The following is a 55715-nucleotide window of genomic DNA, read 5'->3' as shown; positions in this document are numbered from 1 at the left end:
GCCATTAGTGAACATCTCGCGCTGATCGAAGCCCTCGAAAGCCGCAATATCGCGTTGATCGATCGCGCATACCGGTTGCATCTGACTTCCGCCCGCGAAACTTTGCTTCACTCGATCGCGTGATCGCATTGCATATACGGATGTGCGCAGGACGAGACGTTTTGCAGCAGCTTGTTAGAGCGGCTCAGTCTTTCCCGGAATCGATTTAATCCCGGCCTTGATCTCCCGCAGCCGTCGCTCGCGGCAGGCGGCGATCGCCCGGTCGATGATGAGGCTGGCGGCGAGGTGATCCTCGAAGACCATGTCGACCTCAATCACCCGGCTCTTTTCGGCGAGCCGCGCCGCCTTGCCGTGATGGCCGGAAAGGCGGACGAAATCCTTGGAGGTGGTGACGATCAGGAGACCTTGACTCTCCGCGGTCGTCAGAATGTCGTCGATCTCCTCTTCGGTCAGGTGCTCGTGATCTCCGAAGGACTTGGCGACGACAATTTCGGCGCCGCGCGATTCGACCGTGCGGAAGAATTTGGTGGGATCGGCGATGCCGGCGAAGGCAAGCACCTTGCTGCCGGCCAGCGTATTGTCGCCGCGCACTTTCAGCGATGCGGTGAAATAGGGCTTTGCCGCGCGCGCCGCCATACGGACGATCCTGTCGGCGGCATTGCCGCCGCCAACCTTCAGCAGCGCCGTCGCAGAGCGGAGCTGCTGGCGGACCGGAGCACGGACTGGGCCGCCGGGCACGATATGGCCGTTGCCAAGGCCGCGCGTCGCGTCGATGACGAGCAGGGCATAATCGATCGCCAGCCGGGCGCTCTGGAACCCGTCATCCATGATGATGAGATCGGCGCCCTCCGCCACCAGGCGCTGAGCCCCTTCGACGCGCCGGCGGGAAATCACCGTCAGCGCTTCCTGGGCAAGCAGCAAGGGCTCGTCGCCGACGGCAATCGCCCAGTGATGATCGGGATCGACCACGGTGGTCACATCGAGCGAGCCGCCGTATCCCCTGCTGAGAAAGCCGGGCTTCAGCCCCTTCGCCTTGGCGGCGCGAGCGATCGTCAGCGCCGTCGGCGTCTTGCCGGCGCCTCCGACGGTGAAATTGCCGACGCAGATGACCGGAATGGGAACGGAGGCGCGGCGCGCATGGGCCATGCGGTGGCCGGCGATACGGCCATAGAGAAAAGAAAGCGGCAGCAGCAGCCAGGCCCGCCAATCGGCTTTCCTCCACCAGAACGGCGGCGCTTCGGATATCATCTTGCCGTCCCGCTCCCCTGCCCGGCTAGAGTATTTCCGTTTTTCTTCGAATCACGGCAATGCTCTATCACTTTTGTTCTTGCGCAATCCCGGACGCAAAACCGCAGTACACTTTTGATGGAATTGCTCTAGTCACAGCCAGTCCCCTGCTTCTCGACGGAGGAATTGAGAAGCCAAAACCTGAAAAAATGCAAGCCCTTACCCGTCAGGCCGGCTGCAGGTCCGCCAGCAGGGTCTCGATGGCGGTGATATCGTCGAGCACATGATCGGCCGCAGCGGTCAGCGTCTCCCGCGAACCGGTGCCGGTCAGCACCGCAATCCGCAGGCCAGTGCCGGCATTCAGACCCATGTCCAGATCGTGATTGTTGTCGCCGACAATGGCGACCTCTTCAGGCAAAAGACCGGTCGCAGCACAGAAGCCGAGCACCATGCCCGGCTCCGGCTTGACGCCGAAACCGCTGTCATAGCCGGCGATATAATCGACATAGCGGGCGAAACCGAAGCGTTCGGCCGTCTGGCGGATCGACCGTTCATTGTCGCTGGAGGCGACACCGAGCTTGAAGCCGCGCCGATGCAGCCGGGCGAAAAAACCGGCGAGGTCGGTCACCGGCACGGAAAATTCGGCGGCGCTGGAAAAGAGCTCGTCGAGGCGGACCGTCAACTCGTCGACATCGACCATCGAGCCCGCCGCAACGAGGCCCGAAGCGATCTGGCGGGTATTGCCGGCGGCAAGCAGGCTGTCGGGAATGATGTGGCCGGTCACCGGATCCATACCGCAGGCCGAAAGCAGCCGGTTGGCGAGAAGCTCGTCCCCTTGGGCGGCGATGCGGGCAAGCTCGCGGTTGACCGGCAGCCAGCTCTCATCATAGTCGAGCAGTGTGCCGTCCTTATCGAAGAGGATGCCTTTGATAGGCGCCACAGCCGACATGTTCGCTCCTCAGACCTGGGCCGCGGCCTTGGGCAGCAACCGCGCCTTCACCGTCAGCGGATTGATATAGGGTTCCAGCCCCTTGACTGTCGCAGTCAGCGCGCCGCGCATCTCGTGCACGGCGGTGATGCCGGCTTCGATCATAGTGCGGCGGGCTCCGTCATTGGTCAGCAGGTAATGCACGCCCTTGGCCAGCATTTCGGTGTCGCGCACCATGCGGGCGCTGCCGCTGCGGGCAAGCTTCTGATAGGCATCGCGGAAATTCTGCACATGGCCGCCGGAGAGAATGGCGCACCCGAGCATGGCGGGCTCCAGCGGGTTCTGGCCACCTTCGGCAAAGAGCGAGCGGCCGACGAAGGCAATTTCCGTCAGTCTCAAATAGAGGCCCATTTCGCCGATCGTATCGCCGAGGAAGATATCGACATCGGCGGACAAGACATCGTCGCGGGTACGGCGGGCGACCTTCAGCCCCTGCTTGACCAGGGCCGCCTCGATCTCGTCGCTACGCTCGGGATGGCGCGGCACGATGATCGTCAACTGACCGTCGCGCTCCCTCAACGCCCGGTGAACGATGGCGGCAGCGTTCTCCTCGCCGTCGAAGGTCGAGATCGCCGCCCAGGTCTTTCTCTCGCCGATCTGCTTCTTATAGCGGGCGAAGACAGCGCTGTCATAAGGAGGCGCGTCGGTATCGACCTTCAGATTGCCCGAGGTGATGACGGGCACAGCACCGAGATCGCGGAAACGCTCAGCATCGACATCCGACTGGGCGATGACCAGGGCGAGATTCTCGAACAAAGCTTCGGCGATCGCCGGACGGCGGCGCCAGCGGGCGAAGGAGCGGTCCGACATGCGGGCATTGATCAGAATCTGCGGAATGCGACGGCGGCCAAGCTCCAGCACCGTTGCCGGCCAGATCTCGGACTCGGCGATGATGGCGCAATCGGGCTGCCAATAGTCGAGGAAACGGCTGACGGAGGGCTTCAGGTCGAGCGGTACATATTGATGGATCGCTTCCTGGCCGAGGCGCTCGGCAGCGAGCTTGGCGGATGTGATGGTGCCGGTCGTCAGGACGACATGGATGTCGCGGCGGCGGATTTCGCGGATCAGCGGGATGACGGCATTGGTTTCACCGACGCTTGCGGCGTGGAACCAGAGGAGCGGACCCTGCGGCCGGTTGGCACTCGGATAGCCGAAGCGCTCCAGGCGGCGCGCGCGGTCTTCCTTGCCTTTGGCCGTGCGGTAGTGGAGATAAAGGCCGACAACAGGAGAGGCAACGGTTCCCGCCAGACGATATGCGCTCAGACCGAACCGCGCCATTCGGGAGCTCATTGCGCCAGCCTCCGATCCAAAGCGATCGACATCAAACCCATTCCCTCATTATCGTTGCGGCCGCAATGACCGATCAATTTGTTCAGAATGCGTCAAACAATCCGGATCGACGGGCGTCGATGCACGAAAACCCCGCTCGCCGAGCGGTCGGCCGGCAGCACTTGTCGAGGTCAGTTGCCCTTGGCCTTTTCCTGCGGATCAAGGAGACGATGCATGTGGACGATGAAGTAGCGCATATGCGCATTGTCGACCGTCTGCTGCGCCTTCGCCTTCCAGGCTGTCAGCGCCGAGGCATAATCCGGGAAAATGCCGACGATATCGAGACCCTGCAGATCACGGAACTGGACGTCATCGAGGCTTTCCAGTTCGCCGCCAAAAACGAGATGCAAAAGCTGCTTCTTGTCACCGGATTCAGTCATTTTTTGTTCTCTTTCTGCCTATTCTCCTCCGCCACCCCATCTGCGGGATTTTGACGAAAACGTCAACTGTCTCGTCGTCCCGCAAAGGCCGAGAGGAATTCGCCAAGGCGGGGCGTCGGGGCCGCGCAGAGGACTTTATGGGTGACATCGGCGCGGTTGTAGACGATCGGCCTGCCTTCGAGGTCGACGAGACCGCCGCCGGCGCAAACGAGGATCAGATCGGCGGCGGCAAGGTCCCAATCATGTGAATTGCCCTTGACGAAGGTGCCTTCCAGACGACCGTCCGCCACCATGGCGATGCGATAGGCGAGCGAAGGAATGTATTTCTCGCGCGTGACCCGGTCGCGAAACTCCGATGGGAAGGCCTTCAGCAGGTCTTCGCCGATCGCAAGGCGGCTCATCTCTTCCGGTCCGGCGGCCGAGACGGTGAACGGGACGCCGTTCTTCAGCGCCACGCCGCCCTCGACCGCCTCATAAAACTCCTCGAGCGCCGGGGCATAGAGCACACCGGCGACCGGCCGGCCGCGATGAACCACCGCGACGCTGACGCACCAGACCTTCTGGCCGCCAAGGAAGGCGCGCGTGCCGTCGATCGGATCGATGATGAACAGCGTCTCGCGTGAGAGACGGTCGGCATCGTCCTCGGTTTCTTCCGACAGCCAGCCATAATCCGGCCGGGCTTTGCGCAGGATGGTCTCGAGAGTCTTGTTGGCGGCGAAATCGGCGGCGCTGACGGGAGAGCGATCCTTATTCTTCCACCAGACTTCAGGCGACTGGTTGAAGAAGCTGAAAGCGACGGCGCCCGCCTCTTTCGCAGCATCGGAGATCAGCGCGAGATCGCTCTGCCAGCGGGCCTTTTCCACGTCGCTCATCCCGTCAATCCGTTTCTCAATTCAATAGTGAGAGCATGACGTCGCCCGAAAACCGCTCACACTTTTCGGCATCATGCTCTCAAGCGCGTCGCAGTCTTTCACATATGCTTGCCGTGCTTTAGGTCTTTGCTTTTCCGCATGTCTTTATCGCAAAGCCGCTGCACACTTTTGCGAGACATGCTCTAGCGCCCTGCGAGCGTCATGCCTTCGATGGCGAAGGTGGGGGCCGCGACGCCGAATTTGCGGTCGATGTCGTTTGCCGGCGTCAGGCGCATGAACATCTCCTTGAGGTTCGAGGCGATCGTCACCTCGGAGACCGGGAAGGTGAGTTCGCCGTTCTCGATCCAGAAGCCGGTGGCACCGCGGCTGTATTCGCCGGTGATCATGTTGACGCCGTGGCCGATCAATTCGGTGACGTAAAAACCGTTGCCGATGCTGCGGATCAGTTCCTCCGGCGAGATGTCGCCCGGCTCCAGGGCAAGGTTGGTGGAGGAGGGCGAGACGGCAGTGCCGCCGCGCACGCCGCGGCCGTTGGTCTCCAGACCCAACTCGCGCGCGGTCGAGGTCGAGAGGAACCAGTGCTTCAAGACGCCGTCCTCGATCATCACCAGCCGCTCGCCGGACACGCCCTCGCCATCGAAGGGCCGCGAGGAGGGTCCCCGCACGATCAGCGGATCGTCGGTGATCGACAGGCCGGATTTCAGCACCTGCTGGCCCATCTTGTCGCGCAGGAAGCTGGACTTGCGGGCGACGGCAGCACCATTGATCGCTCCGGCGATATGGCCGATGAAGCCGCGGGCGACACGTGGGTCGAAGATCACAGTGACGTCCTTGCCGGTCGGCACCTGGCGCGGATTGATGCGCTTGATCACCCGTTCGCCGGCGCGACGGCCGATTTCAGCGGGGTCGTCGAGCTCGGCATAATAGAGGCGGCTGTCGAAATCATAGTCGCGTTCCATACCGGTGCCTTCGCCAGCGATGACGCTGACGGAATGGCCGAAACGCGAGGCCATGTAACTGCCCTCGAAACCGTGCGAGGTGACAAGAACGAGGCCACCCATGCCGGCCGACGCACCGGCGCCGGAGGAATTGGTGACGCCCTTGACCGCAAGGGCGGCTGCTTCTGCGGCAAGGCTCGCCTCGCGCAGCTTCTCGGAGGAGACCTCGGTGGTGTCGAGCAATTGCAGGTCGGGATAGGATTTCGCAAGGCTCGCCTCATCCGCAAGGCAGGCGAAGGGGTCTTCCGGGGAAACCTTGGCCATGGCGACGGCGCGTTCGGCCAGCGCCTGGAGATCGAAGCCCGGATTGGCCGAAACGCTGGAGACACGCTTGCCGATGAAGACGCGCAGGGAAAAATCGTCGCTTTCGGAGGATTCCGTGCCCTCGACCTTGCCGAGGCGGACGCTGACCGATTGCGAGCGCGACCGGACGACGACAGCGTCGGCGGCATCGGCCCCTGCCTTCCTTGCCAGATCGATCAATTGACTTGCGCGGGAAAGAAGTGTCGAGGAATCAATTTCAGAGGACATGATTTGGCCTTTCCTTCGGCTTCCATTTATTGTGCACTCTCCAAAGCATCAAGGCCGCCGCCGCCGATTCTTTGTCGGGGCTGCTTGCTTGCTCCCCGCCGTTGAAAGAAATTGCCAGCATGTCAGCGCCCAATGCCCTTTTTTCCGAAACGATCCTGCTGCTTGGCGGCGCGGTGGTCGCCGCGCCGATCTTCAAGAAACTCGGGCTCGGCACGGTGCTCGGCTACCTCGCCGCGGGCATCGTCATCGGCCCGGTCTTCCACGGCATTACCGATGGCGAACAGATCCTCGCCGTCGCCGAACTCGGCGTCGTTTTCCTGCTCTTCATCATCGGGCTGGAGTTGAAACCCACCCGCCTCTGGCAGATGCGGCGCGACATCTTCGGCCTCGGCACGGCGCAGGTGGTGGTGACGGGGCTGGCGCTGACTGCACTTGCCTGGTTTTCCCAGGTTCTCGACTGGCGCGGCGGCATCATTGCCGGCTTCGGCCTGGCGCTGTCTTCGACGGCCTTTGCCATGCAGATCCTCGAGGGCGACGGCGACGTCAATACGAGATACGGGCAGCGCTCCTTTTCGATGCTACTGTTCCAGGACCTGGCGATCGTGCCGCTGCTGGCGCTGATCACCATCCTCGACGGCGGCGACAAGGGCAACAACGCGCCGCTCTTCGATTTCGCCGTCGCCGTCGGCGCGGTTGCGGCGATGATCGTCATGGGGCGCTACCTGCTGACGCCGCTTTTCCAGATCATCGCCCGCACCGGCGCGCGCGAGGCGATGATCGCCGCAGCCCTCTTCGTCGTCATGGGATCGGCGAGCCTGATGCAGCTTGCAGGGCTTTCGATGGCGATGGGCGCCTTCCTATCCGGCGTGATGCTTGCCGAATCCTCCTATCGGCACGAGTTGGAGGCGGATATCGAGCCGTTCCGCGGCGTGTTGCTCGCCATCTTCTTCATCGCCGTCGGCCTGTCGCTGGAACTCGACGTCCTCGCTGACAACGCGCTCTTCGTCATCATCGCCGTGCCGATCATCATGGGCGTGAAGGCGATCGTCATCTATGGGCTCTGCCGGATCTCGGGGTCCCCGCACAACGATGCGATCCGCATCGCCTTCCTGCTGCCGCAGGGCGGCGAATTCGGCTTCGTGCTGTTCACCGCAGCAGGTACGACCGGGCTGATGTCGACGAGCACCGCCTCGCTGCTGATCGCAATCGTCACGCTGTCGATGGCGCTGACGCCGATCGGGGCGGCCCTTTCGAAGCGGCTGCTCAACGGCGACGAACAGGAGGAACTGGACGAGGATTTCGAAGGCGCGGGCGCCGACGTGCTGATGGTCGGCTTCTCCCGTTTCGGCCAGATCGCCGCCCAGATCCTGCTTGCCGGCGGGCGCAGCGTCACCGTCATCGATTTTTCGGCCGACCGCATCCGCCAGGCCTCCTCCTTCGGCTTTCGCATCTATTTCGGCGACGGCGCCCGCAAGGACGTGTTGCGCTCGGCCGGCATCGACCGGGCAAAGATCGTGCTTGTCTGCACGCAGAAGAAGGAACTCACCGACAAGATAGTAGAGCTGGTGCAGGCCGACTATCCGCACACGCGGCTCTACGTGCGCTCCTACGACCGCATCCACTCAATCGAACTGCGCAACAAGGGCGTCGACTACGAGCTGCGTGAAACGCTGGAATCGGGGCTGCTCTTCGGACGGCGAACACTGGAGGCGCTCGGCGTTTCCGAGGTTGATGCCTATGAGATCGGTGAGGATATCCGCAAGCGCGATGAGGCGCGCCTGGTGCTGCAGGTGTCCGAAGGGTTGCAGGCCGGGCGCGACATGCTGTTTTCCCACCCCGTCCGCCCCGAACCGCTGGTCAAGCCGAAGCGCGCTGCCGATCCCTTCGAGGACGACCCGCTAGCTGGAACCGTGGATGCAGCGGCGGACGCTTAGACGAAGGAATGGAGCATTATTTCTTCAGCCGAGCCTCGATTTCCCGGTCAAGGGCGAATTTCAGGTCGTCCTTGACGCCGACGGACATGGCGAGGACTTCGCGGGCCTTGAGGAAATCCATGACGCCGGTGCGGCCGACCGTCGGGCGCAGGAAGATATGCGGCGGGCGAAGCTTCAGCTTCAGCGAGATCGCCGTCTGCATCATCAGCTGGCCGGAACCGAAGATGCTCTCCATGCGGTTCGGAATATGGGTGCCGTCACCTTCCGGCGCGCCGACGACATCGATGCCGATGACGATGTCGGCAAGATCCATCAGGCATTCATAGGGCACCGGATTGCTGATGCCGCCGTCGATCATCACGCGGTCGCGCAGGCGCACCGGCATGAAGACGGCGGGGATGGCGGAAGAGGCGGCGAGTGCCGGAAACAGCTCGCCCTGTTCGATGATGACTTCGCACTGGCCGTAATAATCCGTGGTGATGACCTTCATCGGGACCAGCAGATCCTCGAAGCGGGCCGGCAGCTCGGACGGCAGGAAGGCTTTCAGGATCCGCTCCAGGTTGAACTGGCCGATGCGGATACCCTTGGCCACCGCATCGCGCACCGTCGCCGGCCTCAGGCCCCAGATGCGAGCGACGACCGCCGTCTTGTTGCCGACGGTCGTCAGCGCATGTTCGCGGATTTCGGCGCCGGACATGCCAGCCGCCATGCCGGCCGCCATGATCGCGCCGATCGACGAGCCTGATACCGCCACCGGGCGGATGCCGAGTTCATCGAGCGTCTCGATGACATGGATATGGGAAAGCCCACGCGCACCGCCGCCGCCAAAAGCGACTGCGACCGTCGGCACATCGCTGATCGCAGGCAATTTCGGGCTGATGATCTCTGCCTGCTGCACGCCCGCCCCCGCTTATTGCGGCTGATATCGGAAGAAATGCACCCTCGTATCGCCAAAGATGCGGCTCTCGAGGAAAACATAGGAAGGATGGACGGAAACGACAACATCGGCGCGTTCTTCGAGCACCGCAATGGCGCCTGGCCGCAGCCAGCCGCCTTCGGCCGCCGCCGCCATCGCCTTTTCGCCGAGACCCTTGCCATAGGGCGGGTCGGCAAAGAGCACGTCGAAGGATTCGAGATTGCCGACGCTGCCGAGATCGGTCGCATCCCGGCGCAGGATGCGGGTGCGGCCGTGCAGGCCGAGCGCATCGATGTTCTCCCAGAGCAGCGCCCTGCCCTCGACGCTGTTTTCGACGAAGAGCGCATGGCGACAGCCGCGTGAAACCGCTTCGAGGCCGACGGCGCCGGTTCCGGCAAAAAGATCGAGGATCCGGGTGCCATCGACGCATTCCGGATAGGCATGACTCAATATATTGAACAGGCTCTCGCGCGTCCGGTCGGCAGTCGGCCGAATCTCGTTGGATTTTGGCACGGCGAGAGGCCGTCCGCGAAACTCACCGCCGACGATCCGCACCGCGCGTCATTCCTTTTCCTTTAGCACCACCTCTGGACGGCCCGCCCGCAGGCCTGTCGCCGCCCGGCCTGTCACCGCCCGGCTTGGCGCCTTTCGGCTTGCCGGAAAAATTCTTAGGCCCGCCGGGCTTGTCCGCGAAGCTCTTGCCGCGGGGCTTGTCACCAGAAGGCTTGTCGCCGAACGATCTCTCGCCGCGCGGACGCTCGGAGCGGCCCTCACTGGCAAAACTTCTGGCTGCCCGCGGACGTTCGTCGCCTTCCTCGCGCGGCCTGCGATCACCACGTGGCTTGTCGCCGAAGGGCCGGTCTCCACGCGACGGCCGATCGCCGAACGGCCGGTCGCCGCGCGGACGCTCCGAACGGCCCTCACCGGCGGAGCTTCTCGCCGCCCGAGGCCGCTCGTCACCATCCGCACGCGGCTTGCGATCACCGCGAGGCTTGTCGCCAAAGGGACGATCTCCACGCGAGGGACGATCGCCGAACGGCCGGTCGCCGCGCGGACGCTCCGAACGGCCCTCACCGGCGGAGCTTCTCGCCGCCCGAGGCCGCTCGTCACCATCCGCACGCGGCTTGCGATCACCCCGCGGCTTGTCGCGGAAGGGACGATCTCCACGCGAGGGACGATCACCGAACGGCCGGTCGCCGCGCGCCGGGCGGTCGCCAGAACCGCGGTCTTCGCGGGCGGAGCGATCGCCAAAGCCGCGCTTGCGGCCGAAGCCCTCGCCCTCATCCTTGCGGCGGGGCTCTTCGCTCGAGCGGATCCATTCGCCATCCTCTTCGCGCACACGGTTCACCTGGGTGCGCGGGCGATCTTCGATGCGATCGAAACCAGTGCCTTTTGCCGGCGGCTGCTCGCCGCGCTTGCGTGCGGTCTGCGCATTCTTGGCAGCTTTCGCCGCGGCCTTTTCGCCGAGCGGCCGGGCGCCCGGCGCCATCCAGACATTGGCGCTGCGGCGCTGGCCGAGCGGCTGGGGACGCTTCGGCTTCTCGTCGTCCCGGCGGCCGCCGTCACGGCGATCGTCGTCTCTGCGCGCGCCGCCGTGGCGGTCGTCGCGTTTGGTGTCGAGGCGGCTCAGCGCCCGTTCGCGCTTGTCCTCGTCGCGGCGCGGCCGTTCGCGCTTTTCCGGTGCTGCCGGCTCCGCCTCTTCCTCGGCGGCAACCGCCGTCGCATTGTAGATGGGCGCGTCGAAATTCGCCTTGGCTTCCTCGATGAGGCGCGGGCCGAGCTGGTCGCGCAGCGTGCGGCCGCGCACTTCGACGACATGGCCTTCCGGCAGGTCGCCGAGCTGGAACGGGCCATAGGAAATACGGATCAGGCGATTGACGTCGAGACCGAGCGCCCCGAGCACGTTCTTGATTTCGCGGTTCTTGCCTTCGCGAAGACCCATGGTAATCCAGACGTTCGAGCCTTGTGTGCGGTCGAGCGTCGCCTCGATCGAGCCGTAGAGCACGCCGTCGACGGCGATGCCGTCCTTCAGCTTGTCGAGCGCGTCCTGATCGATCTCGCCATGGGCGCGGACCCGGTAACGTCGCAGCCAGCCGGTCGCCGGCAGCTCGAGCGCCCGGGCGAGACCGCCGTCATTGGTCAAAAGCAGCAGGCCTTCGGTATTGATGTCGAGCCGGCCGATCGACATGACGCGCGGCAGTTCTTCCGGTAGGTTGTCGAAGACAGTCGGCCGGCCTTCCGGATCGGCATTGGTGGTCACCAGCCCGGTGGGCTTATGATAGAGCCACAGCCTGGTCCGCTCGATGCCGCGGATCGGCACGCCGTCGACTTCGATGCGGTCGGCGAGCGTGACGTTGACGACGGGAGTTTCGAGAACCCCGCCGTTCAGCGTCACACGGCCTTCCATGATCATGCGTTCAATGTCGCGGCGGGAGGCGACGCCGGCGCGCGCCATCACCTTGGAAATGCGTTCGGCCTTGGCCTCGCCGTCGGTCTCGGCCGCGATTGGACGTGCGGCTGCAGCCTTTGCTGGCTTCGCATCGCCCGGCTTCGGCCCGGTGCCCCGTGAAAAGGGCTTTGCGCCCGGGCGTTTTGGCTTGTCTTTGGGTGTCATTTGTTGTTTGCCTGCCTTTTCGGCCTGTCTATCAGGTCACGCATCTGCGGTTAAGTGGAAATTCTTGCGATCGTGAAGACAAATCGTTTCATGGAGATGGCCCTCGAAGAGGCGCGTGCCGCCGGAGAACGCGGCGAGGTACCGATCGGCGCCGTCGTCGTTGTCGACGATATTGCCGTTTCACGCTCCGGAAACCGCACGCGCGAGCTGAAAGACGTGACCGCGCATGCCGAAATCGCCGCGATCCGGCTCGCCTGCGAAGCGCTCGGGCAGGAACGTCTTGTCGGCGCCGATCTCTACGTGACGCTGGAGCCTTGCACCATGTGCGCAGCAGCCATCTCGTTTGCGCGTATCCGCAGGCTCTATTACGGCGCCGAGGACCCGAAGGGCGGCGGCGTCGACAATGGCGTGCGATTCTATGCGCAACCGACCTGTCACCACGCTCCGGAGGTCTATTCCGGTTTCAACGAGGTCCAATCGGCCGATATGCTGCGAAGGTTCTTTTCGCAAAAGAGAGAGGCGCCGTAGTCCGGGCACCTGGGCGCGGCGGCGTCATCTTCGGCCTCGCGCCACGACCGTCTGGGTCGCGCCAATGGCTGCCCCTCACCCTAACCCTCATATGCGCTAGGTTTAGCGCTGGACATAAGGAATCTGGTTGTGATTCAAGCTTTGGATGAAGATTCGTCCTCAGATTTTGGATCATTGGCCGGAAGTGCGCGCGCGGCTTCCGGCGGGTTTTGACCTGGAAGCAACGGCGCGGTTGCGCGGTGCCTTCACGCGGGTGCGCGAAATCAAGAACGCTGAGACGCTGTTGCGGCTGGCACTTGCCTATGGCGGCCTTGGCATGTCGTTGCGCGAGACCTGTGCATGGGCCGAAGCGGGCGGGATCGCCCGTTTGTCAGACCCATCGCTGCTCGAGCGGCTGTGCAAAGCGGCGCCTTGGCTTGGCGACATCGTGGCCGCGCTGATTGCCGAACAGGCCAAAGTACCGGCGGGGCGCTTTGCGGGCTATCGCTTGCGTGTGCTCGATGGAACGTCGATCTGCCATCCGGGCGCTGACCGCACGACATGGCGGTTGCATGTCGGCTACGACTTGGCAACGGCTCAGGTCGATCAGCTTGAGTTGACCGACATCCATGGTGCCGAGAACCTTCAGCGCCTTACTTATGCACCCCGTGATATCGTGCTGGCCGATCGCTACTATGCAAGACCGCGCGACCTGCGGCCGGTGATCGATGCCGGTGCAGACTTCATCGTGCGGACCGGCTGGAACTCGTTGCGCCTGTTGCAGACGAATGGCGAGCCCTTTGATCTGTTTGCCGCGCTCGCCGCTCAGCAAGAGCAGGAAGGCGAACTGCAGGTTCGTGTCCACGAAGGCATGACGGGGACGCCGCCAACGCCGCCGCTGGTCCTGCGCCTCATTGTCCGGCGCAAGGATCCGCAACAGGCCCAAGCCGAGCAGGAGCGTCTGCTCAAGGATGCCCGCAAGCGCGGCAAACAACCCGATCCGCGCAGTCTCGAGGCGGCGAAGTATATTCTGCTGCTAACTTCGCTGCCGGCCGCCACCTTCCCGCCGGCCGATATCCTCACCCTCTATCGCTTCCGCTGGCAAATCGAGCTGGCGTTCAAACGGTTCAAGAGCCTGGCCGGCCTCGACAGCTTGCCGGCCAAGAAGCCGGAACTGGCCCGGGCATGGCTCTACGCCAGGCTGATCGTCGCCATCATCGCCGAACAGATTGCCGGGCAAGTCCCGGACTCTCCCCCCTCTGGATGCGGCAACCCCGCTGGCTAGCCCCCCATTGGCAAGTCCTTCGCGCTGGCGTCTCATGAAGTTAGCCCTGACCAGCATTTGCGCCGCCATCCGCGGACCACTTCTGTGGCAGGCCGTCTGTAATCTCGTCTCGCGAAGTCGTCGCCACCTCTGCGAGCCGCCGCGACGACGCCGAAAACAATGCGATCATCTCCGCGCCCGCTTAACCTAGCGCATATGACCCTAACCCTCTCCCCGTAATAACGGGGCGAGGGGACGTGCCAAACGCGGCGTTGAGATTGAGGAAACCGGTGCGGCATGTCCCTTCGCCCCGCAAGCGGGGAGAAGGTGGCGGCAGCCGGATGAGGGGCTGCTCGACATTTAAACCAACCGAACAGCAGTGCCTACGCGCCGAGAGCCCTTATTGCAGGAGATTCCACCACTGCTTGCCGGTGTTGGCGACAGCTGCATCCTTCTTGCGCTTTTTCTGCTTCTTGAGTTCGGGCTCGCCGACATCATCGAGCTTTGCTGGATCGTCGACAGTGCGGTAGCCGGGCGGCGGATCCGATATATAGCGGCGCTGATCGATATAGGAGCCCTTCTGCAAGGCGCGGGCTTCGCGATAGGCCTTGGTCTGTTCTTCCGTCGTGCGCCGGCCGCCTTCGATCGCAGAGCTTGCGAGCGGCGAGCGGTAATTCGGATTGTCCGAATTCGCGTCGGCTTCCGAAACGAGACGGGCGCGGGTCTCCTCCGGCGATTCCAGCCATTGCGGATTGTCCTTGTTGGCGACCGTCTGCTGCGGCGCAACGAGGGTCTCCTTCTGCGCCTGCGCCGGCAGCACCAGCGTCGGACGCGGCGTGTACTTGACGCCCTTGTTCTTCGGGTCCGGACCGGTCAACGAGACGGACTGGCCGAGATCGTCGGTCAACTGTTCCATGGCGGTCTTGTCGGTGCCGTAGGTGGGGCTGCTGGCGCAACCGGACACCAGGGAACATCCCGCCACGACAACAGACAGGCAGGCGCCCATACGGAACCAATGCGTTGCTAACATGAAAACCCTTCCAGCCCAGCCGGTGCAATCGTCGCCCAATCGGACAACCGTCCCCCTGACGCAAAAATCCGGCCATTTTCAGGCAGCTTTTACCGGATGAACCGCGAAAGCGCAATTCACCCGGCAATATTCTTCACGTGAGCGCGGCGAGTTCGCGAAGGGCAGCAGCGTCGCGGGCCGAAACATCGGGATATTCCGGATCAGAACCGACATCCCTGGTGATGCGCCAGGAGCGGGCGCATTTTTCACCCTCTGCAAGCTTCGGCACGACGCTGACCTGAGGCACCTCAGCTAGGCGGAAAGCATCCGCTGGGCCTTCGCCGGCCTTGATCTCGATTGCCGAGGTGATGCAGACTTCGGTGAAGTCCTGGCCTTCCAGCGCCTTCAGCAATTCCGGATCGGCGATATGGACGACGGGAGCCGCTTCCAGCGAGGAGCCGATGCGCTTGTCCTTGCGCTCGATTTCCAGGGCGCCGGTCACGACCGAACGCACGGCGCGGATCTTCTTCCACTTCTCGGCCAGGGCATCGTTGCGCCATTCCTTCGCAACCGGGGCAAACTGCTCCAGATGCACTGAAACGGCGGACGGGTTGCGCGACAGCCAGGCCTCCTCCGTGGTGAAGGGCAGCATCGGGGCAAGCCATGTCACCATGCAATCGAAGATCTGGCGGATGACGTGCAAGCTGGCGCGCCGACGCAGGCTCGAAGGCGCGTCGCAATAGAGCGCATCCTTGCGGACATCGAAATAGAAGGCCGACAGCTCGACATTGGCGAAATCGATCAGCGCGCGGGCGATCTTCTTGAAGTCGAAGGCATCGTAGTTCTCACGCACCAGCTCGTCGAGTTCGGCCAGCCGGTGCAGCATCAGCTGCTCCAACTCCGGCAGGTCGGCAAGCGCGATCTCCTCGCCCTTGTCGTGTGCGAGCGTGCCGAGCATCCAGCGGATGGTGTTGCGCAGTTTGCGATAGGCATCGACATTGGTCTGGATGATCGTCTTGCCGACGCGCAGGTCGTCGGCATAATCCGAGGTCATCACCCAGAGGCGCAGGATATCGGCGCCGGCATCCTTCATCACCTCCTGAGGGGCTGTGACGTTGCCCTTCGACTTCGACATCTTCTCGCCCTTCTCGTCCATGGTGAAGCCATGGGTGAGGACGGCGTTGTAAGGCGCACGGCCGCGGGTGGCCGCCGATTCCAGCAGCGACGAATGGAACCAACCGCGATGCTGGTCGGAACCTTCGAGATAAAGATCGGCCGGCCACTTCAGATCCGGGCGGTCTTCGAGCGTGAAGGTGTGCGTCGAGCCAGAGTCGAACCAGACGTCGAGGATATCCATGACCTGGGTCCAGCGGGAATGGTCGTGATCATTGCCGAGGAAACGCTCCTTGGCGCCTTCGGCAAACCAGGCGTCGGCGCCCTCATGTTCGAAGGCTTCGAGGATACGGGCGTTGACGGCTTCATCGACCAGAACCTCGCCCTCATCGTCGGCAAAGACGGCGATCGGCACGCCCCAGGCGCGCTGGCGCGAGAGCACCCAGTCCGGGCGGCCCTCGATCATGGCGCGCAGGCGGTTCTGGCCGGCGGCCGGCACGAAGCGCGTCTCATCGATCGCACCGAGCGCGCGCGAGCGCAGCGTCGTGCCGTCGGCAAGGGTCTTGTCCATATAGACGAACCATTGCGGCGTGTTGCGGAAGATGACCGGCTTCTTCGAGCGCCAGGAATGCGGATACTGGTGCTTCAGCCGGCCGCGGGCAAAGAGCGCGCCGCGGGCGATCAATTCCCTGATGACACGGTCGTTGGCATCGCCCTTCTTGCCGTTGTCGTCGATGACGCGGGCGCCCTCGAAGCCGGGAGCGTCCGATGTGTAGAAGCCGCCGTCGTCGACCGGGAACGGGATCTTGGTGTCGATGCCGCGCGCCTCAAGCGTGCGGACAGCCGACATCCAGGCATCGAAGTCTTCGCGGCCGTGGCTGGGTGCGGTGTGGACGAAGCCGGTGCCGGCGTCATCGGTGACGTGGTCGCCATCGAGCAGCGGCACGAGGAATTCATAGCCGTCGCCGAGACCCTTGAAGGGATGGGCACAGGTCATTTCTGCGAAGTCGGCCGCAGAGACATCACGCAAGCGCTTGTATTGCAGCTTGGCCTTGGCAAAAGATTCTTCGGCCAATTTATCGGCAAAGATCAGCTTCTCGCCAGGACGCGGGCCAAAATCGTTCTCGGCGACCGTTACTTCATAGAGGCCGTAGGAGATGCGCGGTGAAAAGGAGACCGCGCGGTTGCCGGGGATTGTCCAGGGCGTGGTCGTCCAGATGACGACGAACGCATCCTTGAGCGCGGCCGGACCTTCGACGACGGGGAATTTCACCCAGATCGTGTCGCTCTCATAATCCTGGTATTCGACCTCGGCCTCGGCCAGCGCCGTACGCTCGACGACCGACCACATGATCGGCTTGGAGCCGCGATAAAGCTGACCGCTTGCGGCGATCTTCAAAAGTTCGCCGGCGATGCGCGATTCCGCATGGAAGTTCATCGTCGTATAGGGATTGTCGAAGTCGCCCTCGATGCCGAGGCGCTTGAACTCTTCCGCCTGGACCTTGATCCAGCCGGCGGCGAATTCACGGCATTCCCGGCGGAATTCATTGACCGGGACCTCGTCCTTGTTCTTGCCCTTCTCGCGGTACTTCTCCTCGATCTTCCATTCGATCGGCAGGCCGTGGCAATCCCAGCCGGGCACGTAATTGGCGTCGTAGCCGCGCATCTGGAACGAACGGTTGATGACGTCCTTGAGGATCTTGTTCAGCGCGTGGCCGATATGGATGTTGCCGTTGGCATAGGGCGGGCCATCGTGAAGGACGAATTTCTCGCGGCCGGCGGCGGAAGCACGCAGTTTCTTGTAAAGACCCATCTCCTGCCAGCGCTTGACGAGTTCCGGTTCCTTCTGCGGCAGGCCGGCGCGCATGGGAAAATCGGTCTCGGGCAAATAGAGGGTCTTCGAATAGTCGATCTTTTCGGCTGTGTCGGTCATGTCTGACAATCGTTTTCTGGCGGCCCAGGAAGGGGCGCAACGGGCGTGAAATAGCTGGTGACGGAAGCGCTCGTATCCAAGCGCCAAAAACCCGGACCTTCCGGCCGCTTAGCGCGCGCGGAAGGCCGGGCCGATAATTCGCATCATCATTGCCAGCCGATATTTCTTCATCGCGCCGGTTCATAGGCGTTTTTGCCGGGAAAAGGAAGAGGCCGGCTTGCCACAACGGAAGCAATTGAAGTTGGCGCCAAATGCTCATATATATAGGGGCAAGTGGCACAGAGGTTGGCAATGCTCGGTTTTCCTCAGACATCAGAATCGATGACCATACGCGAGCGCCTCGAGATCGCTTCGCACGGCTCCGTGCAGGTTTATGACGGAGCGATGGCATTGAAATTGACAGAGCTCGGCTTTTCCGTGGAGGAAATATATCGTTTCGTCGCACCGCGCCGAACTCTGGCGAGACGCAATGCGAACGGCGAGCCGCTGACAGTCGAGGAAAACGATGGCGCATTGCGAATCGTGCGGATCGCGGACATGGCTAAGCGCATTTTCGGCGACAGAGCCGTTGCGTTCGATTGGCTGCGCAAGCCCAATCGCGGAATGGACGGCATTACCCCGATCGATCTACTGGAATCGGAAACCGGCGCCCGCCTCGTCGAGCAGGCCCTGCACCAGATCGACCACGGGATTTACGTCTAGGCGATGATCTTATGGCGTATCTCGAATTATGCCGATCTTTCCGGACGCGGCGGGCTGCTTGCACCAGGACGATGGCATCATCAGGGAATTCCCGTCGTCTATTGCTGTGATCACCCGTCGACTGCGCTCCTCGAAATTCTGGTACAGGTCGACCTGCATCAAATTCCGAGAGATTTTCAGCTCCTGAAAATCCATTGCCCGGACGACATCGAAGTCTTCGATATCGGGATCGATCCTGCTGCGATCAACCAGACCAGCCTGACGCGCGACCGTGGCAGCAAATTACTGGAAGACAATGATTTCTGTCTCCTGCGCGTCCCATCGGCAATCATGCCGGAGGCCGCGAATATCCTTGTCAATCCACGTCATCCGGACGCGTCGCGCCTGACAATCGAAAAAACGATCCGCTATCCTTTCGACAGCCGACTATTGCGCTGAGGAAAAACAGAGTTTCCGATCAAGCGCGCCGAGCGGCTTAACACCCGCAAGCAGTGCCCTCGCCTCTTCCTCGTCGCGCTTGATCTGGGCGACCAGCGGATCGAGGCCGTCGAATTTCAGCTCAGGTCTAATATAGCCGAAGAAGGAGACGGAGCAGAGCTGGCCGTAGAGATCGCCGTTGAAATCGAAAAGATAGGTTTCGAGCAGCGGCGCGCCGTTTTCCGTCACCGTCGGACGGCGGCCGTAGCTTGCGACGGCGTCGTGGAGCGTGCCGTCCTGACGGCGGAAGCGGACGGCGTAGATGCCGGCGGCAAGATCGACCTCCGGCGGCAGGCGCATGTTGGCCGTCGGGAAACCGAGTTGGCGGCCGAGCTTTTCGCCGTCGATCACCTCGGCTTCCACCGTATAGCGGTAACCGAGCATGCCGGCGGCTTCGCTGACATTGCCCTCGTTGAGGAGCGCGCGGATATGGCTCGAAGAGACGACATCGGCGTTTTCGTCGCGGAAGGCATCGATCAGGGTGACGCCGAAGCCGTAGGTATTGCCGGCATTCATCAGGAAGGCGGGACCGCCCTCGCGGCCGCGGCCAAAATGGAAATCGAAGCCGGTGACGACTTCGGAGGCGCCGAGCCAATCCTTCAGGATCGAATGGATGAAATCATCGGCCGAGCGCTGCGAGAATTCGTAATCGAAGGGATATTCGATGACGGCGCTGAAACCCAGCGTTTCCAGGATGCGGGCCTTCAGGGGCGCCGGCGTCAGCCGAAAGACCGGCGTCTGCGGCCGGAAGACCGTGCGCGGATGCGGCTCGAAGGTCAGCACCAAAGCGGGGATGCCGCGCGCCTTGGAGATTTCGAGCGCTCGGTTCAGCACCGACTGATGGCCGCGGTGCACGCCGTCGAAATTGCCGATAGCAATGACGCCGCCCTTCAGATGGGCGGGTAGGGGTTCGCGGGTTTCATTGCGGTGGAAGACGGTCATCGGCTGGCTTCTCTTCATGCAAGGCGGGGCATCCACCACTTCGGCGCGGCGTTTTCCCGTTCGAGATAGGCATTGAGGATCGCCTCGTCGGTCTCGCCGTTGAGAGTATATTCCTTGGCGTGGATACCACCGCTGATGTAGAGGAGGTCGAGGCCGTAATTCAAGGCGCCGCGCACATCGGTCGGCATGCCGTCGCCGATCGCCAGGACGCGCTCGACCGGGAAATCGCCGCGAAGCTCGCGGGCCGCCGAAAGCGTTGCCTTGTAGATCGGCCGGTGCGGTTTGCCGGCGATGCGGGTACTGCCGCCGAGCTGCTGGTAGTAGGCGGCCATAGCGCCGGCGCAGGGGATGATGCGATGGCCGCGCTCGACAATGAGGTCGGGATTGGCGCAGATCATCGGCACGTCGCGGGCTTTGAAATCGAGAAGAATATCGGTGTAATCTTCCGGCTTCTCCGTCTCGTCGTCGAAAAAGCCGGTGCAGACCAGCGATTGCGCTTCGCCCGCCGGCCGGCGTTCGACGCCAATGCCTTCGAGTAGCGCTTTGTCGCGCTCGGGGCCGAGCAGAAAGACGGTCTTCGGCCCTTCGGCGATCAAACCGCGCGTGACGTCGCCAGAGGTGACGATCCTGTCATAGGCGCTGTCGGGAACGCCGATCTGGCGCAGTTGCTCGACCACCTGCCAGGAAAGGCGCGGCGAATTGGTGATGAGGACGACGGCGACGCCGTTCTCGCGCGCCGCTTCAAGGGCTGCGGCCGCCTTCGGAAACGGATCGACGCCGTTGTGAACGACGCCCCAGACATCGCAGAGCACCACATCATAGTGACCTGATATCTCCGAGAAGTTTTCTATCCGCTTGGCCATTCCGATTTCCCGATTTGCTTCAGTCACCGGTGACATTGCAAAGGCGCAAGGCGATGGCAAGGAAATTTCTTCGCTGCCCGGCTCCTGCGAAGAACTCGGGAAGGCGATCCGAGTGTGCGGATCGGCAAGGGGTTTGACGATTATCCCGAAGCGGCAGCTCGCCGACGGCGGACGACTTCGGCAAAGTTCGGCCGCGCCGGCGTTTCGGCCGCAATCTCAGACTATTCTCAGGCCTCTTCACAATTCCGGCACAAAAATTCGTGACTGCTCTCATTGACTCCTTTCGGAGCCATCCCTAAATGCTCGTCGCTAGCACTCACCGCAAGGGAGTGCTAACATCTGTCCATGTGGGCCACTCCGGTCCGCGAATGTCATTCGATCGAGGGATTAGACAATGGCAAGCACCAACTTCCGCCCCCTTCACGACCGCGTCGTTGTTCGCCGCGTTGAGTCCGAAGCCAAGACCAAGGGCGGCATCATCATTCCCGATACCGCCAAGGAAAAGCCGCAGGAAGGCGAAATCGTCGCCGTCGGCTCCGGCGCACGCGATGAGTCCGGCAAGGTCGTCGCACTCGACGTCAAGGCTGGCGACCGCATCCTGTTCGGCAAGTGGTCCGGCACCGAAGTCAAGATCGACGGCGAAGACCTTCTGATCATGAAGGAAGCCGACATCATGGGCATCATCGGCTGATCGGCCGACCTGCTTTCCCGAAATGGCTGACGGGCGTTTTGCCCGAACAACTCGAATTCAGGAGTTACTAATATGGCATCTAAAGAAATCAAGTTTGGCCGCACCGCGCGCGAAAAGATGCTGCGCGGCGTCGACATTCTCGCCGATGCAGTGAAGGTCACGCTCGGCCCCAAGGGTCGTAACGTCATCATCGACAAGTCCTTCGGCGCTCCGCGCATCACCAAGGACGGCGTTTCGGTCGCCAAGGAAATCGAACTCGAAGACAAGTTCGAAAACATGGGCGCCCAGATGGTCCGCGAAGTTGCTTCGAAGACCAACGACATCGCCGGCGACGGCACCACGACGGCAACCGTTCTTGCCCAGGCGATCGTTCGCGAAGGCAACAAGGCCGTTGCAGCCGGCATGAACCCGATGGACCTGAAGCGCGGCATCGATCTTGCTGTTGCCGACGTCGTGAAGGATCTCCAGGCCAAGGCCAAGAAGATCTCGACCTCGGAAGAAGTTGCACAGGTCGGCACGATTTCGGCAAATGGCGACAAGCAGGTCGGTCTCGACATTGCTGAAGCCATGCAGAAGGTCGGCAACGAAGGCGTCATCACCGTCGAAGAAGCCAAGACCGCCGAAACCGAACTCGAAGTCGTCGAAGGCATGCAGTTCGACCGCGGCTACCTCAGCCCCTACTTCGTCACCAATCCGGAAAAGATGATCGCCGACCTCGAAGACGTCTTCATTCTCCTCCACGAGAAGAAGCTGTCGAACCTGCAGTCGATGCTGCCGGTTCTCGAAGCCGTCGTCCAGACCGGCAAGCCGCTCCTCATCGTCGCTGAAGACGTCGAAGGCGAAGCCCTCGCAACGCTCGTCGTCAACAAGCTGCGCGGCGGCCTCAAGATCGCTGCCGTCAAGGCGCCTGGCTTCGGCGACCGCCGCAAGGCCATGCTCGAAGACATCGCCATCCTGACGGGCGGTACGGTCATCTCCGAAGATCTCGGCATCAAGCTCGAATCCGTCACGCTCGACATGCTTGGCCGTGCCAAGAAGGTTTCGATCTCCAAGGAAAACACCACGATCGTCGACGGTTCGGGCGCCAAGTCCGACATCGAAGGCCGTGTTGCCCAGATCAAGGCCCAGATCGAGGAAACCACCTCCGACTACGACCGCGAGAAGCTGCAGGAGCGCCTTGCCAAGCTCGCCGGCGGCGTTGCCGTCATCCGCGTCGGCGGCTCGACCGAAGTCGAAGTGAAGGAAAAGAAGGACCGCATCGACGACGCGCTCAACGCGACCCGCGCTGCTGTTCAGGAAGGTATCGTCCCCGGCGGCGGTATCGCTCTGCTCCGCTCCTCCACGAAGATCACCGTCAAGGGTGTAAACGACGACCAGGAAGCCGGCATCAATATCGTTCGCCGCGCCCTGCAGTCGCTCGTTCGTCAGATCGCTGAAAACGCAGGCGACGAAGCCTCGATCGTTGTCGGCAAGGTCCTCGACAAGAACGAAGACAACTTCGGCTACAACGCCCAGACATCCGAATATGGCGACATGATCGCCATGGGTATCGTCGACCCGCTCAAGGTCGTTCGCACGGCGCTGCAGAACGCTGCTTCTGTTGCATCGCTGCTGATCACCACCGAAGCCATGATCGCCGAACTGCCGAAGAAAGAATCGGCTGGCGGCGGCATGCCGGGCGGCATGGGCGGCATGGGCGGAATGGACATGATGTGATAGGCCAACGGCCTTTCACAGCATCGTTCATGAATCCGCCCATCATTTAAAGATGGTTCAGCGCGTCAAGCGCGCTGAACTGGCGGAATGGACATGATGTGATAGGCGAAAGCCATCACTGACTACCATTCCGGCATCCGGAATAGGAAGGGCGGCTCTCGGGTCGCCCTTTTCTTTTGCCCAAAGCGATTCGACGTGCGGCACACTGACTGGCATGGCCGACGAAACGTTTATCCGCCCCTCTGTTGCAACCCCAGGGGGCGAAACTTGCGCTAGGCTTGCGTTGCCCGCGCCTTTCTCAGTCTAGCGACATGCGAGAGATCACTGCGTTGCGGTACGATTTCCGACCTGACGCAGAGTGAAAACGTTTGCAACACTCTCAAAGATGATCTTCCTGTGCCAATTCTCGCGAAACAGGCCGAAGATGCAGGCATCCTAAGAAATGAGGCGATCCGAAGACCCCTTAAAAAGCCGTTGCCGTTTGTCCAAAAGCCCCTATAAATCCGCGCTGCACTTCAAACGCGCTCGGCGATAGACGAGGCCGGAGCGCGGAAAGCGATACGTTAACGTTCGGCTTCGAGGGCTCCGGTTACGGAGGCCAGATGGCCGTGGCAATAACCGCCGAAGGTAAGCGCGGGCATCATGCCCGCTGCTGCGTGATCCTGTTTCTTTGTGTTTGCCGAGCGTGCGGCCGAGGAGCCGCATCCGAACGGGGGAACGCCTTGTTTAACATCGCCAGAGCCAATGCAGCCGAACCGCTAACGCCCGGCTCGTTTGATGACGCCAATCAAAATCACGAGATGCTGGCACAGTTTTCCGTTTCCGAAGCCTGGACGGGCGATTTTTCGAGCGGCATGCTTCGTCTCGGCGAATGGAGCGCAATGATGCACGGCCTTGCCGCGCAGGAATGCGGACTCCTAAGCCTGATCCGCTGCTACGATGCCAAGGACCGCAGCCACATATTGGAGCTGTTCGAGCAGGCGGCAACGCTCTGCTCCTCCTTCTGTTTTTCGACGACAATCAACATGCCGAACGGCTTTCGCCAGCCGCTCTTCTGCATGGGCGAGTCCCACGGGCTAGAGCAGAAATACAGCGGCAGCATGGTCGGCGTCTTCGTCTTTCCGCGCTTCAAGCTGGAAGGCGCAAAGCAGATCTTAAGCTGGCGATAAGGGTGGAATGGCTGCCCCTCACCCTAACCCTCTCCGCACTCGCGGGGCGAGGGGACGTGCCCTGCGATAGGTAGGCGGGATACGGACAGCTTGCGGCATGGTCCCTTCGCCCCGTTTACCGGGGGTCCGAAGGACGGGTCGAGACCCGTGGCTCGACCCCGTGGCAGCAGCCGGATGGGCCGGGATCGGCGATCTCTTGGGTCGTTCGTTACTCCGGCTTGGCCGGTATATTGAGGCCCCTGGCACTTGCCGGACGAGCGATGCAGCGCTCCAGCCAATCCGAGACGGCGGGGAATTTCGCATATTCGAGCACCTCGCGGCCGCCATAGAAGATGTCGGCGCCACGAACCCAGGTGAAGGTGGTGATGTCGGCGATCGTATAGAGATCGCCCATGATCCACTGGCGACCTTTCAGCCGGTCTTCGAGCACGCCGAGCAGGCGTTTGGATTCATCACGATAACGCTCCACCGGGTAGGAATTGTTGGCGACCTTGTCGGCGGCGAATTTATAAAAATGTCCAAACTGGCCGAACATCGGGCCGATGCCCGCCATCTGGAAAAACACCCACTGGATGGTTTCATAGCGGCCGGCGGCATCGGCAGGGATGAGCTTGCCGGTTTTTTCCGCGAGATAAAGCAGAATGGCGCCGGATTCGAAAAGGCCGATCGGTTTTCCGTCCGGCCCGTTCGGATCGATGATCGCCGGAATGCGGCCGTTGGGATTGAGAGATTCGAATTCCGCCGACTTCTGCTCGTTGGCGGCGAAGGAAACATAATGCGGCTCATAGGCGAGGCCGAGCTCTTCGAGGGCGACGGAAACCTTCACCCCGTTCGGCGTCTGCAGGGAATAGAGCTGGATGATATCGGGATTTTTCGCCGGCCAGCGCGTCGTGATCGGAAATGCGGAAAGATCTGCCATCGGATTCTCCATGTTATCAGCCGACCATAAAAGACCCGGCTTGGCAAAGGCAAGCGGGGGGCAGCCAATGCATGTCGCCCAAAAGTGCGCAGCGGTTTTGGGCCAACGACATGCATGACAACAAAGATCTAAGCGCGTCGCATGAATGCAGTCGAACGCGACGCGCTTTGGAGATCGTTCCATATTAGTGAACGAAGTGTCCCCTTTCGTTTATCTTTCCACAACGCGAGAAAAGAGCGACATAGAGGCATCCGAGGTCGAAGCGGTGCCGGGGCACCAAGATCTCCAGAGTCCTTGAAACGGAGACAACGTCCATGTCGAACAACGTCATCATCCTGATTGCCCGTATCCTGCTTTCCTTCATGTTCATCCTTTCCGGCTTCATGAAGCTCACCGATCCTGCCGGTACTGCGGGCATGATCGCCGGTGCCGGCCTGCCGGCAGCATCCCTGCTGGCCTATGTCGCAGGCCTTTTCGAACTGCTGGCCGGCCTTGCGGTTCTCACAGGCTTCCAGGTCCGCATTGCCGGTTGGCTGCTCGCCGCCTTCTGTGTCTTCACGGGCATTGCCTTCCACCTGCCCTACGCAAGTGGCACGGAACTCGTGAACATTCTCAACCAGATCATGGTCATGAAGAATATCACGCTGGCCGGCGCGTACATACTGCTCGCCACCGTCGGTGCCGGCGCCTACTCGCTCGATGCCCGCCGCGGCGCTTACGCAGCTGCCTGACACCAGCAGACATCCTCCCAGAAGCAGAAAAACCCGCCGTCATCCGACGGCGGGTTTTCTTATGCCTTGGCGGCCGGGATCAGAGGGCCGCGCGCACTGCCTCAATGATTGCTTGCACGGCGGGTTCACCGGCGTGGTTTTCCTTGCGGGCACGCACGAGGCAGGCCTGCGAATGCAGGATGACACCGTCCTGGAGCACCTTCAGGTGATTGGCGCGCAGCGTCGAGCCGGTGGAGGTGATATCGACGATGATATCGGCCGAGCCTGCGGCGGGAGCGCCCTCGGTAGCGCCCAGGCTTTCGACGATGCGATAAAGCTGGATGCCGTGTTGGCTCGAAAAGAACTGCTGGGTCAGCCGCCAGTATTTGGTGGCGATGGCAAGGCGCCTGGAGTGGCGGGCGCGGAAATCGGCGGCGACATCGACGAGATCGGCCATGGTGTCGACATCGAACCAGATCTCCGGCACGGCGACGACGACATCGGCATGGCCGAAGCCGAGACGGGCACAGAATTCGACGCGTTTGTCGACCTCGGCAAAACCCTCCCGCATCAGATCCTCGCCGGTGACGCCGAAATCGACGGTGCCATTGCCGATTTCACGGGAGATTTCGGAGGCCGAGAGGAAGGCGATCTCCACATCGTCCCAGCCTTCGACGCGGCCGCGATAGGAGCGATCGTTGCCGACCGCAGAAATCGTCATGCCGGCGCGTTCGAAGATCGCCGAAGCGTCTTCCTTCATCCGGCCCTTGGAGGGAAGCGCGATGGTGATGGTCATGCGGCTGCCCTTTCGGTTTCGATGCGGTCGAGCCAGAAGGAGAAGCCGACGGCCGGAATACGGTCCGTCGCACCGAGGAAGGTCAGGAGCCGGTCGAAACGGCCGCCACCGGCCAGAACCGCGCTTGAACCTTCCACCGTCACCTCGAAGACGAGGCCGGTGTAATAATCGAGCGGCCGTCCGAAAGCGGCGCGGTAGTCGAGGCAGGAAAGATCGACACCGGCATTGAAAAGTGCTGCAACGCGGCCATTAAAGCGGGAAAGCGCGTTGCCGAGTTTCAGGCCGGCAGCATCGGCGAAACCGGAAAGGGCTGCGGAAGCATTGACCAGCGGCACGTCGAGGGACAGAAATTCTTCCAGCACGTGGAAGGCCGCATCGTCGAGGCGCGTTTCGGACAGGATGAGCTTTTCCTTGAGCCGTCGGGCGATCTCCAGGGCCGAGCGGCCGGCATTCGTCGAATAGCCGGTCTTCTGCATCTCCCGCTCGAGATGGGCGACCAGCGCCTGCTCGTCGCCTGACGCAACGAGCCTGGCGATATCGTCGTCCAGCCCGGTGACGAATTGCGGGCTGACGAGGCCGGCAAGCAGTGCTTCCAGTTGCGTCATACTGCCGAAGGCGTGGATCAGGCGCTTCTGCCAGCCGAGCGGCAGGCCGAGCGCCTGGACCACAGCCTCAAAGACTGCCTGGTCGCCCAATGTCACGGCTAAGCGCCGGCCCGGCAGCAGGCGGGCGAGAATGCCGGTGGCATCGCCAATGGCGCGAGCGTCGGCGTTTGACAGGTCGATATCGCCAAGATCCTCGATGCCGGCCTGATAGAATTCATTGGCGCCGTCGCGACGCTGGCGGAAAACCTCGCCGAGATAGGCATAACGCTTCGGCGTGCCGGTCGCCGTCTCGATGTGACGCAGACAGACTGGAATGGTGAATTCGGGACGCAGGCAGAGGCTGGCGCCGGTTTCGCTCTCCGTCATGAAGATGCGGCGACGCAGATCTTCGCCGGCAATATCAAGGAAAGGCTCGGCCGGCTGAATAACAGGCGTATCGATGCGCTCGGCGTTGCGCGCATCGAATTCGGCGATGAGGTCATTGGCGAATTCGGGGAGATTGATCAGGGGCATTGGCTGAACTTCCCTCTTCTCCCCAGCGGGGAGAAGATGCCCGACAGGGCAGATGAGGGGGATGAGGAGTGTAAACGACGAATGTCCTGAGCGGCAAGCGAAGGACAGCTTCTGCCGCGGTGCGCCCTCATCCGACCCTTCGGGCCACCTTCTCCCCGAGGGGAGAAGGGGAGATTTCTCTCAAACGTCGTCATCTGTGTCACCGGCTTGAGCGGGATCATATGGAGTTTCGAAGCCGGAGCCTGCCCTTTTCCGATCCTCGGCCTGCGCAGCAAGGATCTCCCTGACCTTCGCGACGAGGTCGGCTTCCGGCGCCGTCTCCTGTGCCACCCGCGCTTCGCGCCAGCTGGCATTGTCCTCGATCTCGCCGGAGAGCCGCTTGCCTTCGATCAGATCCTTGATCTGCACGACGCTTGTCGCGCGCTCATCGCCGCCCTGGATGATGGCGACGGGACAGCCGCGGCGATCGGCATATTTCAGCTGGTTGCCGAACTTCTTCCAGTTGCCCTGGAACATCTCGGCGCGGATGCCGGCGGCGCGCAGTTCCTGCGTCATCTTCTGGTAGCGGCCCATCGCCTCGACATCGCCGTCCATGACGGTCACCAGCACCGGCTCGATGACCTCGCTGGCGCCGAGCTTGCCGAGGTTCTTCAGCGCCGTCATCAGCCTGGAGACGCCGATCGAAAAGCCCGTCGCCGGAACCGGCTGGCCCATGAAGCGGGAGACGAGGCCGTCATAACGACCGCCGCCGCCGACCGAACCGAAGACGACTTTCTCGCCCTTTTCATTGGTGACGTCGAAGGTCAGTTCGGCCTCATAGACCGGGCCGGTATAATATTCGAGGCCGCGCACGACGGAGGGGTCGATCTTGATGCGGTCAGGGCCATAGCCGGCGCTGGTCACCAGCGCACCGATGAAATTCAGCTCCTCGACGCCTTCGCCACCCCTGGCGGTTCCCGCCACCAGCTCGGCGAGACGGAGAGCGCTTTCGGCATAGTCCGTGATGCCGACAAAGAACAGCACCTTGTCGATCTGCTCCTTATCGAGACCAGCGCCCTTGGTGAAGTCGCCGGATTCATCCTTGCGGCCGGGACCAAGCAGCAATGCCACGCCTTCCGGGCCGAACTTGTCGAGCTTGTCGATGGCCCGCAGCACGTTCAGCCGCGGGCCGGCCTTGTCGTCGCCGCCGAGGCCGATCGCCTCGAGCACGCCATCCAGGACTTTGCGGTTATTGACGCGGATGACATAATCGCCGCGCTTGATGCCGAGGGCTTCCAGCGTATCGGCCATCATCATGCACATTTCGGCATCGGCCTGAACACCAGGCGCGCCGACGGTATCGGCATCGAACTGCATGAACTGGCGGAAACGGCCCGGGCCCGGCTTCTCGTTGCGGAAGACGTAGCCGGCACGATAAGTGCGATAGGGCAGCTGGATCTCGTTGAAATTCTCGGCGACATGACGGGCGAGCGGCGCCGTTAGGTCGTAACGCAGCGACATCCATTGCTCGTCATCGTCCTGCAGCGAGAACACGCCCTCGTTCGGCCGGTCGCTGTCGGGCAGGAACTTGCCGAGCGCATCGGTATATTCGAATAGCGGCGTTTCGAGCGGATCGAAACCATAATGCTCATAGACTTCCCGGATCTTTGCCGTCATCTCGTTGACGGCGCGGATATCGCCGGCCGTCCGGTCGACGAAGCCGCGCGGCAGGCGGGCCTTGAGCTTTTGCGGTTTCTTCTGCTTGTCGTTCATTTCCGGGGATTCCACTGACTGTGACAGTGGCGGTTTCCTAGCGGATTGGGCGGGGAGCGGCAAGGGCGAAGGGTCTTGATGTGGCTGCGAGAATCGATTGAACGAAGGAGTTCCATCAGAAATGCGGATATACTCATGATCACCGAGGCGCTTCTCTATGCCGCGACCTGGCCGCTGACCGGCAAGCCGCATCGAAAGTTCATCCGCTATTCCGTCAATCTCTGGTCACGGGCCGGGCGCTGCGCGGCGGATTGGGCCGAACATGAGGAGATGAGCCGGAAGGTGATCCTGGCGGCAGCGGCCGACCTCAGGCAGAAGCGGACCGCCGTCGTCCTCGGCTCCGGCCTGTTGCGCGACGTGCCGATCGAAGCGCTGGCGCGGGATTTCGACACCGTCGTCCTGGTCGATCTCGTTCACCTCGCCTCGGTGCGCCTGTGGCTGTCGGCCAAGTTCTATCGCAATGTCCGGCTGATCGAGCGCGATCTCTCCGGCTATGATGAGCTTGCTACCGGTCGCGAACCCGAACCGCTCGGCTTCCTGCGCGGCGTGCCCTATCTCGATTTCGTGGTTTCCGCCAACCTCTTGTCGCAGATCGGTCGCGGCGTGAAACGGCGCCATGAGGCCGAGGCCGGGCGAATGCCTGAAGACACGGTGGAAAGGCTGATCGCGGCACATCTGTCCGGGCTTGCGGGACTTCCCTGCCGCAGCTGCCTGGTGACCGACATCGCCTATGCCGTCATCGACCGCAACGGCAAGACGCACGAAGAGGCCGACCTGCTGCATGGCGTCTTGCCGCCGCTGGCAAAAGCCGCCTGGACATGGCCCATCGCGCCACTCGGTGAAGAGAGCAAGGATTATAGGATCGAGCAAAGGGTCATGGCTGCTTGGTGACCGGGATGTGACCGCCGGTCGCCTTGGCCTTTATCAGGCATTCGCCTATAAAACGGCATGCGCATGCTTGCCCTCATCACGATGTTTCTCGGCTGGCTGGTCTACAGCGCTATGTCCGCATGGGCAGGCTGTCCGACATGTGCGTCGATGAATGCACCGGTTGCCGTCGAAACCGGCATGCACCACGAAATGCACGGCATGGCTACGTCCGAGGCGGTGAGCAAGACCGATCCCTTGAAGGACCCCTGCGCCACCGGCAATTCCGCGCATATTCCGCTTTGCGCCGCCTGTCTTCTGCTGCCGCCGACGGTGATGGTCATGGATGGCGGAAAGCCCATTTTCGGCTACCCCGCCCCGGCGCCTGCCCGCGCCCTGGACGACGACAGGCCGGTACCGACGCCGCCCCCTCCCCGACTGTCCTGACACCACAGCAATCCATGCCAATCGGGTGGCCCAGCCGCCCGGCAAACCTATTGTCAGACAGAGGAAGGAACTCTCATGTCTTTGAAAATCGTCACCCTCACCGCAATGCTCACCATCGTCGCCGCTCCCGTCCTTGCCGAAGACAAGCCGATGGATATGAGCAAGCCGATGGGCAACCACGATGCGGCAAGCCACGCCTTCAGCGAGGCGAATGCCAAGATGCACAAGGATATGATGATCGAGTATAGCGGCGATGCCGATGCGGATTTCGTCCGCGGCATGATCCCACACTATCAGGGCGCGATCGATATGGCCAAGATCGAGTTGCAATATGGAAAAGATCCCGATATCCGCAAGCTCGCCGAAGCCGTCGTCAAGGCACAGGAAGCCGAGATCGCCGAGATGAACGCCTGGCTCAGGGTCCAGGGCAAGTAGTCGATCGTTGATGGAAAAGGGGAACGCCGGAAATGTCAGGCGTTCCCAGACTCTTTCGTCATGCTCGACCAGCCCCTCAACCGCCTGCCGGCACCTTCTCCCCGCACGCGGGGCGAAGGGGATATGCCGCGACCTCTCCGTTCCCCACCAACCTCTCGCAGGGCACGTCCCCTCGCCCCGTTTTTACGGGGAGAGGGTTAGGGTGAGGGGCAGCCATTCGCGCAAACCGGACAGCAGGGGCACAACGCCGGTAACGTCAGTCCTTCGGCTCGAAATCGGCCGGGCGGCGGCCGGCGCCCTGTCGCGCCAGCATCCAGCCCGGATATTCCGGAGCAAGCGCGCTCACCTCGTCGAGCTTCGTCATGTCGTCTTCATCGAGCTTCAGCTTGACGGCAGCAAGGTTCTGGTCGAGCTGGTCGACCCGCTTGGCGCCGATGATGACTGTGGTGACGAAGGGCTTGGCGAGGATATAGGCGAGCGCCACGGTGGCGACGCTGACGCCGTGTTTTTCGGCGACTTCGCGCATGACGGCGACACAGGCCCAGGCCTTGTCCTTGTCGACGGGCGGGAAATCGAAACTGGCGCGGCGGCCTTCACCATTGCCGGGCGCGCCGGGACCATACTTGCCGGAGAGCAGACCGCCGGCGAGCGGCGACCAGACCATCAGGCCGAGCTTTTCCTCCTGCATCATCGGCACGATGTCGCGCTCGAGATCGCGGCCGGCGATGGAGTAATAGGCCTGTACTGTCTCGAAGCGGGCAAAGCCGCGGCGTTCCGACAGGCCGAGCGCCTTGGAAATGCGCCAGGCCTGCCAGTTGGAGACGCCGATATAACGGACGAGACCACGGGAAACGAGGTCGTCCAGAGCGCGCAGCGTCTCCTCGATCGGCGTCACCGTATCAGTGGCGTGGATCTGATAGAGGTCGATATGGTCGGTCTGCAGCCGCTTGAGGCTCGCCTCGACCGAATCCATGATGTGGCCACGCGAGGCGCCGCGGTCGTTCGGCTTGTCACCCATGACGCCGTAGACCTTGGTAGCGATGACGACGTCCTTGCGCGGCACATCGAGGTTCTTCAGCGCCTGGCCGAGCAGCCTTTCGGACTCGCCGGATGAATAGACGTCGGCGGTGTCGATGAAATTGACGCCTGATGCAAGCGAGCGCCCGACGATCCGGTCGGCGGCGTTCTGGTCGACGTCGGCGATGGCGCCCCAGGTGCTGCCCTGTTTGGCTTCGCCGAAGGTCATCGTGCCCAGGCAGATTTCCGAGACGAAAAGTCCCGTATTTCCGAGTTGATTGTAACGCATCGTGGAAAAATTCCTTTGTGTCTGCCGCAAGAGGGGCTTGCGAACTCAAGAACTTCATTTTTTGATTATTGGCCTGCATATGACAGGCACAGCCGTGGCTGGCTGCAAGGTGAGGCGATTTTCATGTAGTGCGGCGGCGGCGCTTTTCAACGCCGCGCATGTCGCAATTCAAAGTGTTACAGCGTCCTTTGCGCGTCTGAAAAAGACGCGCGGCGCTGTAACGGCGAACGTCCTTTTCTCGACCAGGCGGCCGATAGATTGCCGGCGATATTTCCAGAACAGGATGATTTAGGTCGGGTCGGCCTAAAATCTGAATCCTGTTCTAAGTTAAAAAGTGAGAGCATGATGTCGCCCGAAAACCGCTCATACTTTTCGGCATCGTGCCCTAAAGCGCGGCGCGGTCTTTCAGATTCGCTCTCGCGCTTTAGGTCCTTGTTTTTACGCATGTCGTTATCGCAAAACCGCGGCACAGTTTTGCGCGACATGCTCTAGAGGTACGCATATGACGACGCGACCACTGACCACGATCGGTTTCGATGCCGACGATACACTCTGGCAGAACGAACAATATTACCGGCTGACGGAAGCGCATTTCACCAGGCTTCTTGCCGATTTCGCCGAAGGACCGAAGATTTCCGAACGGCTGCTGGAGGCCGAGAAACGCAACCTTCGCCACTACGGCTTCGGCATCAAGGGCTTCACGCTGTCGATGATCGAGACCGCGATCGAAATCACCGAGGGCAAGGTCCCGGCGAGCGTGATCGCCAAGATCCTCGATACCGGCCGGGATCTTCTCAACCATCCGGTCGAGACCCTGCCGCATGTGCGCGATACGCTGGAGGCGCTTGCCGGCAAGTACCTGCTTGTCATGATCACCAAGGGCGATCTCTTCGATCAGGAGCGCAAGCTCGCTCAATCCGGGCTCGGCGACTTCTTCGATGCCGTTGAGATCGTCTCCGACAAGACGGCCGTCACCTATCGTCGCATCTTCGCCAAGGTCGGCGACGGGCCGGAACGGGCGATGATGGTCGGCAATTCGCTGAAATCGGACATCGTGCCGGCACTCGCCGCCGGCAGCTACGGCGTCTTCGTGCCACACGAACTGACCTGGGTGCTGGAACATGTCGACGAACCGACGGAAGCGCCACGTTTCCGCAAGATCGGCCATCTCGGCGAGTTGCGCGAGCTGATCGACCGGCTCGGCTAGGCCGGGCGCACTCTCTGCCTCATTGCGGCTTCGGCGGGGCCTTCGGGAACAGCGACGGGCGTTCCGGCTCGGCCGGCGGTTTCGGCTGCTGCGGGGCAGCCGCCAGCGGCTCGATCAGGATGCTGAAGGGAGCGCCGAGGCCGCGCCGAGGCGAGACCTTGGAATAATAAGGACGCAGCAGCCACGTGGCGTTTTCCTTGACTGTCGTCTCGAAGCTCATGCCGTCTTCGTCGGTGCCGAAGAAGGCCTCGTCATCCGGTTTCGACAGGTCAAAGATCGCCAGGAAGGCAAATTTGCTCTTGCTGGAAAAACTGATCTTCATGTGCTGGCCGGCGCGCACCGGCAGCGTATAGACATGGCCATTGCCGAACTTCGTCCAGCCCTTCAACTGCATGGTGACGGCCGGAAACTGCAGCTTCTCCAGCTTCTCTCCGGGATCGAGCTGCGGCGTCTGCGCCATGGCGGAGACCGTCAGGAGGAAAAGGGCGGCGGCGGCGATCAATGTTCTCACGGAGTGATCTTTCATGGGCGAACCAGGGCGGTGCGCATCGCCTCGACCTCGGGCCGGCAGAAGCAGCCTTCCAGATGATCGTTGACGAGACCCATCGCCTGCATGAAAGCATAAACTGTGGTCGGGCCGACAAAGGTCCAGCCGCGTTTCTTCAGATCCTTCGAAATCAGCACGGATGTCGGCGTGGTCGGATTGGCGACGATGTGATCACGATCGACCACTGCCGGCCGCTCGTCATGGCCGGGTTCGTAGCGCCAGAAATAATGGGCGAGCGAGCCGAATTCGTCCCTGAGTTCTATTGCACGCTTGGCATTGTTGATGGTCGATACGATCTTGCCGCGATGACGGATGATGCCGGCATCGGCAAGGCAGCGTGCGACATCGCCTTCCCTGAAGAGGGCGACCTTCTCGAAATCGAAACCTGAAAAGGCAGCGCGGAAATTCTCGCGCTTGCGCAGGATGGTCAGCCAGGAAAGGCCGGACTGGAAACCTTCGAGGCAGATCTTCTCGAAGAGACGGACGTCGTCGGTGACGGGGCGGCCCCATTCCTCGTCATGATACCTGAGATAGTCGGGCAGATTGGCGTGCCAGTGGCAGCGGCTCCTGCCGTCCTCGCCGATGATGATGCCTGTCGCGCTCATGATCCTTCATTCCGCGGGGGTCCGCTTCTTTCTCCGGTCTTGATTCCGGCTTTACCATTTGCAAACCGTCTTTCCAAACCGAACGGTAACCCTGACGAAAAGTTTATCCGATCGGTCGGCTTTTCATGAATCGATCTTTACCATTCGCTGGCGGATTAGGTGGCAGCGTCTTCCCGGGCGGAACATCTCCGCCCGGGCGGACATGTCCCGCCAGCGCATTTTCGGTCATTTGTAGAGAGTTCGTCCGATGATGAAACAGCTTGTTCTTGCCGCAGCCCTCTTCGGCATCTTCTCCACGGCCGCCCTTGCAGACGACCGCTACGCCACCCGTCCGCCCGTCGTGCTCAGCCCCGATCTGACCGCGCCCTGGATCAACCAGCTGGGCGGCGGCACGGTTCGTCCCGTCGTCTACCAGCGGCCGGTCGTCCAGCCGCAGCAGCGCGGCCTTTTCCAGCGTCGCGTGCTGCGCCAGGCGCCGCAGGTGTCACCGCAGACCGTTTCGGCGATCAATCCTGGCATCCCGTCGATCCGCCATCCGATCGAGCCGCAATACCTGCCACAGATGGTTGACTACGACACCACGGAAAAGCCCGGCACGATCGTCATCGATACCAACAACCGCTTCCTCTATCTGGTGATGCAAGGCGGCAAGGCGCGCCGCTACGGCGTCGGCGTCGGCAAGCCTGGCTTCGAATGGGCCGGCGCCCACAAGATCAGCCGCAAGACCGAATGGCCGGACTGGACGCCGCCTTCCGAGATGATCAGCCGCGAGGCCGCCAAGGGTCATTACCTGCCGGCGCGCATGGATGGCGGCGCGGAGAACCCGCTCGGCGCGCGCGCCATGTATCTCGGCTCGACGCTTTACCGCATCCACGGCACCAATGCGCCCTGGTCGATCGGCAGCGCCGTCTCTTCCGGATGCATTCGCCTGCGCAACGAAGACGTCGTCGACCTCTACGACCGCGTCAGTGTGGGAACCCGCGTCATCGTCATGTAAAGGTGGGCCAATACCTACAGCGACGCATGTCTTTTCAGATGCGCAAAGGACGCGGTAACCTTTAAATTGCTGCATAATTTTTCCTAAAGTCGATTCCGATTTGAAGATAAATTATGCAGTCGGAGCCGCAAGAACAGTCGGCTCCCTTTCTCCAAAATTGCTGTATCGGGCCACGCCGATCTTGAATCAGGCAGAAGTTCATGTAGCTTCGAGCGAATTTGCTTGAGGGGAATCGATCATGATCAAACTAATGCCGGGTCTGGCTGCTGCCGGACTTGTCCTGTCCTTGATGTCTACATCAGCCTTGGCTGCACCCGCCGGCTCTACTCCTGACAACGCGCAGCGCCCGGCACAGGTCGTGCGTGTGGCGCAGATGCCGAAATATGTGAAGCCGGAATTCAAGCGCAAGAAAGTGCGCTTGGTGACAACGGAAGCGGCAGGCACCGTCATTATCGATACCAACAACAAATATCTCTACCTCATCGAGGGCAACAACCGCGCCACCCGCTACGGCATCGGCGTCGGCCGCGACGGCTTCGGCTGGTCGGGCGTCGTTAAGATCGGCCGCAAGGCGGAATGGCCGGCATGGACGCCGCCGGCCGAGATGCGCCGCCGCGAAGCCGCCAAGGGACATATGATTCCTGCTTTCCAGGAAGGTGGCGAGGACAATCCGCTCGGCGCCCGCGCCATGTATCTTTACCAGGGTGGCCGCGACACGATCTTCCGTATTCACGGCACCAATCAGCCCTGGACGATCGGCCTCAACATGTCTTCCGGCTGTATCCGGATGATGAACGAGGATGTGACGCATCTCTACGACCGCGCACCCGTCGGCACCAAGGTGATCGTCATTGGCCCCGGCAACAAGCAGGGCAAGGTCGCGTTCGAAGACAGAGGCATCGACGTGCTGCGAACGCTTTTCGGCGGCTGAGCAACACTTCAGAAAAAAATGATAGGCGCTTTTCGTCGCGCCTTTTATTTTTCTTAGACTTTGCGGCGGAAAGCTGGCACACCAGCCTCAGAGTCGACATATTTGCAATATCGGGGCTATTCAATGACATATGGGCTGCGCTCGTCCGTTTCCGTGCTTGCGGGCATCGCTTTTTTCACGATCTGTTCGGCAGCATCCGCCTCGGCGGAAGATCTGCAATTCTCCGTCTACGGCGGCTATCAGACCGCACCGCATAGCGGCGTCGATCTCTCCGACGGCACGCATTTCACTGCTGGCTGGGAAGGCAAGTCCTTCGGCGCCCCGCCCTATTACGGCGGCCGCGTCACCTGGTGGCTCGAGAACTTCAACAAACCGAATTGGGGTATCTCGCTCGATTATACCCATGACAAGGTCTATGCCGACGACGATACGCTGGCCAAGACCGGCTGGTCGCATTTCGAATTCACCGACGGCCTGAACCTGATCACGCTGAATGGTCTCTACCGTTTCCAGGATCCGACCCGCCGCTGGACGCCCTATCTCGGCGCCGGTATCGGCGTGAACATTCCGCATGTCGAAGTGATTCGCCCTGAGGGCAAGACCTGGGCCTATGAATTCGGCGGCGTGACGCTGCAGGCCCAGGCCGGCGTCGACTTCAAGGTGACCGAGCGCTGGTCGACCTTCGTCGAATACAAGGGCACCTATTCGCGCATCGACGTTCCGATCGACAGCGGCGTCGACCTGAAGACCAACATCTTCACGAATGCCGTCAACGTCGGCGTTTCATTCCACTGGTAAGGATAAATTTCGGCTGCGGTGTTAGAGCGGTTCAGCGCGTAGAAGCGCAGAACCGCTCTAACCTTTTATTGTTACGCAACTCCGGACGGAAAACCGCTTCGCACTTTTCCTGAAATTGCTCTATTTGGTGCCGCAGCTGACCTTGCCCTCGACGGCATAGGGTTTTGCGCCGCCTGCGATCGTCAGGGAATAGGTGCCGCTGAAATTTGCCGCCGGCTTGCCGCGCTCGCCGGCGACGACCACCAGATCCAGTGTCGCTCCGCCGGTATCATCTTCGCCGCCGTCAAAGACCTCCATAAGCAGTTCGCCGTCGCGCGACCAGTGATTGGTCAGGTGCTGCGATTCGAAAACACGCTTTCCGAATACGGTTGATTCCTTGACGATGAGCGCGCCGCGGAAATGATTGAGCTTGTGGCCGGCGGTACTTTCGAAACCGCTTTCCAGCGTGAAGCGCGCTTCCTTGTCATCGGCGGAACAGAAGTAACGACTGTCGGCATGGGCAGTGCCTGCCGCACCGAGCAGTCCCGCAAGTACAATCATTCCCCGCCACATCGTCTAAACTCCCGAGACCGGCCCGACGGGCCTTCGCAAGCTTCAACCTAACGGCAAACCTGTTAATTTTTCCGGCACAGCGCCGCCATAGGCCCAATCGAGAAGTTCGACCGTATGGAGGATTGGCATGCCGGTGCCGGTGGCGATCTGGGTGATGCAGCCGATATTGCCGGTGGCGATAATATCGGCCTTGGTCGCCTCGATGTTCTTGACCTTACGTGCCTTCAGCACCGCCGAGATTTCCGGCTGCATGATGTTGTAGGTGCCGGCAGAGCCGCAGCACAGGTGGCCTTCGGCCGGATCGCGCACGGCAAAGCCCGCCGCTTTCAGCAATTGCTTCGGCGCGAGCGTGATCCGCTGGCCGTGCTGCATGGAACAGGCGGAATGATAGGCGACCGTGATGCCCTTTGGCATGTGTGCCGGCAGGTCGAGGGTTGCCAGATATTCAGTGACGTCCTTGGCCAGCGCCGAAACCCTGGCCGCCTTTGCGGCATAGGCTGGATCGAGGCGCAGCATGTGGCCGTAATCCTTGATCGTCGTGCCGCAGCCCGAGGCGGTGATGATGATCGCATCGAGGCCCTGCCCGTCGATCTCGCGCGTCCAGATATCGACATTGGCACGGGCGCTTTCGAGCGCCTGTTCGGCGCGGCCCATGTGATGGACCAGCGAGCCGCAGCAGACCTCGCCTTCCGGCAGCACGACCTCGACGCCGAGCCGCGTCAACAGCCGGATCGCCGCCGCGTTGATGCCGGGATCGAGCACCGGCTGCGCGCAGCCGGAAAGGATCGCCACCCGGCCGCGCCGTTCCGTCTCGGGCAGGTAGCTGCCGGGCTTTGCGAACGGCGAAGCAGCGGGGATGCGGCGCGGCGCAAGCGCCAGCATGGCGGCGAAGGGTTTCAGCGCGCCGCCCCGCATCAGACCGGCGAAGGGCCGGCCGAGACGGGCGAGATTGAGCGCCAGGCGGAAGCGGCCGGGATAGGGCAGCACGGCAGCAAGAATGGCGCGCGTCAGCCGGTTCATGAACGGGCGTTTGTAGGTCTTTTCGATATGGGCGCGGGCGTGATCGACCAGATGCATGTAATCGACGCCGGAGGGACAGGTGGTGACGCAGGCAAGGCAGGAGAGGCAGCGGTCGATATGGGTGACGACCTCGGCATCGGCGGGCCGGCCATTTTCCAGCATGTCCTTGATCAGGTAGATGCGTCCGCGCGGACTGTCGAGTTCGTTGCCGAGCGTGACATAGGTGGGACAGGTGGCGGTGCAGAAACCGCAATGGACACATTTGCGCAGGATCTGCTCGGATTCGGCGACATCAGGGTCGAGAAGCTGGGTCGGGGTGAAGTTGGTTTGCATCTAACGGGACCTCTGCTTTGGGAGGATGTCGGGCGTTGTGCCTGGAATACCCCTCTGTCCTGCCGGACATCTCCCCCACAAGGGGGAGATTGGCTGGGGGCTATGACGTCCCCAAACAATTCGGGCACTGCGACTCCGACACGGCAGATAGGAAGCGATGGTCCAACCTCTTGCCGATCTCCCCCCTTGTGGGGGAGATGTCCGGCAGGACAGAGGGGGGTAACTCGCGCGCAGAGCCATCTCATCCCTCACCCCATCTTCCCCGGACTAAAAATCCCCATCGGATCGAATTTCTCCTTCACCCGCCGCGACAGCATCGCCACCGCCTCGGGCTCGGGATGGAAGGCCGATGTAACCGCCCTCGCCTCACCCGATGCACGGATCAGCGTCGCGTGGCCGCCGCCGAGCGCCTTGATGTAGCGACGGACCTGCTCGGCTTCAGGGCCGGCCTCCATGCGCATCCAGACGAGGCCGCCCTGCCAATCGTAGAAGGCGTCGATGCCGGCCTCGAGGCGGAGGGCTGCGACCAGTTGATGGCCGGTGCCGGGGGCGACCGAGACACGCCAGACCGGTCGCGCAGTGCCGTCGGCATAGGGCAGCACGTCGCGGATTTCCTGCCAGAGCCTGTGGCTTTCCGGCTGCTCCAGCCGCGTGACGGTGGCGAAGGCCGACATTGCCGCGGCAAGCTTTTCGATGCGCACGTCGACCGAGCCCGGCAAGCCTTCGATGCGCAGAACCGTCGCCTCGCCCTCGGGCAATTTGCCGGCGAGGAATTTCCAGGTCACCGTCAGCGGCAGATGCGCCGTACCCGAGACTTCGACCGGCAGGGCCATCGCCGCCGCCATGGCGTTCGCCGCCTCGGCGTCGTTGAGGCATGATAGTACCACCGTCCGCTCCGTCTTCGGGCGCGGCGGCACACGGAAGGTGACTTCGGTGAGGAAACCGAGCGTGCCATGCGAGCCGGCAATCAGTTTGGCGAGGTCGAGGCCGGTGACGTTCTTCATCACGCGGCCGCCGGCCTTGATGATCTCGCCCTTGCCGTTAACGAAGCGCACACCGAGCAGGCTGTCGCGGGCGGCACCTGCGATCAGGCGGCGCGGGCCGGAGACATTGGCGGCGAAGACGCCGCCGATGGTCGGCTCGCCCGATGTTCCCATGAGAGGGCGATGATCCATCGGCTCGAAGGCGAGCATCTGGCCGCTCTCCGAAAGGGCGGCCTCGACCTCAGCAAGCGGCGTGCCGGATCGGACGGTCATGACCATTTCACCGGGATTATAAGCGACGATGCCGGAAAGTCCGGTCGAGCGCAGCCGGTCTTCGGCGGCAACCGCATTGCCGAAGCCCGAGCGGGTATTGCCGCCGCAGATATCAAGCGGCCGACCGGCTTCCGCGTGGGCGCGGACGATCGCCGCTGCCTCTTCCTCGCTCTTCGGCATCAGGTCGATCATGCGGCGGGGCGCCCTTCGAGCGGGAAGACCTTCGACGGGTTGAGGATCCAGCCGGGATCGAAGGCGGCACGCGCCGCCATCTGTTGGGCAAGGTCGGTCTCGGAATATTGATGCCGCATCAGGTCGCGCTTCTCGATGCCGACGCCATGTTCGCCGGTGAGGCAGCCGCCGGCATCGACGCAGAGCCTCAGAATATCGTTGCCGGCCGCCTCGGCACGGGCGGCATCTTCGGGATCATTGGCGTTGAAGAGGATCAGCGGATGCATATTGCCGTCGCCGGCATGGAAGACATTGGCAACGCGCAGGCCATAATGATCGACGATCTCGGCAGTCCTCTTCAGCACGTGGGAGAGCTGGCTGAGCGGCACGGTGCCGTCCATGCAGATATAGTCGGCGATGCGGCCGGTGGCGCCGAAGGCGGATTTGCGGCCCTTCCAGATCAGTGCCGCCTCGGTCGCCGACTGGCATTCGCGTACGGTCTTCACAGCGTGCCGGCGGGCGATCGCGACGATGTCCTTCAGCGTCGCGTCCATCTCCGCTTCCGATCCCTCGACCTCGACGATCAACAGCGCGCCGACATCGAGCGGGTATCCGGCATGGGCGAAGGCCTCGCAGATCTCGATCGCCGGCTTGTCCATGAATTCGATCGCGACCGGGATGATGCCGGCGGCGATGACATCGGCAACGCAGGCGCCGGCCTCTTCCGAGCTCTCGAATCCGAAGAGCACCGGGCGCGTACCTTCCGGCTTGGCGATCAGCCGCACCGTCGCCTCGGTGACGATGCCGAGCTGGCCCTCGTGGCCGCAGACGAGGCCGAGCAGATCATAACCTGCCGAATCCAGCGCCTTGCCCCCAAGCTCGATCACCGTGCCGTCGACCAGCACCATCCTGACGCCGAGCAGATTGTTGGTGGTGACCCCGTATTTCAGGCAGTGGGCGCCGCCGGAATTCATGCCGATATTGCCGCCGATGGTGCAGGCAAGCTGCGAACTCGGATCGGGTGCGTAGAAAAAGCCGTCCGCGGAGACGGATTCGGAAATATTGAGATTGGTAACGCCCGCCTGAACCACGGCGACGCGGTTCGGCAGATCGATTTCGAGGATGCTGTTCATCTTCGACAGGCCGAGCACGACGGCATCTTCCTGCGGAATGGCGCCGCCGGAGAGCGAGGTGCCGGCGCCGCGCGGCACGACGGGAATGCCGTAGCGGTTGCAATAGCGCATGATGGCCGAAACCTCGGCCGTGGTGCGCGGCAGGGCGACGGCGAGCGGCAGGCGACGATAGGACACGAAGGCGTCGGTCTCGAACGGCACCAGCTCGCGCGCCTCATGCACCAGGCATTCCGGCGGCAGAAGATCGGTCAGATCGGCAACGATCTGGGCGCGCCGTGCCAAGACATCGGCGCGGGGCTCGAGAAACGAAATGGCGTCGGACATGGCGTTCTCCCAGCGGGAAGATGACAGCGGAAGCCGGCCGCGAACCTCCCTGCTGCCGAGAAAACGGCTTAGCACTTTCCCGAAAGTGGCGCAAATGCTAAGCACTTATGCCAAAAGGGGAAAAAGTCACAAAACCTTATGACCAATCTGGGTGATCTCGAAATCTTTGCCAAGGTGGTTGCAACGGGAAGCATGTCGCTGGCCGGGCGGGCACTCGGCTTTTCGCCGGCCGTCGTCTCCAAACGGATCAAGCGGCTGGAGGATCGGCTCGGCACCCGGCTTCTGCAGCGCACGACGCGACAAATCTCGCTGACGGAAGCCGGACAGGGCTTCTACGACCGCGTTCTCGGCATTCTCGCCGGGCTTGAGGAGGCGGAATTCTATATTTCCGGCCGCTCGGCACAGATGCACGGCACGCTGAAGATCTCGGCCCCGACCTCCTTCGGGCGCATGCATATCGCGCCGCATCTGAAGGCTTTCATGGAGACGCATCCGGAGCTGGCGATCAACCTGGTGCTGACCGACGAATTCAGCGACATCGTCGGCGGCGGTTTCGATCTGGCGATCCGCATCGCCGAACTTACCGATTCGAGCCTCGTTGCCCGAAGGCTGGCGCCGGTACGCCGGCTGCTCTGCGCTTCACCGGATTACCTTGCGGCGCATGGCGAGCCGAAGCACATCGACGAGTTGAAACGCCACCGCTGCCTGCCGGCCCACAATAACGACACCTGGCGGCTGAACGGGCCGGACGGGGCGCTGAGTCTCAGGCCGGAAGGCATGCTGATCACCAATTCCAGCGAGGTGATCCGCGAGGCTGTCATCGCCGGCCTAGGGGTCGCGCTGCGCTCCACCTGGGACATCGGTGAAGAGCTCAAAGCCGGCCGGCTGGTGCAGGTACTGCCGGCCTATGAAAGCTCCCACAATGTCGCGCTGTCGGCCGTCTATCCCAGCCGGCAGTTCCTGCCGGCCAAGGTGCGGTTGTTCATCGACTATCTGGCAGGGCTTTATGGCCCCGTCCCCTATTGGGAGCGCTGATCGCTGCGCCGGTTCAGCGCGCCAGCCTCTCGATGACGAGATCCAGCAGGGCGCGCAGCCGCGCCAGGCGCTTCATGTCGCGGTGATAGCCGACCCAGGTGTCGCGACCGGGCGGCGGTTCGCCGAGATCGACCAGTTCGATGGCAGCATGCGAATCGCCGAGCGGTCGTGGCAGGACGGCGAGCCCGGCGCCATTGGCACAGAGCGCCGCCTGCACATCGCGGCTGTTGCTGCACATGACGATCTCGGCCCGCGGCAACAGGCGACGCAGCCAGCCGACATCAGGCATGTCGCCGAAAGCCTCGTCCATGGTGACGAGGCGGGCGCCCGCTCCGTCGCCGGCTTCGGGGTGCAGCGCACCGCGGCTGATGTAAAGGCCGTATTCGATATGGATAAGCTTGCGCGATATGACCTCTGCTTCCGCGAAGGGCTGGATGCGAAAGACGAGGTCGGCTTCGCGTCGTGACAGGCTGAGAAGCCGGCTGTCGGTCAACAATTCGACCACCACCTTCGGATGGACTTGCGAGAATTCCGCCAGCACCGGCGAAAGCACATGCGCGCCGAACCAGTCGGATGAGGATAGCCTGAGAAAACCATCGAGTTGACGGCTGCCGCCGGCAAGGACGCGCTCGACGGCGAGCGCCTCCTCTTCGATGCGTTCGGCGCCGGCGAACACGGCCGCGCCTTCATCGGTCAGGACGAAGCCATCGGTCGTTCGCTGAAAGAGCGTCTGGCCGAGAGAGGTTTCAAGGGCACGCAGCCGCCTGCCCATCGTCGGCTGCGTCAGTCCGAGGCTGCGGGCCGCTGCCCCCAGCGTGCCGAACCGCGCGATCGCCAGAAATAGTTTGAGGTCGCTCCATTCCATCGCTAGAGCCTTTCCGGGTTAGATTGAAGCATCTGCCGGAGCAGGTTTTCGTCAGGGCAGAGGCGATTGGCGAAGGGCATACCTTTTGGTACGTCCGAGCCGATCGCCTCTGATCCTGGCGGAAAGATGCCCGGCCCTTCGGGTTGGCTGAAACGGGCCGGCTGATCGACCGGCCGGCTTGGCCGTAGAGCCGGGCTACGACACGCGCCGGCCGGTCGACCATCCGACTCCGTTTGAGCCAACAGAATGCTGCAATCTAACGCGGAAAGGCTCTAGCATCCGCCAAACAAAAATGCATGGACTTCAGTCGTTATCTTTCATTTTCATTCGTGTTTCAATGAACCATCTTCTTAGAGAACAACTTGCTGCGGCGCGCTACGGACGCCACGATGCAAACGAAGGAGAGTTCGATGTCTGTACAATCAACAATGAAAGCGCTGCTGGCTGAAGCGCCGAATTCGCCATTGCGCGTCGCCGATATTGCAAAACCGGTTCCCGGCGCAGGCCAGGTTCTGGTGCGCATCAAGGCAAGCGGCGTCAATCCGCTCGACCTCAAGATCCGGGCCGGCAATGCGGCCCATGCCCGCCATCCGCTTCCCGCCATTGTCGGCATCGATATGGCCGGCATCGTCGAAGAGATCGGGGCTGGCGTCAGCGGTTTCCGCCAGGGCGACGCGGTCTACGGCATGACCGGCGGGGTCGGTGGCATTCAGGGATCGCTTGCCGAATTTGCAGCTGTCGACGCCGTGCTCTTGGCGCCAAAGCCGCAGAATCTGTCGATGCGCGAGGCAGCCGCCCTGCCGCTGATCTCGATCACCGCCTGGGAAGGGCTGGTCGACCGCGCCGGGGTCAAGGCCGGCCAGAAGGTTCTCGTGCTCGGCGGCGGCGGTGTCGGCCATATCGTCGCGCAGATCGCCAAGGCTGTGGGAGCCGAGGTTTATGTCGTCGACAGCGCTTCGAAAGCGGACTATCTCGCCGGCCTTGGTGCAACGCCGATCGATCGCGATGCGGAAACGGTGGAAACCTACGTCGCAGGACACACCGGCGGCAGGGGTTTCGATCTGGTCTACGATACGGTCGGCGGCCAGGGGCTCGATACGGCATTCCGAGCCGTCAGCCGGTTCGGTCATGTCGTGAGTTGCCTCGGCTGGGGAAGCCACGCGCTGGCGCCGCTCTCCTTCAAGGCCGCCAGCTATTCCGGCGTCTTCACGCTGCTGCCGCTTCTGACCGGCGAGGGACGCGCCCATCACGGTGAAATCATGCGGGAGATGACGAAGCTCGCCGAAGCCGGCAAGGTGATGCCGAAGCTCGACCCGCGCCGCTTCAGCCTTGCCGATACAGATGAGGCGCATCGGCTGATCGAAGACCGGCAGGCGGACGGAAAGCTCGTCGTCGAGATCGACTGATTTTAATCCGTCGGCTCTTAATCCGTCAGCCGAATCAGCGCGCCAGATCGAGATAGGCGTTCGCCACCCTAGCATCGATATCAGCGGGCACAGGCACGATGCAGGAATGGGGATCGGCCTCGCCCCTGGCGATGCGTTCCAGGCAGCGGGCCTGGAGGGTGAAGCCGAGATCCATCGACTCGACGGTATTGCCGAGCGGCCGCGGGCCGGCGAGATTGGCCATGTGACCGCCGCCGAGCACATGGAAGGATCGGCCGTCGCTCAGATGGAAGCTCTCGATATGATCGGCCTCATAGCTGTCGATGCCGGCGACATTCGGATGGCGGCGGAAGGCATCGACATCGATCTCATGCGGGAAATGGCCGCCGTTCATCAGGATCGCGCCGTCCTTGACGAGCGGCAGGTCGGCTGCCGTCACGATGCCGGCAGAACCGGTGACGGTGACGATGATATCGGCCGAGCGGATCGCTGCGTCGCGCAGCGGTGTGATGAAACCATCGAGATGAGCTTCGAGCGTCGTCACCGGGTCGAAATCGACGACGCTGACGGCGGAAAAGCCATTGCGGAAACAGGCGGCTGTGCCCTTGCCGCAGGCGCCGTAGCCGAAGACCGTCACGCGCTTGCCGTTGGTGGAGCGGTTGGTGAAGCGCAGGTAGCTTTCAAACAGGCTCTGGCCGACGGCATGCCTGTTTTCGGCGAACTGCTTGATCGGGCTATCGTTGATGACGAGGATCGGCAGGTTCAGCCGCTCGCGCAGCGGCAGCAGACGGGTGCGGCCCGAGGTGGTTTCCTCTGTACCGCCACGGAGATTGGCATAGGGCTTTTCTGCCGCGATGGCGAAAAGATCGCCGCCATTGTCGAGCAGCAGATCCGGCTTTTCAGCAATGACCGCTTCGAGGCTCTGATGATGAGCGGCAGGATCGGTCGTCTGCGTGGCAAAAACAGTGATGCCTTGGGAACGCAGGAACTCGACGGTCGAAGGCTGGGTGCTGTTGAGATTGCCGGTGCAGACGAGACGTGCGCCGCCGGCGCGAAGCGTCATCAGCAGCGCCACCGTCTTCGGCTCGAGGTGAATGCCGGTGCCGATCGACAGGCCCTCGAAAGGACGCGTCCGCTCGAATTCGGCCGCCGTCGCCTTGAGCAGCCGGCAGCCGTTGCCGATCCAGTCGATGCGGGTTGCGGTCTTTTCCATTGTCTCTTCCTATTTGCGTATCGTGCTGTTTTTAGCGGAGCAACAGGGCTGCGAATATGGAAGTAATTCTGACGAAGGAGCAGAAAATCTGCCGTTTTCAGGTAGGCGTCCCGCAACGAAGCAGCCAGCCGGACAGGGTCGCGAAGGCCGGCCGCTTCGCATCCGGCGTACGGCAGCAGAGGCTGTAACCCGGCAGCCGGGAGATGAAGCCATAGGGCGCGACCAGATACCCGCGCTGAAGATCGTCCTCGATCGAAGCGCGTGGCGCAAGCGCGATGCCAAGCCCGGAGCGGGCGGCACCCAGCGCCAGCAGCAGATCCTCGAATTCCTGGACGCGGGAAAAGACGACCGGCGGCGTGCCGCTTTCGGCAAACCATTCGTCCCAGAGCTTCGGAACGCTGCGGCTGGCGAGCATCGTCAGCGCGCCCATCGCCGCCGGATCGCTCGATAGTGTCGCGGCAAGCGAAGGCGTCGCGACCGGGCCGAACTCGTCCTCCATGAACCGCAGGGCCGAAATGCCTGCCGCCGGCCGGTATTCGCCGCCCATGATCACAGCGTCCAATTCGGGGTGCATCCGCAGCGGCTCGACCATCGTCATCGGCACGATGTCTACGGTATCGCCGAGGCTCGCCTGCATGTCTGCCATACGCGGCATCAGCCACCAGACCGCGAAGGCTGAGGGCACGCCGAGCCGAATACGGCTCGGCACGGCGCCTGCAAGTTCCAAAGCGGCGCGCTGCAGAATGTCGAAAGCCGCACTCGAAGCTTCGGCAAAAGCCCTAGCCTGCAAGGTCGGGACCAGCCCGCGGCCGTCACGCGTGAAGAGCTTGCGGCCGAAATGATTCTCTAGCGTATCGATCTGCTGGCGCACGGCGCCACGCACCACATTCAGCTCTTCGGCAGCCTTGAGAATGCTGCCGTGACGACAGACGGCTTCGAAGGCGCGGATGGCGTTGAGCGGTGGCAGACGCATGAGGACGACATTCAAAAAATCACGGTTGACCACTAGATCTCGCCATTGAACGAAAGGCAAGATCACGCCATATTGTACAGCTGTGCAATGTGACGCATTCGAGACAGGGCGTGACGGATTTTCCGGACCTGTCCGGCCTCGATTTCCCTATGAACGGCGTTAATCGCGGTGCAAATCGTTCTGCGGCCTTTTGGATTGCGTAAGCTTTCCGTGATATATGTATATGAGTGATTCCTAACGACGACTGCGAAGGTGACCCGACCATTGACTCTTCTGGCCCGACTGGCTTCCGATGTGCAACTGATGTTCCGGCGACCGCCGCGACAGCAATACGGCGCCCTCTGCTATCGGGCAAAGAAGAAGAGCGGCGAGGTCGAGGTGCTATTGATGACCAGCCGCGACACCGGCCGCTGGGTCATTCCCAAGGGCTGGCCGATGACGGGCAAATGCGCCCATGAGGTCGCGATGCAGGAAGCCTTTGAAGAAGCGGGCGTCCGCGGCGTTGTCGAAACCGAGACGCTCGGCGCCTATAGCTATCCGAAGGTGCTGCGCGACGGAGTGCAGGTGATCTGCAAGGTGCAGGTCTATGCGCTCGAAGTCACCGAGATGGCGAAGAATTTCAAGGAAAAAGGCGAGCGCCGCATTGAATGGGTTTCGCTTGATGAGGCTGCAACGCGCGTGCGTGAACCGGAGCTCCGCCACCTTTTCCTCGCCTTCAAGCAAAGGATGACCGACAGGCTTTCGGCCAAGGCGGCGAAGCAAATTCCAGCGGAATGAATCCTGCCATCTTGCGCTGCTAAGAAAGCAGCGTAGAAGCAGCTTTATTCTCAGGAAAAAGAATGCCGCCACGTCCCGTAGTTCTCACGAAACGCACGCTCGACAAGGACCTTGACAAGATCACCCATGTCGAGGACGCGGCAAAGCATGTTTTGCGGCGGCTGGTGACGCCCGGTCTCGGATTGATCTTCGTCGGTCTGGCCATGCTCTTTGCCGGTGTCTATGTGTTCGACCAGCCGGGAGCGGTTCTCGTGGTGGCGGCGGCAGCCCTTGCCGGCTACATGGCGATGAATATCGGCGCCAATGATGTGACCAACAATGTTGGTGCCGCCGTCGGCGCGCGCGCCATGACGATGGGCCAGGCGCTGGTCATCGCCGCGATTTTCGAGGTGCTTGGCGCCACGGTCGCCGGCGGCGACGTCGTCAAGACGATTTCCGCAAACCTTGTCGATACGGTGCATGTGCCGCAGGCGATGACGGGCTGGATCATGATGGCGGCGCTGACGGCCGCTGCCCTCTGGGTCAATCTTGCAACCTGGATGAAGGCGCCGGTTTCCACCACCCATGCGATCGTCGGGGCGGTGATCGGCGCCGGCATCTCAGCCGTCGGGCCGGAGCCGGTGAACTGGCGTGTGATACTAGAGATCACAACGAGCTGGATTACCTCGCCGCTGATCGGCGGGCTGATCGCCGCCGGGCTGCTTTATTTCGTCAAGACCTTCATTATCTATCGCGACGACAAGCTCGCAGCCGCGCGGCGCTGGGTGCCGGTCCTGGTCGCGGTGATGGCCGGCGGTTTCATGGCTTATATGGTGCTGCAGGTGTCACCCCCGGGCAGGTTTCAGCCGCTGACCGTCCTCCTCGTCGGGATCGGCATCGGGCTGGTGAGCTGGCTTGCCGCCCGGCCGCTCGTGCTCGCCCAAGCGCAGGATCTCGAAAACCGCAACAGCTCATTGCGGACGCTGTTCCGGCTGCCCCTGATCGGCTCCGCGGCGCTGCTATCCTTCGCGCATGGCGCAAACGACGTTTCGAACGCGATCGGGCCGCTTTCGGCGATCGTCCAATCGGTCGGTATCGACGGCAACGGCGGCGTCGGCCATCCGCCGCTCTGGGTGATGCTGATCGGCGCCCTCGGCATCTCCGTCGGGCTGCTGCTCTTCGGACCGCGCCTCATTCGCCTCGTCGGCGAGGAGATCACCAAGCTTAATCCGATGCGAGCCTATTGCGTCGCGCTGTCGACCGCCTTTACCGTCATCGTCGCCTCCTGGCTCGGCCTGCCGGTCAGCACCACGCATATCGCCGTCGGCGCCGTCTTCGGCGTCGGATTCTTCCGCGAATGGTACACGCGCCATTCGAAGACCCGCATCGCCTATATCAGACGCAAGGCCGAGAGCTTCGATATCGACGAGCCGGAAGAGCCGAACATCTATGAGACGCGCCGGCGCTATCTCGTGCGCCGCTCGCATTTCATGACGATCGTCGCCGCCTGGATCGTTACCGTGCCGGTTTCAGGTGCGCTTGCGGCAATGATTTATTGGGTTATGTTCGCGATCTTCGTCTGAAACCCCGAGTTTTTTAAATGCGCGCCAATTTCCGCATGCAACGGCTTTTCGTCGATGCGCCGCTTACGAGCGGCGCCGTCGTAGAAGCGAATGCCGATCAGTTCAACTATCTCTCCAACGTCCTGAGGATGGAGGACGGTGCAGAGATCCTGCTCTTCAACGGCCGCGACGGCGAGTGGAAGGCTGCCCTTTCCTTCCCGACGCGCAAACGTATCCTTTTGACGGCAACCGAAGAGACGCGGCCGCAGCCGCAGCCTTGCGACCTGCATTATCTTTTTGCGCCGCTCAAAGTCGGCCGCATGGACTACCTCGTGCAGAAGGCGGTCGAAATGGGCGCCGGCCTGCTGCAGCCGGTCATGACCCAACACGTGCAGGGCAAGATCACCAATCTCGACAAGCTGCGCGCCAATGTCGTCGAAGCGGCGGAGCAATGCGGCATCCTCGGCATTCCCGATGTGGCCGAGCCGGTGAGGCTTCTCGACCTGCTCGACCGCTGGCCGAGCGAGCGCCGCATCATCTATTGCGACGAGGGCGATGCCGGGCAGAACCCGCTGCTGGTGCTATCGGCGGTCCGGGAAAGACATCTCGCCCTGCTGGTCGGGCCGGAAGGCGGCTTTTCGGAGGAAGAACGGGCACGGCTTCGAAGCCTCGATTTCGTCACCGCCATTCCGCTCGGACCGCGCATCCTGCGGGCCGATACGGCAGCTGTCGCGGCCCTGGCGGTGGTGCAGGCGGCAATCGGCGACTGGAACTGACTTGGAAAACGGGTTGACATGGAAACCGGCGCTATTTTTTTGATGCGTCGTTGAAAGAATTTCACTTGCAACATAGGTGGCTTGGGTCCAAATCAGCCTTCCAATTGCCCGGCCCCCTGGGCGCCTTTTTGAATACAGGTATCCCGCATGGCCCGCGACACTACCGACCAGACACCGCTCTCTTCGGTCCAGGATCTGACCGATTATATCGCCGCGGGCAACAAGCCGCGGGAGCGCTTTCGGATCGGCACCGAACATGAGAAATTCGCTTTCTTCCGCGCCGACAACAGCCCGGTTCCCTATTTCGGCGATGCCAGCATCTCGGCCCTGTTGACCGGCTTGCAGAGAAAAAGTGGCTGGGAGCCGATCACCGACGGCGGCAACATCATCGGGCTTGCCGAGCAGAACGGCATGGGCGCGATCTCGATCGAGCCCGGCGGCCAGTTCGAACTCTCCGGCGCACCGCTGGAGACGATCCATGAGACCTGTCGGGAATCGAACCAGCATCTGGCGACGCTGCGCGAAATCGCCGAACCGATGGGCATCCGCTTCCTTGGCATCGGCGGCAGTCCCAAATGGACCTATGCGGAAACCCCGCAAATGCCGAAGTCACGCTACGAGATCATGACCCGCTATATGCCGAAGGTCGGCACCCAGGGTCTCGACATGATGTACCGCACCTGCACGATCCAGGTGAACCTCGACTTCTCGTCTGAAGCCGACATGCGCAAGAAGATGCGCGTGTCGATGAAGTTGCAATCGCTGGCGACCGCGCTCTTTGCATCCTCGCCCTTCACCGAGGGCAAGCCGAACGGGCTGCTCTCCTGGCGCGGCGATATTTGGCGCGATGTCGACAACCGGCGCTCCGGCCTGCTCGATTTCACCTTCCGCGACGATTTCGGTTTCCGTGATTATGCCGAGTGGGCGCTCGACGTGCCAATGTATTTCATCGTCCGCGACGGCCGCTATCATGACTGTACCCATGTCACCTTCCGCCAGTTCATGAACGGCGCATTGAAGGGCGAGGTCGCCGATCCGGCGCCGACCATGGGCGACTGGACCAACCATCTTTCGACACTCTTCCCCGATGTGCGGCTGAAGCGTTTCCTCGAAATGCGCGGCGCCGACGGCGGCCCGTGGCGGCGCATCTGTGCCTTGCCGGCCTTCTGGGTCGGCCTGCTCTACGACGATGCGGCACTCGATGCCGCTGACGAGTTGACGAAGGATTGGAGCTTTGCCGAGGTCCAGGAACTGCGCAACGCCGTTCCCGCCGAGGGGTTGACGGCTCAGTTTCGCGGACACCCGCTCTTCGACATGGCGCGCGAGGTGATCGGTATTTCGAGGGCCGGCCTCAAGGCGCGCGGCAGGCTCAACGGGGAAGGCCAGAACGAGAGCATCTTCCTGGCGCCGCTCGAAGAAGTGCTCGCCAAGAAGGCGACGCTCGCCGAGGATCTGCTGGCACTCTATCACGGCCGCTGGCACGGCTCCGTGGAACCGGTCTTCGAGGACTATCAGTACTGAGCCTGACACAAAGCGGTTCCGCTTTCCCCGGAATCGCTCTGACAGCCCCTATTGTCGACGGTCTCCGAGCACGGGCGTAGAGGCCGGCGGCATGGTGCTCCACGCGACCTGCCGCTGGAACCTTAGCCGAACGCTCTAGCGAAATTCCTCCCTAAGTTCTTATGGCAAAAAGCCGTTTGCGCATTGCCATTTCCGGTTATAGTGGCGTTACAATGCGTCACGACCTGGGGAAAGGGACTTCCATGCTGCCACTCTTCGACATGATGATGCAGGCGCAGAACGGCGCGGCGATGGAGGCGATCGCCCGCCAGTTCAACCTCGCACAGGAACAGGCGACGAAGGCAATGGCGGCGCTGATGCCGGCCTTTTCCGCCGGGCTGAAGCGCAGCACCAGCAATCCCTATGATTTCGTTGGGCTGATGCAGGCGGTCTCCTCCGGCAACTATGCGCGATATTTCGAGGATATGAACCGGGCCTTCACGCCGGAGGGCATTTCCGACGGCAACAACATCCTTGCCCAGCTTTTCGGCTCGAAGGAGGTTTCGCGCGCAGTCGCCGCCCAGGCGGCGCAGATGACCGGCATCGGCCAGGATATCTACAAACGGATGCTGCCGGTGCTGGCCGATACGCTGATGGGCGGGCTCTTCAAGCAGACGACCGGCCAGATGGCGTCGCCGGTCAATCCCTTCTTCAACACGGCGATGGGCGAGACAATCCAGAAATGGCTTGAGAGTACCGGCTTCGCCCCCAAGCCGGCCCCAGAGCCCAGCGTCTTCGACAATCCCTTTACGCAGGCGATGCAGCAGATGTTTTCGGTGCCGAAGCCTGCGCCAACACAGACGCCGAACCCCTTCCTCGACAATCCCTTCGCCAAGGCCTTCCAGGAGATGATCGGCGGGCTCGGCCAGCAGCCGGCAGCCCAGACTAAGACCAAGACGCCTGAAGCGCCGAAGGAAGAGGCGAAGGGCAATGCCGACAGCTATACCGAGATGCTGAACGCCATGTTCGACAGCGGGCTGGAAGTGCAGAAGAACTATCAGAGGAACCTGGAAGCGATCTTCGAAACCTATCGGCCGAAGCCCCCGCCCAAGACGAGCGAATAACCCCGGATGCGGGACTTTAGCACGTAAAAAAAACCCGGAGATGGCTTGGGAAAGCCGATCACCGGGTCAAGCGGCAGGGCTATTGGCTATCACCCTGCGGGGAAACTTAACGCTCCTGCTCTTCGTAGGGGCGCAAGAACGACGACAGGCGCCAGCGATTGCGCGCCGAGCGCGTCAGATGTTCCGACGGGTCCTCGAAGAAGGTCGAGGCCAGGAACGCAGAGGTCAGGTCGGCCCTGCTGAGGCCGATATCCCTCAGCTGCGTGTCGTTCAGATCATGCAGCGCATTGATCTCCATGCGATTGCGGAACACGCGAAAGAGGGAGGCCAACGGTGCGAGGCCTGCTGCCAGACGCTGGGAAAACGTCGGGGTGAGCTTGCCGCAGTCGAGTTCTATTGTTCGGTCTGTCATGCGCATGGGACTCTCCTTTCTTTCGAATTCTTTTAGGCGCGCAACAACCCACCCCTCCCGCGAGGTCATGCGGGAAGGAGCAAGGCTGAAGTCGGCTCGGACAGGCAGGGCGTCTGTCCTTCACTTTGCTTGATTTGCATCCCGAAGATGTCAAAGACCTATTGATCAGTCCAACGAATGTTTCTAATGATTATCATCAGCTATCTTTATGGGTGAAAACATGTCCGCGCCTCTTGATCTCGACCAATTGCAGACTTTCATCGCCATCGTCGATTCCGGCAGCTTCACCAAGGCCGCCGACCGGGTCTACAAGACCCAATCGGCCGTCTCCATGCAGATGCGCCGTCTCGAGGAACGCATCGGCAAGCAGCTGTTCATCAAGGACGGACGCGGCAACCGACTGACGGTCGAGGGCGAAAAACTGCTCAACTATGCCCGGCGCATCATTCGCCTCAACAATGAGGCGATTGCGGCCTTCGACGACAACAGGCTGGAGGGGATGCTGCGCATCGGCACGCCGGACGATTATGCCGACCGCTACATGCCCGAAATCATCGGCCGCTTCGCCAAGACGCATCCGAATGTCGAGCTCTATATCGTCTGCGAACCCTCGGTGGATCTTGCCGAGCGCATGCATAAGGGCGAGCTCGATATCGCGCTCGTCACCCACAATCCGCGCGAGCGCATGTCCGATGTGGTGAGAACCGAGCCGCTCTGCTGGGTGGGCTCGGCCAACCATCCGATCCGCGACGACGCACCGGTGCCACTTGCCGTCGGCCGGCGCGACTGCCAATGGCGCCAGCTCGCCTGCTCGGCGCTCGATGCTGTGGGGCGCGAGCACCAGATCCTGTTCACCAGCTGGTCCTGCACCGTCGTTGCCGCTGCCGTGCTTGCCGGCATGGCCGTTTCGGTGATGCCGGAATCGGCACTGCGGACGGGCATGAAGGTGCTGAGCCAGGCGGACGGCTTTCCGGCGCTGCCGCCGGTGCAGATCGGCATCATGAAGCGGCCGGGCGTTTCGCTCTCGCTGATGAACGCTATTACGGCGCACATCACCGCCTGTCTCGACAACATCACGCCTGCTGTCGTCGACGACAGCCTCGAGGCGGACGTCAAATCCGCCCAGGCGCGGCTTTATCCGCGGCTGAAGGCGGCCAATATGGTCCCAAGCTGGTAAGAGCTCTCAGGCGGCGCGCGGCAGGGTCGTGGCAAAAAGGGAGGCGCGGATTACGCGCTTCCACTCATCGAGCATGCGCCGCGCCAAGGCCTCCTCGCTCACGGCGGCTAGCCGGATGACAGCACCGATCAGGTGGCTGAACAGGTAAGTGCGCGCATACATGTCTTCGTCGCAAAAGTCGGGAGCCAGCTGGCGCACGGCGTCATGGAAGATGCCGGCGACGCGACCGCTATGTTCGATATTCAGCTGCAACAGATCCTGATCGGTCTCCGTTCCCATCCAGACGCCGAGATAGACGGGATCGTTGTGGTAGGAATCGTAATACCAGTCGATGATGGCGCAGACGCGGTCCAGCGCCTGGTCGAGTGACTGGACGTCGGAAAACATCGCCGCCATCTTCGCCTGGATCGCCGAGGCGTGCTGGTCGAACAGGGCTTTGACGATTGCCGCCTTCTCCGGGAAATACTGGTAAACCGAACCGATCGGCACCTTGGCGGCAATGGCGAGTTCCGTCATCCGCATGGCGCTGACGCCTTTT

The 55715-nt window shown here is 62.1% G+C and carries 55 protein-coding genes (2 of these 55 only partly in view); 25 read left to right on the top strand and 30 right to left on the bottom strand.

Annotation, left to right across the window (positions count from 1 at the left end; translation table 11 throughout):
- Positions 1–123, top strand: the 3' end of a protein-coding gene (locus N2A41_RS02715) for a GntR family transcriptional regulator (RefSeq protein WP_260110205.1). 762 nt of this gene lie to the left of the window's left edge; only the last 123 of its 885 coding nucleotides appear in the window; its start codon lies beyond the left edge, outside the window; it ends in the stop codon at positions 121–123.
- 51 nt (positions 124–174) lie between these two features.
- Here the strand turns inward: N2A41_RS02715 and lpxK are convergent, their stop codons facing one another.
- The 6 genes from lpxK to N2A41_RS02685 all read right to left on the bottom strand — a co-directional run bounded on the left by lpxK (position 175) and on the right by N2A41_RS02685 (position 6325).
- Positions 175–1248 (bottom strand): tetraacyldisaccharide 4'-kinase, encoded by a 1074-nt coding sequence (gene lpxK / locus N2A41_RS02710; protein ID WP_260110204.1) that lies wholly within the window; start codon positions 1246–1248, stop codon positions 175–177.
- A 205-nt stretch (positions 1249–1453) separates the two neighbouring features.
- Positions 1454–2176, bottom strand: a complete 723-nt coding sequence (locus N2A41_RS02705; RefSeq protein WP_260110203.1) for an HAD family hydrolase — start codon at positions 2174–2176, stop codon at positions 1454–1456.
- Positions 2177–2185: 9 nt separating this feature from the next.
- Positions 2186–3505: a lipid IV(A) 3-deoxy-D-manno-octulosonic acid transferase gene (gene waaA / locus N2A41_RS02700; RefSeq protein ID WP_260110202.1), complete on the bottom strand. Its 1320-nt coding sequence runs from the start codon at positions 3503–3505 to the stop codon at positions 2186–2188.
- A 170-nt stretch (positions 3506–3675) separates the two neighbouring features.
- A complete protein-coding gene (locus N2A41_RS02695; RefSeq protein WP_170276689.1) occupies positions 3676–3924 on the bottom strand; it encodes a DUF4170 domain-containing protein in 249 nt (82 codons plus the stop codon).
- A 62-nt stretch (positions 3925–3986) separates the two neighbouring features.
- Positions 3987–4796: a 3'(2'),5'-bisphosphate nucleotidase CysQ gene (locus N2A41_RS02690; protein ID WP_260110201.1), complete on the bottom strand. Its 810-nt coding sequence runs from the start codon at positions 4794–4796 to the stop codon at positions 3987–3989.
- A 182-nt stretch (positions 4797–4978) separates the two neighbouring features.
- A complete protein-coding gene (locus tag N2A41_RS02685) occupies positions 4979–6325 on the bottom strand; it encodes a TldD/PmbA family protein (protein WP_260110200.1) in 1347 nt (448 codons plus the stop codon).
- A 119-nt stretch (positions 6326–6444) separates the two neighbouring features.
- On the opposite strand from N2A41_RS02685, the gene N2A41_RS02680 reads away from it, so the two are divergent.
- On the top strand, positions 6445–8259 hold the full coding sequence (locus tag N2A41_RS02680; protein WP_222385755.1) for a monovalent cation:proton antiporter-2 (CPA2) family protein: 1815 nt from the start codon (positions 6445–6447) through the stop codon (positions 8257–8259).
- A gap of 16 nt (positions 8260–8275) precedes the next feature.
- On the opposite strand, the gene N2A41_RS02675 is transcribed toward N2A41_RS02680, so the two are convergent.
- From N2A41_RS02675 to N2A41_RS02665, 3 genes are read right to left on the bottom strand one after another with little or no spacing between them, the layout of a single operon-like run.
- Positions 8276–9157, bottom strand: a complete 882-nt coding sequence (locus N2A41_RS02675) for a patatin-like phospholipase family protein (RefSeq protein WP_260110199.1) — start codon at positions 9155–9157, stop codon at positions 8276–8278.
- A gap of 12 nt (positions 9158–9169) precedes the next feature.
- Positions 9170–9730: a 16S rRNA (guanine(966)-N(2))-methyltransferase RsmD gene (rsmD, locus tag N2A41_RS02670; RefSeq protein ID WP_017962990.1), complete on the bottom strand. Its 561-nt coding sequence runs from the start codon at positions 9728–9730 to the stop codon at positions 9170–9172.
- Complete coding sequence (locus tag N2A41_RS02665) at positions 9711–11789, bottom strand: pseudouridine synthase (protein ID WP_260110197.1); 2079 nt, start codon at positions 11787–11789, stop codon at positions 9711–9713. Before N2A41_RS02665 ends, rsmD begins: the two co-directional genes overlap by 20 nt.
- A 90-nt stretch (positions 11790–11879) precedes the next feature.
- On the opposite strand from N2A41_RS02665, the gene N2A41_RS02660 reads away from it, so the two are divergent.
- Both N2A41_RS02660 and N2A41_RS02655 read left to right on the top strand, forming a co-directional pair.
- Complete coding sequence (locus N2A41_RS02660; protein WP_260111099.1) at positions 11880–12317, top strand: nucleoside deaminase; 438 nt, start codon at positions 11880–11882, stop codon at positions 12315–12317.
- Between the two features lie 184 nt (positions 12318–12501).
- The gene (locus N2A41_RS02655; RefSeq protein ID WP_260110196.1) at positions 12502–13581 is read left to right on the top strand and encodes an IS4 family transposase; all 1080 of its coding nucleotides are present in this window, start codon (positions 12502–12504) and stop codon (positions 13579–13581) included.
- A 379-nt stretch (positions 13582–13960) separates the two neighbouring features.
- Here the strand turns inward: N2A41_RS02655 and N2A41_RS02650 are convergent, their stop codons facing one another.
- On the bottom strand, positions 13961–14590 hold the full coding sequence (locus tag N2A41_RS02650; RefSeq protein ID WP_017962987.1) for a hypothetical protein: 630 nt from the start codon (positions 14588–14590) through the stop codon (positions 13961–13963).
- 133 nt (positions 14591–14723) lie between these two features.
- Positions 14724–17615, bottom strand: coding sequence for an isoleucine--tRNA ligase (gene ileS, locus N2A41_RS02645; protein WP_260110195.1), 2892 nt, complete (start codon positions 17613–17615; stop codon positions 14724–14726).
- 291 nt (positions 17616–17906) lie between these two features.
- Between ileS and N2A41_RS02640 the strand changes: the two genes are divergently transcribed.
- Complete coding sequence (locus N2A41_RS02640) at positions 17907–18317, top strand: antitoxin Xre/MbcA/ParS toxin-binding domain-containing protein (protein ID WP_222385751.1); 411 nt, start codon at positions 17907–17909, stop codon at positions 18315–18317.
- 3 nt (positions 18318–18320) lie between these two features.
- Positions 18321–18755: an RES family NAD+ phosphorylase gene (locus N2A41_RS02635; RefSeq protein WP_260110194.1), complete on the top strand. Its 435-nt coding sequence runs from the start codon at positions 18321–18323 to the stop codon at positions 18753–18755.
- Here the strand turns inward: N2A41_RS02635 and N2A41_RS02630 are convergent.
- Together N2A41_RS02630 and N2A41_RS02625 are read right to left on the bottom strand one after the other, a co-directional pair.
- Positions 18744–19736 (bottom strand): bifunctional riboflavin kinase/FAD synthetase, encoded by a 993-nt coding sequence (locus N2A41_RS02630; protein WP_222385837.1) that lies wholly within the window; start codon positions 19734–19736, stop codon positions 18744–18746. The genes N2A41_RS02635 and N2A41_RS02630 overlap by 12 nt on opposite strands.
- A 14-nt stretch (positions 19737–19750) precedes the next feature.
- On the bottom strand, positions 19751–20599 hold the full coding sequence (locus N2A41_RS02625; protein ID WP_260110193.1) for a TIGR01459 family HAD-type hydrolase: 849 nt from the start codon (positions 20597–20599) through the stop codon (positions 19751–19753).
- A 394-nt stretch (positions 20600–20993) separates the two neighbouring features.
- On the opposite strand from N2A41_RS02625, the gene groES reads away from it, so the two are divergent.
- From groES to N2A41_RS02610, 3 genes are all read left to right on the top strand, one after another.
- Positions 20994–21290: a co-chaperone GroES gene (groES, locus tag N2A41_RS02620; protein WP_003545797.1), complete on the top strand. Its 297-nt coding sequence runs from the start codon at positions 20994–20996 to the stop codon at positions 21288–21290.
- Between the two features lie 72 nt (positions 21291–21362).
- Positions 21363–23006 carry a chaperonin GroEL gene (groL, locus tag N2A41_RS02615; protein ID WP_017967179.1) on the top strand — a complete coding sequence of 548 codons (1644 nt, stop codon included), beginning with the start codon at positions 21363–21365 and terminating at the stop codon, positions 23004–23006.
- Positions 23007–23728: 722 nt separating this feature from the next.
- The gene (locus N2A41_RS02610) at positions 23729–24175 is read left to right on the top strand and encodes a hypothetical protein (protein ID WP_260110192.1); all 447 of its coding nucleotides are present in this window, start codon (positions 23729–23731) and stop codon (positions 24173–24175) included.
- Positions 24176–24383: 208 nt separating this feature from the next.
- On the opposite strand, the gene N2A41_RS02605 is transcribed toward N2A41_RS02610, so the two are convergent.
- A complete protein-coding gene (locus tag N2A41_RS02605; RefSeq protein ID WP_170256209.1) occupies positions 24384–25094 on the bottom strand; it encodes a glutathione binding-like protein in 711 nt (236 codons plus the stop codon).
- Between the two features lie 314 nt (positions 25095–25408).
- Here N2A41_RS02605 and N2A41_RS02600 point away from each other — a divergent pair, with 314 nt between their 5' ends.
- Complete coding sequence (locus N2A41_RS02600) at positions 25409–25825, top strand: DoxX family protein (protein WP_033181702.1); 417 nt, start codon at positions 25409–25411, stop codon at positions 25823–25825.
- Positions 25826–25904: 79 nt separating this feature from the next.
- Here the strand turns inward: N2A41_RS02600 and hisG are convergent, their stop codons facing one another.
- From hisG to hisS, 3 genes are all read right to left on the bottom strand, one after another.
- Entirely contained in the window at positions 25905–26600 is a 696-nt protein-coding gene (gene hisG / locus N2A41_RS02595) for an ATP phosphoribosyltransferase (RefSeq protein ID WP_260110191.1), read from the bottom strand.
- Positions 26597–27718: an ATP phosphoribosyltransferase regulatory subunit gene (locus N2A41_RS02590; RefSeq protein ID WP_260110190.1), complete on the bottom strand. Its 1122-nt coding sequence runs from the start codon at positions 27716–27718 to the stop codon at positions 26597–26599. The genes hisG and N2A41_RS02590 overlap by 4 nt, the downstream gene beginning before the upstream one ends.
- A 180-nt stretch (positions 27719–27898) precedes the next feature.
- Positions 27899–29470 carry a histidine--tRNA ligase gene (hisS, locus tag N2A41_RS02585; protein WP_260110189.1) on the bottom strand — a complete coding sequence of 524 codons (1572 nt, stop codon included), beginning with the start codon at positions 29468–29470 and terminating at the stop codon, positions 27899–27901.
- Between the two features lie 78 nt (positions 29471–29548).
- Here hisS and N2A41_RS02580 point away from each other — a divergent pair, with 78 nt between their 5' ends.
- From N2A41_RS02580 to copM, 3 genes are all read left to right on the top strand, one after another.
- Positions 29549–30361 carry a hypothetical protein gene (locus N2A41_RS02580; protein ID WP_260110188.1) on the top strand — a complete coding sequence of 271 codons (813 nt, stop codon included), beginning with the start codon at positions 29549–29551 and terminating at the stop codon, positions 30359–30361.
- Positions 30362–30418: 57 nt separating this feature from the next.
- Complete coding sequence (locus N2A41_RS02575; RefSeq protein ID WP_260110187.1) at positions 30419–30784, top strand: hypothetical protein; 366 nt, start codon at positions 30419–30421, stop codon at positions 30782–30784.
- 75 nt (positions 30785–30859) lie between these two features.
- On the top strand, positions 30860–31219 hold the full coding sequence (copM, locus tag N2A41_RS02570; RefSeq protein WP_260110186.1) for a CopM family metallochaperone: 360 nt from the start codon (positions 30860–30862) through the stop codon (positions 31217–31219).
- Between the two features lie 256 nt (positions 31220–31475).
- Here the strand turns inward: copM and N2A41_RS02565 are convergent, their stop codons facing one another.
- Together N2A41_RS02565 and N2A41_RS02560 are read right to left on the bottom strand one after the other, a co-directional pair.
- Entirely contained in the window at positions 31476–32525 is a 1050-nt protein-coding gene (locus N2A41_RS02565) for an aldo/keto reductase (RefSeq protein ID WP_260110185.1), read from the bottom strand.
- A 176-nt stretch (positions 32526–32701) separates the two neighbouring features.
- Positions 32702–32971 (bottom strand): hypothetical protein, encoded by a 270-nt coding sequence (locus N2A41_RS02560; RefSeq protein ID WP_222296589.1) that lies wholly within the window; start codon positions 32969–32971, stop codon positions 32702–32704.
- Positions 32972–33027: 56 nt separating this feature from the next.
- Here N2A41_RS02560 and N2A41_RS02555 point away from each other — a divergent pair, with 56 nt between their 5' ends.
- Positions 33028–33732 carry an HAD family hydrolase gene (locus N2A41_RS02555; RefSeq protein ID WP_260110184.1) on the top strand — a complete coding sequence of 235 codons (705 nt, stop codon included), beginning with the start codon at positions 33028–33030 and terminating at the stop codon, positions 33730–33732.
- 19 nt (positions 33733–33751) lie between these two features.
- Here N2A41_RS02555 and N2A41_RS02550 read toward each other — a convergent pair whose 3' ends face one another.
- Both N2A41_RS02550 and N2A41_RS02545 read right to left on the bottom strand, forming a co-directional pair.
- Positions 33752–34258, bottom strand: a complete 507-nt coding sequence (locus N2A41_RS02550; RefSeq protein WP_064249241.1) for a hypothetical protein — start codon at positions 34256–34258, stop codon at positions 33752–33754.
- Entirely contained in the window at positions 34255–34884 is a 630-nt protein-coding gene (locus N2A41_RS02545; RefSeq protein WP_260110183.1) for a DNA-3-methyladenine glycosylase I, read from the bottom strand. Before N2A41_RS02545 ends, N2A41_RS02550 begins: the two co-directional genes overlap by 4 nt.
- Positions 34885–35131: 247 nt before the next feature.
- On the opposite strand from N2A41_RS02545, the gene N2A41_RS02540 reads away from it, so the two are divergent.
- The 3 genes from N2A41_RS02540 to N2A41_RS02530 all read left to right on the top strand — a co-directional run bounded on the left by N2A41_RS02540 (position 35132) and on the right by N2A41_RS02530 (position 37610).
- Positions 35132–35881 (top strand): L,D-transpeptidase, encoded by a 750-nt coding sequence (locus N2A41_RS02540; RefSeq protein ID WP_222385738.1) that lies wholly within the window; start codon positions 35132–35134, stop codon positions 35879–35881.
- A 238-nt stretch (positions 35882–36119) separates the two neighbouring features.
- Entirely contained in the window at positions 36120–36812 is a 693-nt protein-coding gene (locus N2A41_RS02535) for a L,D-transpeptidase (RefSeq protein WP_260110182.1), read from the top strand.
- A gap of 123 nt (positions 36813–36935) precedes the next feature.
- The gene (locus tag N2A41_RS02530; protein WP_222385736.1) at positions 36936–37610 is read left to right on the top strand and encodes an outer membrane protein; all 675 of its coding nucleotides are present in this window, start codon (positions 36936–36938) and stop codon (positions 37608–37610) included.
- Between the two features lie 120 nt (positions 37611–37730).
- Here N2A41_RS02530 and N2A41_RS02525 read toward each other — a convergent pair whose 3' ends face one another.
- From N2A41_RS02525 to N2A41_RS02510, 4 genes are all read right to left on the bottom strand, one after another.
- Entirely contained in the window at positions 37731–38162 is a 432-nt protein-coding gene (locus N2A41_RS02525) for a hypothetical protein (RefSeq protein WP_017967162.1), read from the bottom strand.
- A 42-nt stretch (positions 38163–38204) separates the two neighbouring features.
- On the bottom strand, positions 38205–39515 hold the full coding sequence (glcF, locus tag N2A41_RS02520) for a glycolate oxidase subunit GlcF (protein ID WP_260110181.1): 1311 nt from the start codon (positions 39513–39515) through the stop codon (positions 38205–38207).
- 248 nt (positions 39516–39763) lie between these two features.
- Entirely contained in the window at positions 39764–40963 is a 1200-nt protein-coding gene (glcE, locus tag N2A41_RS02515) for a glycolate oxidase subunit GlcE (protein ID WP_260110180.1), read from the bottom strand.
- A complete protein-coding gene (locus N2A41_RS02510; protein ID WP_260110179.1) occupies positions 40960–42399 on the bottom strand; it encodes an FAD-linked oxidase C-terminal domain-containing protein in 1440 nt (479 codons plus the stop codon). The genes glcE and N2A41_RS02510 overlap by 4 nt, the downstream gene beginning before the upstream one ends.
- Positions 42400–42537: 138 nt before the next feature.
- On the opposite strand from N2A41_RS02510, the gene N2A41_RS02505 reads away from it, so the two are divergent.
- Positions 42538–43434 (top strand): LysR family transcriptional regulator, encoded by an 897-nt coding sequence (locus N2A41_RS02505; RefSeq protein ID WP_260110178.1) that lies wholly within the window; start codon positions 42538–42540, stop codon positions 43432–43434.
- Positions 43435–43447: 13 nt separating this feature from the next.
- Here N2A41_RS02505 and N2A41_RS02500 read toward each other — a convergent pair whose 3' ends face one another.
- A complete protein-coding gene (locus N2A41_RS02500) occupies positions 43448–44299 on the bottom strand; it encodes a LysR family transcriptional regulator (protein WP_260110177.1) in 852 nt (283 codons plus the stop codon).
- Positions 44300–44709: 410 nt separating this feature from the next.
- Here N2A41_RS02500 and N2A41_RS02495 point away from each other — a divergent pair, with 410 nt between their 5' ends.
- Positions 44710–45705, top strand: a complete 996-nt coding sequence (locus tag N2A41_RS02495; protein ID WP_222281650.1) for a zinc-dependent alcohol dehydrogenase family protein — start codon at positions 44710–44712, stop codon at positions 45703–45705.
- Positions 45706–45739: 34 nt separating this feature from the next.
- Here N2A41_RS02495 and N2A41_RS02490 read toward each other — a convergent pair whose 3' ends face one another.
- Together N2A41_RS02490 and N2A41_RS02485 are read right to left on the bottom strand one after the other, a co-directional pair.
- Positions 45740–46897, bottom strand: a complete 1158-nt coding sequence (locus N2A41_RS02490; RefSeq protein ID WP_260110176.1) for an adenosylhomocysteinase — start codon at positions 46895–46897, stop codon at positions 45740–45742.
- 97 nt (positions 46898–46994) lie between these two features.
- Positions 46995–47870, bottom strand: a complete 876-nt coding sequence (locus tag N2A41_RS02485) for a LysR substrate-binding domain-containing protein (RefSeq protein ID WP_441005714.1) — start codon at positions 47868–47870, stop codon at positions 46995–46997.
- 264 nt (positions 47871–48134) lie between these two features.
- Between N2A41_RS02485 and N2A41_RS02480 the strand changes: the two genes are divergently transcribed.
- The 5 genes from N2A41_RS02480 (at position 48135) to N2A41_RS02460 (ending at position 53588) form a co-directional block, all read left to right on the top strand.
- On the top strand, positions 48135–48647 hold the full coding sequence (locus N2A41_RS02480) for an NUDIX hydrolase (RefSeq protein WP_222281647.1): 513 nt from the start codon (positions 48135–48137) through the stop codon (positions 48645–48647).
- 62 nt (positions 48648–48709) lie between these two features.
- Positions 48710–50209 (top strand): inorganic phosphate transporter, encoded by a 1500-nt coding sequence (locus N2A41_RS02475; RefSeq protein WP_260110174.1) that lies wholly within the window; start codon positions 48710–48712, stop codon positions 50207–50209.
- A 17-nt stretch (positions 50210–50226) separates the two neighbouring features.
- Positions 50227–50964 (top strand): 16S rRNA (uracil(1498)-N(3))-methyltransferase, encoded by a 738-nt coding sequence (locus N2A41_RS02470; protein WP_260110173.1) that lies wholly within the window; start codon positions 50227–50229, stop codon positions 50962–50964.
- Positions 50965–51111: 147 nt separating this feature from the next.
- Positions 51112–52485: a glutamate--cysteine ligase gene (locus tag N2A41_RS02465; RefSeq protein WP_222281644.1), complete on the top strand. Its 1374-nt coding sequence runs from the start codon at positions 51112–51114 to the stop codon at positions 52483–52485.
- 242 nt (positions 52486–52727) lie between these two features.
- Positions 52728–53588, top strand: a complete 861-nt coding sequence (locus tag N2A41_RS02460; RefSeq protein WP_260110172.1) for a DUF937 domain-containing protein — start codon at positions 52728–52730, stop codon at positions 53586–53588.
- Positions 53589–53694: 106 nt separating this feature from the next.
- On the opposite strand, the gene N2A41_RS02455 is transcribed toward N2A41_RS02460, so the two are convergent.
- Entirely contained in the window at positions 53695–54006 is a 312-nt protein-coding gene (locus N2A41_RS02455; protein ID WP_222281642.1) for a DUF1127 domain-containing protein, read from the bottom strand.
- Positions 54007–54220: 214 nt separating this feature from the next.
- Here N2A41_RS02455 and N2A41_RS02450 point away from each other — a divergent pair, with 214 nt between their 5' ends.
- Positions 54221–55177 (top strand): LysR substrate-binding domain-containing protein, encoded by a 957-nt coding sequence (locus tag N2A41_RS02450; protein ID WP_032985245.1) that lies wholly within the window; start codon positions 54221–54223, stop codon positions 55175–55177.
- Between the two features lie 6 nt (positions 55178–55183).
- On the opposite strand, the gene N2A41_RS02445 is transcribed toward N2A41_RS02450, so the two are convergent.
- Positions 55184–55715: the 3' portion of a TetR family transcriptional regulator gene (locus tag N2A41_RS02445; RefSeq protein WP_260110171.1), read on the bottom strand. The gene runs 110 nt beyond the window's last position; the window shows 532 of its 642 coding nt (coding positions 111–642); its start codon lies off the right edge, out of view — the gene reads right to left on this strand; the stop codon is at positions 55184–55186.

Origin of the sequence: Rhizobium sp. SRDI969, from assembly GCF_025152725.1 — a bacterium.
Taxonomy (GTDB): domain Bacteria; phylum Pseudomonadota; class Alphaproteobacteria; order Rhizobiales; family Rhizobiaceae; genus Rhizobium; species Rhizobium leguminosarum_I.
This window is presented reverse-complemented; position numbering and strand designations above follow the sequence as displayed.

Bases quoted from the DNA above. Each gene is read 5' to 3' on its own strand.
- N2A41_RS02635 (WP_260110194.1), top strand. From the start codon at position 18,321: ATGATCTTATGGCGTATCTCGAATTATGCCGATCTTTCCGGACGCGGC.
- N2A41_RS02640 (WP_222385751.1), top strand. From the start codon at position 17,907: ATGCTCGGTTTTCCTCAGACATCAGAATCGATGACCATACGCGAGCGC.
- lpxK (WP_260110204.1), bottom strand. From the start codon at position 1,248: ATGATATCCGAAGCGCCGCCGTTCTGGTGGAGGAAAGCCGATTGGCGG.
- N2A41_RS02485 (WP_441005714.1), bottom strand. From the start codon at position 47,870: ATGCGTCTGCCACCGCTCAACGCCATCCGCGCCTTCGAAGCCGTCTGT.
- N2A41_RS02560 (WP_222296589.1), bottom strand. From the start codon at position 32,971: ATGCGTAAAAACAAGGACCTAAAGCGCGAGAGCGAATCTGAAAGACCG.
- hisG (WP_260110191.1), bottom strand. From the start codon at position 26,600: ATGACCATCACCATCGCGCTTCCCTCCAAGGGCCGGATGAAGGAAGAC.
- N2A41_RS02545 (WP_260110183.1), bottom strand. From the start codon at position 34,884: ATGAGCGCGACAGGCATCATCATCGGCGAGGACGGCAGGAGCCGCTGC.
- N2A41_RS02650 (WP_017962987.1), bottom strand. From the start codon at position 14,590: ATGTTAGCAACGCATTGGTTCCGTATGGGCGCCTGCCTGTCTGTTGTC.
- groL (WP_017967179.1), top strand. From the start codon at position 21,363: ATGGCATCTAAAGAAATCAAGTTTGGCCGCACCGCGCGCGAAAAGATG.
- N2A41_RS02600 (WP_033181702.1), top strand. From the start codon at position 25,409: ATGTCGAACAACGTCATCATCCTGATTGCCCGTATCCTGCTTTCCTTC.
- N2A41_RS02680 (WP_222385755.1), top strand. From the start codon at position 6,445: ATGTCAGCGCCCAATGCCCTTTTTTCCGAAACGATCCTGCTGCTTGGC.
- copM (WP_260110186.1), top strand. From the start codon at position 30,860: ATGTCTTTGAAAATCGTCACCCTCACCGCAATGCTCACCATCGTCGCC.
- hisS (WP_260110189.1), bottom strand. From the start codon at position 29,470: ATGAACGACAAGCAGAAGAAACCGCAAAAGCTCAAGGCCCGCCTGCCG.
- N2A41_RS02510 (WP_260110179.1), bottom strand. From the start codon at position 42,399: ATGTCCGACGCCATTTCGTTTCTCGAGCCCCGCGCCGATGTCTTGGCA.
- N2A41_RS02525 (WP_017967162.1), bottom strand. From the start codon at position 38,162: ATGTGGCGGGGAATGATTGTACTTGCGGGACTGCTCGGTGCGGCAGGC.
- N2A41_RS02450 (WP_032985245.1), top strand. From the start codon at position 54,221: ATGTCCGCGCCTCTTGATCTCGACCAATTGCAGACTTTCATCGCCATC.
- N2A41_RS02550 (WP_064249241.1), bottom strand. From the start codon at position 34,258: ATGAAAGATCACTCCGTGAGAACATTGATCGCCGCCGCCGCCCTTTTC.
- N2A41_RS02690 (WP_260110201.1), bottom strand. From the start codon at position 4,796: ATGAGCGACGTGGAAAAGGCCCGCTGGCAGAGCGATCTCGCGCTGATC.
- N2A41_RS02630 (WP_222385837.1), bottom strand. From the start codon at position 19,736: ATGACCGTCTTCCACCGCAATGAAACCCGCGAACCCCTACCCGCCCAT.
- N2A41_RS02500 (WP_260110177.1), bottom strand. From the start codon at position 44,299: ATGGAATGGAGCGACCTCAAACTATTTCTGGCGATCGCGCGGTTCGGC.
- N2A41_RS02665 (WP_260110197.1), bottom strand. From the start codon at position 11,789: ATGACACCCAAAGACAAGCCAAAACGCCCGGGCGCAAAGCCCTTTTCA.
- N2A41_RS02705 (WP_260110203.1), bottom strand. From the start codon at position 2,176: ATGTCGGCTGTGGCGCCTATCAAAGGCATCCTCTTCGATAAGGACGGC.
- waaA (WP_260110202.1), bottom strand. From the start codon at position 3,505: ATGAGCTCCCGAATGGCGCGGTTCGGTCTGAGCGCATATCGTCTGGCG.
- N2A41_RS02565 (WP_260110185.1), bottom strand. From the start codon at position 32,525: ATGCGTTACAATCAACTCGGAAATACGGGACTTTTCGTCTCGGAAATC.
- glcF (WP_260110181.1), bottom strand. From the start codon at position 39,515: ATGCAAACCAACTTCACCCCGACCCAGCTTCTCGACCCTGATGTCGCC.
- N2A41_RS02530 (WP_222385736.1), top strand. From the start codon at position 36,936: ATGACATATGGGCTGCGCTCGTCCGTTTCCGTGCTTGCGGGCATCGCT.
- N2A41_RS02535 (WP_260110182.1), top strand. From the start codon at position 36,120: ATGATCAAACTAATGCCGGGTCTGGCTGCTGCCGGACTTGTCCTGTCC.
- groES (WP_003545797.1), top strand. From the start codon at position 20,994: ATGGCAAGCACCAACTTCCGCCCCCTTCACGACCGCGTCGTTGTTCGC.
- N2A41_RS02505 (WP_260110178.1), top strand. From the start codon at position 42,538: ATGACCAATCTGGGTGATCTCGAAATCTTTGCCAAGGTGGTTGCAACG.
- N2A41_RS02455 (WP_222281642.1), bottom strand. From the start codon at position 54,006: ATGCGCATGACAGACCGAACAATAGAACTCGACTGCGGCAAGCTCACC.
- N2A41_RS02555 (WP_260110184.1), top strand. From the start codon at position 33,028: ATGACGACGCGACCACTGACCACGATCGGTTTCGATGCCGACGATACA.
- N2A41_RS02695 (WP_170276689.1), bottom strand. From the start codon at position 3,924: ATGACTGAATCCGGTGACAAGAAGCAGCTTTTGCATCTCGTTTTTGGC.
- glcE (WP_260110180.1), bottom strand. From the start codon at position 40,963: ATGATCGACCTGATGCCGAAGAGCGAGGAAGAGGCAGCGGCGATCGTC.
- N2A41_RS02685 (WP_260110200.1), bottom strand. From the start codon at position 6,325: ATGTCCTCTGAAATTGATTCCTCGACACTTCTTTCCCGCGCAAGTCAA.
- N2A41_RS02495 (WP_222281650.1), top strand. From the start codon at position 44,710: ATGTCTGTACAATCAACAATGAAAGCGCTGCTGGCTGAAGCGCCGAAT.
- N2A41_RS02465 (WP_222281644.1), top strand. From the start codon at position 51,112: ATGGCCCGCGACACTACCGACCAGACACCGCTCTCTTCGGTCCAGGAT.
- N2A41_RS02590 (WP_260110190.1), bottom strand. From the start codon at position 27,718: ATGCCCCTGATCAATCTCCCCGAATTCGCCAATGACCTCATCGCCGAA.
- N2A41_RS02580 (WP_260110188.1), top strand. From the start codon at position 29,549: ATGTGGCTGCGAGAATCGATTGAACGAAGGAGTTCCATCAGAAATGCG.
- N2A41_RS02575 (WP_260110187.1), top strand. From the start codon at position 30,419: ATGCGCATGCTTGCCCTCATCACGATGTTTCTCGGCTGGCTGGTCTAC.
- N2A41_RS02490 (WP_260110176.1), bottom strand. From the start codon at position 46,897: ATGGAAAAGACCGCAACCCGCATCGACTGGATCGGCAACGGCTGCCGG.
- N2A41_RS02625 (WP_260110193.1), bottom strand. From the start codon at position 20,599: ATGGCCAAGCGGATAGAAAACTTCTCGGAGATATCAGGTCACTATGAT.
- N2A41_RS02460 (WP_260110172.1), top strand. From the start codon at position 52,728: ATGCTGCCACTCTTCGACATGATGATGCAGGCGCAGAACGGCGCGGCG.
- N2A41_RS02475 (WP_260110174.1), top strand. From the start codon at position 48,710: ATGCCGCCACGTCCCGTAGTTCTCACGAAACGCACGCTCGACAAGGAC.
- N2A41_RS02605 (WP_170256209.1), bottom strand. From the start codon at position 25,094: ATGGCAGATCTTTCCGCATTTCCGATCACGACGCGCTGGCCGGCGAAA.
- ileS (WP_260110195.1), bottom strand. From the start codon at position 17,615: ATGACCGACACAGCCGAAAAGATCGACTATTCGAAGACCCTCTATTTG.
- N2A41_RS02660 (WP_260111099.1), top strand. From the start codon at position 11,880: ATGGAGATGGCCCTCGAAGAGGCGCGTGCCGCCGGAGAACGCGGCGAG.
- N2A41_RS02540 (WP_222385738.1), top strand. From the start codon at position 35,132: ATGATGAAACAGCTTGTTCTTGCCGCAGCCCTCTTCGGCATCTTCTCC.
- N2A41_RS02470 (WP_260110173.1), top strand. From the start codon at position 50,227: ATGCGCGCCAATTTCCGCATGCAACGGCTTTTCGTCGATGCGCCGCTT.